Below are 54,916 nucleotides of genomic sequence, written 5' to 3' on the forward strand. Positions count from 1 at the left end.
GGCAGATCGAGCCCGGCCAGGGCGTGTGGGCCCGGCTGAAGTACGAGGGCGGTGTGCACCGCGTGCAGCGCGTGCCGGCCACCGAGTCGCAGGGCCGTATCCACACCTCCGCGGCCGGTGTGCTCGTCACGCCCGAGGCGGAGGAGGTCGACATCGAGATCAACCCGAACGACCTGCGCATCGACGTCTACCGCTCCTCCGGGCCCGGCGGCCAGTCCGTCAACACGACCGACTCCGCGGTGCGGATCACGCACCTTCCGACCGGCGTCGTCGCCTCCTGCCAAAACGAGAAGAGCCAGTTGCAGAACAAGCAGCAGGCGATGCGTATCCTGCGCTCCAGGCTGCTCGCCGCCGCGCAGGAGGAGGCGGAGCGGGAGGCCGCCGACGCCCGCCGCAGCCAGGTCCGCACGGTCGACCGCTCCGAGAAGATCCGTACGTACAACTTCCCGGAGAACCGCCTCTCGGACCACCGCGTCGGATTCAAGGCGTACAACCTGGACCAGGTGCTCGACGGCGACCTCGTCGCGGTGATCCAGGCCTGCGTCGACGCCGACTCGGCCGCCAAGCTCGCGGCTGCGTGACGCCGAGGCCCGACGCGCCGAGTGCCGGGGCCCGCGACCCCGGCACGACCACCCCCACGACCATCCATCAGACCCAAGGCACCGCACACGGACCGGAGGACGAGCGTGAACCTGCTGCTCGCGGAGGTGGCCCAGGCCACCCAGCGGCTGGCCGACGCCGGCGTGCCCTCGCCGCGCAACGACGCGGAGGAGCTCGCCGCCTTCGTGCACGGTGTCCGGCGGGGCGAGCTGCACACCGTCAAGGACGCCGACTTCGACGCCCGCTACTGGGAGGTCATCGCCCGCCGCGAGGCGCGCGAGCCGCTCCAGCACATCACCGGGCGCGCCTTCTTCCGGTATCTGGAACTCCAGGTCGGGCCCGGGGTGTTCGTGCCCCGGCCGGAGACCGAGTCGGTGGTCGGCTGGGCCATAGACGCGGTGCGCGCGATGGACGTCGTCGAGCCGCTGATCGTGGACCTGTGCACCGGCTCGGGCGCCATCGCGCTCGCGCTGGCCCAGGAGGTGCCGCGCTCGCGCGTGCACGCGGTGGAGCTGTCCGAGGACGCCCTGCAGTGGACCCGGAAGAACATGGAGGGGTCCAGGGTCGACCTGCGCCAGGGGAACGCCCTGACGGCCTTCCCGGACCTCGACGGCCAGGTCGACCTCGTGATCTCCAACCCGCCGTACGTCCCGCTCACCGAATGGGAGTACGTCTCTCCGGAGGCCCGGGACTACGACCCCGAACTGGCCCTGTTCTCCGGCGAGGACGGCCTCGACCTGATCCGCGGCCTGGAGCGCACCGCGCACCGGCTGCTGCGCCCCGGCGGTCTCGTCGTCATCGAGCACGCCGACACCCAGGGCGGCCAGGTGCCGTGGATCTTCACCGAGGAGCGGGGCTGGGCCGACGCGGCCGACCACCCCGACCTCAACAACCGGCCGCGCTTCGCCACCGCCCGCAAGGCCCTGCCGTGAGCCCGGCCCGCCTCGGGGCGTGGTGCACGCCCCGTGCGAAGACTTCAAGCCAGTACGAGATCCAGTACGAGATCCCGAACGTGATCCAGCAGTACGTGAACGTGATCCAGCAGTACGTGTACGAGGAGGCCCTCTAGACATGGCACGGCGATACGACACCAACGACGCGACCGACCGAGCGACCGGTCTGCGCGAGGCCGCGTCCGCCGTCCGCCGTGGCGAACTCGTGGTGCTGCCCACCGACACCGTGTACGGCGTGGGCGCCGACGCGTTCTCCGCGGAGGCCGTGGCCGATCTGCTCCAGGCCAAGGGCCGGGGCCGAGGCATGCCCACGCCCGTCCTCATCGGCTCCCCGAACACCCTGCACGGCCTCGTCACGGACTTCTCCGAGCTGGCCTGGGAACTGGTCGACGCGTTCTGGCCGGGCGCCCTCACGCTCGTCGCCAAGCACCAGCCGTCCCTCAAGTGGGACCTCGGGGACACCCGGGGCACGGTCGCCGTCCGGATGCCGCTGCACCCGGTCGCCATCGAACTGCTGACGGACGTCGGCCCGATGGCCGTGTCCTCCGCGAACCTGACCGGCCACCCGGCGCCGGAGAACTGCGACGCCGCGCAGGAGATGCTCGGCGACTCGATCTCCGTCTACCTGGACGGCGGCCCGACCCCCGGCATCGTGCCCTCCTCGATCGTCGACGTCTCGGGCTCGGTGCCCCTGCTGCTGCGCGAGGGCGCGATCTCGGCCGAGGAACTGCGCAAGGTGGTACCCGACCTCGAGGTGGCGAATTGACCGCCCCCCACACCCCCGAGCAGGGGGGACCCCCATGCGCGGCATAGGCAACGGGTACGGCTACGGGACGACGGGGAGCCTGGCGGAACCAGGGCTCCCCGGCGACACCTTTCGCATCCTCCACGTCAGCACGGGCAACGTGTGCCGCTCGCCGATCACCGAGCGGCTGACCCGGCATGCCCTGGCGGACCGGCTCGGCGACGCGCTCGGCGGCGGTCTGATCGTGGAGAGCGCGGGCACCTGGGGCCATGAGGGCGCGCCCATGGAGGCGAACGCCGAGGCGGTCCTCGCGGACTTCGGCGCGGACGCCTCCGGGTTCGTCGGCCGGGAGCTCCTGGACGAGCACGTCATCCGGGCCGACCTGGTCCTGACGGCGACCCGCGACCACCGCGCCCAGGTCATCTCCATGGGCCACTCGGCGGGGCTGCGCACGTTCACGCTGAAGGAGTTCACCCGCCTGGTGCGGGCGATAGACCCGGCGACGCTGCCTCCACTGGAGGACGGCGTGGTCGCGCGCGCCCGCGCGCTGGTCGGTGCCGCCGCGGCGCTGCGCGGCTGGCTGCTGGCGCCGACGGCGGACGCGGACGAGGTGCACGACCCGTACGGGGCGCCGCTGCCGTTCTTCCGGTCGATCGGCTGCGAGATCCAGCAGGCGCTGGACCCGGTGGTGACCGCGCTGACGGGCGTACCCGCCCGAGCCTGAGCCCGGACGGCGCGTTCCGGGGCTCTTCGGGGGCCTCTTCCCGGGGCCCGGACGCCGCGCTGACGGCTCCGTGCCGCCCCGCCGGGGTTCCCGGTCCACCACCCTCGTCACGGGCCCGCACAGGCGTACCTGCGGGGACCGCGACGACCGGGCGCCCCAGGGGCCCCGGGCCTACAGTTGGACGTACGTCCCCGACGCCCGGAGTGCACCATGGCGCTCACCCCCACCCTCGAGGCCGACGTCCTGCGTCGACAGGACCCCGAGATGGCCGACATCCTCCTCGGGGAACTCTTCCGGCAGTCGACGACGCTCCAGCTCATCGCCGCCGAGAACTTCACCTCGCCCGCCGTGCTGACCGCCCTCGGCTCCCCGCTCGCCAACAAGTACGCGGAGGGCTATCCCGGCGCCCGCTACCACGGCGGATGCGAGGTCGTCGACGTGGCCGAACGCCTCGCCGTGGACCGCGCGAAGGCACTGTTCGGGGCCGAACACGCCAATGTGCAGCCGCACTCGGGCTCCTCCGCGGTGCTCGCCGCGTACGCCGCCCTGCTGCGGCCCGGCGACACCGTCCTCGCCCTGGGGCTGCCCTACGGCGGCCACCTCACGCACGGCTCGCCCGCCAACTTCTCCGGCCGCTGGTTCGACTTCGTCGGCTACGGCGTCGAGGCGGAGACCGGGCTCGTCGACCGCGAGGAGGTGCGCGTCCTGGCCCGCGCGCACCGGCCCAAGGCCGTCGTGTGCGGGTCCATCGCCGCGCCCCGCCATATCGACTACGCGTTCTTCCGCGAGGTCGCCGACGAGGTGGGCGCGTATCTCATCGCCGACGCCGCCCATCCCATCGGGCTCGTCGCCGGGGGAGCGGCGCCCAGTCCGGTGCCGTACGCCGACGTCGTCTGCGCCACCACGCACAAGGTGCTGCGCGGCCCGCGCGGCGGCATGATCCTGTGCGGGCGCGAGCTGGCCGGGCGGGTGGACCGGGCCGTCTTCCCGTTCACCCAGGGCGGCGCCCAGATGCACGCCGTCGCCGCCAAGGCCGTCGCGTTCGGCGAGGCGGCGCGGCCGGCCTTCGCGGTCTACGCCCACCAGGTCGTCGCCAACGCCCGGACGCTGGCGGAGCGTCTGGCCGACGAGGGGCTGATGCTCGTCACCGGCGGCACCGACACCCACATGCTGATCGTCGACCCCGCGCCCCTGGGCGTCGACGGCCGCACCGCGCGCGGGCGGCTGATGGCGGCCGGACTGGTCATGGACACCTGCCCGCTGCCGCACAGCGAGGCCCGCGGACTGCGCCTGGGCACCGCCGCGGTGACCACCCAGGGCATGGGCGAGCCGGAGATGGAGCGCATCGCCGCGCTGTTCGCGGCCGTGCTGCGCGAGGAGACGGACGGCACCCAGGTGCGCGCCGAGGTACGCGAGATGACCGGGAGATTCCCGCCCTATCCCGGCCTGTGACCCGGCCGGTGAGCGCAGGCTCGACGATGTGCGCCGCCGCACATGCAACCATCTTCGCTACCCGCCGGTCCTCAACCATATGCACGCGAAGCTAAGGTGTGGGGCTGAGGACGTCCGCGAGACCTGTGGGGAAGCCTGTGCGTGAATACCTGCTGACGCTCTGCATCACGGCCGCGGTGACGTATCTGCTGACAGGGCCGGTACGCAAGTTCGCGATCGTGGCGGGGGCCATGCCGGAGATCCGGGCCCGGGACGTGCACCGGGAACCGACACCCCGGCTCGGCGGTATCGCGATGTTCTTCGGTCTGTGCGCGGGTCTGCTGGTCGCCTCGCATCTGGAGAACCTCAACGAGGTCTTCGCCAAGTCGAACGAGCCGCGGGCGCTGCTCTCCGGTGCCGCGCTGATCTGGCTCATCGGTGTGCTGGACGACAAGTTCGAGATCGACGCCCTGATCAAGCTCGGCGGCCAGATGATCGCCGCGGGCGTGATGGTGATGCAGGGTCTGACGATCCTGTGGCTGCCGGTGCCAGGCGTCGGCTCGGTCGCGCTCACCCAGTGGCAGGGCACGCTGTTGACGGTGGCCCTGGTGGTCATCACGATCAACGCGGTCAACTTCGTCGACGGTCTCGACGGTCTCGCCGCGGGCATGGTGTGCATCGCGTCGGCCGCGTTCTTCATGTACGCGTACCGGATCTGGTACGGCTACGGCCTGGAGGCCGCCGCCCCCGCGACGCTGTTCGCGGCGATCCTCATGGGCATGTGTCTCGGCTTCCTGCCGCACAACATGCATCCGGCGCGGATCTTCATGGGCGATTCGGGGTCGATGCTGATCGGGCTCGTGCTCGCCGCCGGGGCCATCTCGATCACCGGGCAGGTCGACCCGGACGCGATGAACCTCTTCTCCGGGTCCGAGCGCGCCACGGTCCATCAGACCGTCCCGGTCTACATCCCGTTGCTGCTGCCGCTGACGATCATCGCGGTCCCGGCCGCGGACCTCGTCCTCGCGATCGTGCGCCGTACCTGGCGCGGGCAGTCGCCGTTCGCCGCGGACCGCGGGCATCTGCACCATCGGCTCCTGGAGATCGGCCACTCGCACAGCCGGGCCGTGCTGATCATGTACTTCTGGTCGGCGCTCATCGCCTTCGGGACGCTCGCGTACTCCGTCAAGTCGGCGTCCATGTGGATCGTGCTCGGCATCGTGGCACTGAGCGCGGTCGGTCTGGTGCTGCTTCTGCTGCCGCGGTTCCGGCCGCGCGCCCCGCGCTGGGCCGAGGCCGTCGTGCCGCCGCGCTACCGCCGTGCCGCCGCGAAGCCGCTGTCCGCCGCGTACGAGGCAGGGGAGGGGCCGGAGGCCGAGGGCTGCCGGACCCCGGTCGTCGCGGGCGTCTCCGGGGTCAACGGGGCCACGGCGATCGGTTCCCGGGCGCGGCTGGACCGCCGTAAGGCCGAGTCCCCGCGCTGACGGAGGCCACGGGCGCAGACCGTCGGGCGCCGAGCGACAAGGTAAGAATCTGACGAGTGCGTTGCCGAGTCATGGGGGTGCAAAGCGCCCCAATACCAGACAATTCCCTCTCGTATTTGCGCAATAGCGCAGGGTCACACTCATGTGTGACAGCACGCACACCCAGTAGGTAAAGACCGCATCAAATAGTTTGTGATACCGTTCACGAGAACCCCGGGGTAGAGCCAAAGGGTCCCAATGTGCTGGGTCCCTCGGCGCGAGGTCTCCACTCGGCCCGGGACTACGCTCGTCCATGACGACACCCTGCCCCTTTCACTCAGCGGAGTTGCCGCCATGCCGTCTTCCGACGCCCGGAACCTTCTCCAGATCGCTGTACCCACAGCGGCTGTCGGCGTGATCGCCGTCGCCGTCAGTGGTGCGGTCGCTGGGGGCAAGGGTGCGCTCGGCGCGGCCGTCGGTACGGTGCTCGCCGTCCTCTTCATGGGGATCGGCCTCTACGTCCTTCAGTGGACGGCGAAGTCGCTTCCGCATCTGTTCCAGGCCATGGGGCTGATGCTCTATGTCGCCCAGCTCCTGCTGCTCCTGATCTTCGCGGGCGTCTTCAAGGACACTTCCCTGTTCAATCCGAAGACGTTCGCGGCCGGGCTCGTCGTGGCGACGGTCGTGTGGATGGCGGCGCAGGCACGTGCGCACATGAAGGCCAAGATCTTCTACGTCGACCCTGACTCCGAGAAGCACGAGAAGCCTCAGAAGACGGGCTCCTCGTCGTGAGGGGTAGGGCCGGGATAAAGACGTGTGCGAGATCCTGCTATCGTCCGGTGCCAACTGCGGCATCGCGGGCGAGGGCATCTGAGCTGACGCCTGCTCAATCGCGAGGCTTGATGCCCCACTGCCGCCCCCACATCCGTAACACCAGTCCGGTGCCGTTCCGCGGCTGCGCGCCGCACCGACACAACGAGGTTGCCCAACCCATGCGTCACGCCGAAGGAGCCCGCGGTGAGTGCTGACCAGACCCAGCTCGCCTTTGACTGGAGCTGCCGCATCCTGTCCGACAACGGTTGTGGCTTTCCGGCACCGGGCCTGAACTCCTTCCTCTTCAAGCCCCTGTTCACCGTGGGCGGCTTCGAGTTCAACAAGGTGATGCTGCTCGCGCTCGTCACCACCGCCCTGGTCGTGACGTTCTTCGCACTGGCCTTCGGCAAGGCCAAGGTCGTCCCGGGCAAGATGCAGTTGATCGCCGAGGCCGGCTACGACTTCGTGCGCCGCGGCATCGTCTACGAGACGCTCGGCAAGCGCGAGGGCGAGAAGTACGTCCCGCTCATGGTCTCGCTGTTCTTCTTCATCTGGATCATGAACATCTGGTCCGTGATCCCGCTGGCCCAGTTCCCGGTCTCGTCGCTGATCGCCTTCCCGATGGTGCTCGCGCTGATCGTCTACGTCACCTGGGTCGCGCTGACCTTCAAGAAGCACGGCTTCGTCGGCTTCTTCAAGAACGTCACGGGCTATGACAAGTCGCTCGGCGCCGTGCTGCCGCTCGTCATGGTCATCGAGTTCTTCTCGAACCTGCTCGTCCGCCCGTTCACGCACGCGGTGCGACTGTTCGCCAACATGTTCGCGGGTCACCTGATGCTGGTGATGTTCACCGTCGCCTCCTGGTACCTGATGAACAGCTACATGATCCCGGCCGCCGGTGTCTCGTTCGTGATGACCATGGCCATGATCTGCTTCGAACTCTTCGTGCAGGCCGTCCAGGCGTACGTCTTCGTACTCCTCGCCTGCTCCTACATTCAGGGCGCTCTCGCCGAGCACCACTGAGCCCCCACCCCACCCCTCGTCCGGTGGCCAACCCCCACCGGTTCGTTAAGAGAAGGAAGATTCAGCATGGCTGCCACTGAGACCCTCGCCGCTGTCTCCGGCTCCGTCGGCTCCATCGGCTACGGCCTCGCCGCGATCGGCCCCGGCATCGGCGTCGGCATCATCTTCGGCAACGGCACCCAGGCCCTGGCCCGCCAGCCCGAGGCTGCCGGTCTGATCCGCGCCAACCAGATCCTGGGCTTCGCCTTCTGTGAGGCGCTCGCCCTCATCGGCATCGTTATGCCGTTCGTGTTCGGTCGGTAAGCAACTCCTGACCGACACGTATCGACGAAAGGCACTGATGTGATCGCCAACCTGGTGCAGCTCGCGGCCGAGGAGACGGAGCAGAACCCGCTCCTCCCGGCCGGCCCCGAGCTGCTCGTCGGCACCATCGCCTTCGCCATCGTGTTCTTCTTCTTCTGGAAGAAGCTGCTCCCGAACATCAACAAGGTTCTGGACGAGCGGCACAAGGCGATCGAAGGCGGGATCGAAGAGGCCGAGGCCATGAAGGTCGAGGCCCAGAGCGTGCTCGAGCAGTACAAGGCTCAGCTCGCCGAAGCCCGGCACGAGGCCGCGCGGCTGCGCCAGGAGGCGCAGGAGCAGGGTGCCCAGCTCATCGCCGAGATGCGCGAGGAGGGCCAGCGGCAGCGCGAGGAGATCGTCGCCGCCGGTCACGCGCAGATCGAGGCCGACCGCAGCGCCGCCGCCCAGCACCTGCGTCAGGACGTCGGCCGTCTGGCCACCGACCTGGCGGGCAAGCTGGTCGGTGAGTCCCTCGAGGACCACGCCCGGCAGAGCCGCGTGATCGACCGCTTCCTCGACGAGCTCGAGGAGAAGGCCGAGGCCGCGCGATGAACGGAGCGAGCCGCGAGGCCCTGGCAGCCGCACGCGAGCGTCTCGACGCGCTGACGGACTCCACGTCCGTGGACGCGGCGCAGCTCGCCGACGAGCTGGCCGCCGTCACCGCGCTGCTCGACCGCGAGGCGTCGCTGCGTCGGGTCCTCACCGACCCGGCGCAGCCCGGCGAGGCCAAGGCCGAGCTGGCCCAGCGCCTGCTGGACGGCCAGGTCAGCGGGGCGACCGCGGACCTGGTGGCCGGCATGGTGCGTACGCGCTGGTCGCAGCCGCGCGACCTGGTGGACGCGGTGGAGGAGCTGGCGAACATCGCCGACCTCACCGCCGCCGAGAAGGCGAACGGCCTCGACGACGTCGAGGACGAACTGTTCCGGTTCGGCCGTATCGCCACCTCGAACACCGAGCTGCGCTCCGCGCTGACCGACCGTGCCGCGACCGCCTCGGCGAAGGGCGAGCTGGTGCGCCGGCTCCTCGGTGGCCGGGCCCACGTGACCACGGAACGTCTGGTGACGCGTCTTGTGACCGCGCCGCGTGGACGTAGCCTGGAAGCGGGAATCGAGTCCCTGTCCAAGCTCGCCGCCGCGCGCCGTGACCGCCTGGTCGCTGTCGTCACCTCGGCGGTGCCGCTCAGCGACACCCAGAAGCGGCGCCTCGGTGCCGCGCTGGCCAAGGTGTACGGCCGCCCCATGCACCTCAACCTCGACGTGGACCCCGCGGTCCTCGGCGGGATGCGGGTGCAGGTCGGAGACGAGGTCATCAACGGTTCCGTCGGGGACCGACTCGAGGACGCCGCCCGCCGCATGGCGAGCTAAGCGCAACTCCATACGCAGTACTACGGCCCGCGTTGGGCCGTGCAGAGGATTCCTGGGGGCCGCCCCCAGACCCCCAAAGAAACTTCGGGCCCAACAAGGAGAGCAGGGAACCCAGATGGCGGAGCTCACGATCCGGCCGGAGGAGATCCGGGACGCGCTGGAGAACTTTGTCCAGTCGTACAAGCCGGACGCGGCCTCGCGCGAGGAGGTCGGTACGGTCACCCTTGCCGGCGACGGCATCGCGAAGGTCGAGGGTCTTCCCTCGGCCATGGCCAACGAACTGCTGAAGTTCGAGGACGGCACCCTCGGCCTCGCCCTCAACCTCGAGGAGCGCGAGATCGGTGCCATCGTCCTCGGTGAGTTCAGCGGCATCGAGGAGGGCCAGCCGGTGCAGCGCACCGGTGAGGTGCTCTCCGTGGCCGTCGGCGAGGGCTACCTCGGCCGCGTCGTCGACCCGCTCGGCAACCCCATCGACGGCCTCGGCGAGATCGAGACCGAGGGCCGCCGCGCCCTCGAACTGCAGGCCCCCACGGTCATGCAGCGCAAGTCGGTGCACGAGCCGATGGAGACGGGCTACAAGGCCGTCGACGCCATGACCCCGATCGGTCGTGGCCAGCGTCAGCTCATCATCGGCGACCGTCAGACGGGTAAGACCGCGCTGGCCGTCGACACGATCATCAACCAGCGTGACAACTGGCGTACCGGCGACCCGAAGAAGCAGGTCCGCTGCATCTACGTCGCCATCGGCCAGAAGGGCTCCACCATCGCGTCGGTCCGCCGCGCGCTGGAGGAGAACGGCGCGCTGGAGTACACGACCATCGTCGCCGCCCCGGCGTCCGACCCGGCCGGCTTCAAGTACCTGGCGCCGTACACCGGTTCGGCCATCGGTCAGCACTGGATGTACCAGGGCAAGCACGTCCTGATCATCTTCGACGACCTGTCGAAGCAGGCCGACGCCTACCGCGCCGTGTCCCTGCTGCTGCGCCGCCCGCCGGGCCGTGAGGCCTACCCGGGTGACGTCTTCTACCTGCACTCCCGTCTGCTGGAGCGCTGCGCCAAGCTCTCCGACGACATGGGTGCCGGTTCGATGACCGGTCTGCCGATCGTCGAGACCAAGGCCAACGACGTCTCGGCGTTCATCCCGACCAACGTCATCTCCATCACCGACGGCCAGTGCTTCCTGGAGTCCGACCTGTTCAACGCCGGTCAGCGTCCGGCCCTGAACGTCGGTATCTCGGTCTCGCGTGTCGGTGGTTCGGCCCAGCACAAGGCCATGCGCCAGGTCTCCGGCCGACTGCGTGTCGACCTCGCCCAGTTCCGTGAGCTGGAGGCGTTCGCCGCCTTCGGTTCCGACCTGGACGCCGCGTCGAAGGCGCAGCTCGAGCGCGGTCAGCGGATGGTCGAGCTGCTGAAGCAGAACCAGTACCAGCCGATGGCCACCGAGGACCAGGTCGTCTCCGTGTGGGCCGGTACCAACGGCCGTATGGACGATGTGCCGGTCGCCGACATCCGCCGCTTCGAGAAGGAGCTGCTGGAGTACCTGCACCGCAAGGAGCAGGGCCTCATGACCTCCATCAAGGAGGGCGCCAAGATGTCGAACGACACGATCCAGGCGATCGACGACGCCGTCTCCGAGTTCAAGAAGCAGTTCGAGACCTCGGACGGCAAGCTGCTCGGCGAGGACGCCCCGGCCGCAGCGGCCAAGTGACGTAAAGGAAGGGACCTGACTCATGGGAGCCCAGCTCCGGGTCTACAAGCGTCGCATCCGATCCGTCACCGCGACCAAGAAGATCACCAAGGCGATGGAGATGATCGCCGCCTCGCGCGTCGTCAAGGCGATGCGCAAGGTGTCGGCCTCCTCGCCGTACGCGGAGGAACTGACTCGCGCGGTCACGGCGGTCGGCACGGGTTCGAACACCAAGCACTCGCTGACGACGGAGTCGGACAACCCGACCCGCGCCGCGGTTCTGCTCCTCACGAGCGACCGCGGTCTGGCCGGCGCGTTCAACTCCAACTCCATCAAGGCGGCGGAGCAGCTCACCGAGCGCCTGGAGCGCGAGGGCAAGCAGGTCGACACGTACATCGTCGGCCGCCGCGGTGTCGCGCACTACAACTTCCGTGAGCGCAAGATCGCGGAGTCGTGGAGCGGCTTCACCGACGAGCCGACGTACGCGGACGCCAAGCAGGTCGCGGCCCCGCTGATCGAGGCCATCGAGAAGCCGACCGCGGACGGCGGCGTGGACGAACTCCACATCGTCTACACCGAGTTCGTCTCGATGATGACGCAGACGGCGATCGACTCCCGGCTGCTTCCGCTGCGCCTCGAAGAGGTCGGTGAGAAGTCGGAGCAGAAGAAGGACGAGATCCTTCCGCTGTACGACTTCGAGCCGTCGGCAGAGGACGTCCTCGACGCCCTGCTGCCGCGCTACGTGGAGAGCCGGATCTACAACGCGCTGCTCCAGTCGGCCGCTTCGAAGCACGCCGCCACGCGGCGCGCGATGAAGTCGGCCACCGACAACGCGGGCGAGCTGATCAACACGCTCTCCCGTCTTGCCAACGCGGCCCGCCAGGCCGAAATCACCCAGGAAATCAGCGAGATCGTCGGTGGCGCGAGCGCCCTGGCCGACGCGACCGCGGGGAGTGACAAGTAATGACCACCACTGTTGAGACGGCCACGGCGACGGGCCGCGTCGCGCGGGTCATCGGCCCGGTCGTCGACGTGGAGTTCCCCGTCGACGCGATGCCGGACATCTACAACGCGCTGCACGTCCAGGTCGCCGACCCGGCGAACGAGGGCGAGCTGAAGACCCTGACCCTCGAGGTCGCCCAGCACCTGGGCGAGGGCCTGGTCCGTACGATCTCGATGCAGCCCACCGACGGTCTGGTCCGCCAGGCCGCGGTGACCGACACGGGTGCGGCCATCTCCGTCCCCGTCGGCGACTTCACCAAGGGCAAGGTGTTCAACACCCTCGGTGAGGTGCTGAACGTCGACGAGCAGTACGACGGCGAGCGCTGGCCGATCCACCGCAAGGCGCCGAACTTCGACGAGCTCGAGTCGAAGACCGAGATGTTCGAGACCGGCGTCAAGGTCATCGACCTGCTGACCCCGTACGTCAAGGGCGGCAAGATCGGTCTGTTCGGTGGTGCCGGTGTCGGCAAGACGGTGCTCATCCAGGAGATGATCTACCGCGTCGCCAACAACCACGACGGTGTCTCCGTGTTCGCCGGTGTCGGTGAGCGCACCCGTGAGGGCAACGACCTGATCGAGGAGATGTCCGACTCGGGCGTCATCGACAAGACCGCGCTGGTCTTCGGTCAGATGGACGAGCCGCCGGGCACCCGTCTGCGCGTCGCGCTGGCCGGCCTGACCATGGCCGAGTACTTCCGTGACGTCCAGAAGCAGGACGTGCTGTTCTTCATCGACAACATCTTCCGCTTCACGCAGGCCGGTTCCGAGGTGTCGACCCTGCTCGGCCGTATGCCCTCCGCGGTGGGCTACCAGCCGAACCTGGCCGACGAGATGGGTCTCCTCCAGGAGCGCATCACCTCGACCCGTGGTCACTCGATCACCTCGATGCAGGCGATCTACGTCCCCGCGGACGACCTGACCGACCCGGCCCCGGCCACCACGTTCGCCCACCTCGACGCGACGACGGTGCTCTCCCGTCCGATCTCGGAGAAGGGCATCTACCCGGCCGTGGACCCGCTGGACTCCACGTCCCGCATCCTGGACCCGCGCTACATCGCGCAGGATCACTACAACGCCGCCATGCGCGTCAAGACGATCCTGCAGAAGTACAAGGACCTCCAGGACATCATCGCGATCCTCGGTATCGACGAACTCGGCGAGGAGGACAAGCTCGTCGTCCACCGTGCCCGTCGTGTGGAGCGCTTCCTGTCCCAGAACACCCACGTCGCCAAGCAGTTCACCGGCGTCGACGGGTCGGACGTCCCGCTGGACGAGTCGATCGCGGCCTTCAACGCGATCATCGACGGTGAGTACGACCACTTCCCGGAGCAGGCGTTCTTCATGTGCGGTGGTATCGAGGACCTGAAGAAGAACGCGAAGGAGCTGGGCGTCTCCTGACGTCGGGCTCTTGGTAGGTGGGGGACGAGACCGGCGCCGGCCACGGCCCGCGTCCCGTCCCCCTCTCCACGCCACCGCAGCACGCGGGGACCGCACGGCCCCCGCACCCCTCGCCACCCGGCGGGGCGGGCCCGGGGCACTTCGGTGCCTTACGCCCTACTAGACTTACGAACCAACACCCGGCATCACCGCCGGGTGGTGACCCGAGGAGCCACCCTTGGCTGCTGAGCTGCACGTCGAGCTGGTCGCCGCCGACCGCAAGGTCTGGTCCGGCGAGGCCACCCTGGTCGTCGCGCGCACCACGTCCGGCGACATCGGTGTCATGCCCGGTCACCAGCCGCTGCTCGGTGTGCTGGAGTCGGGCCCGGTGACCATCCGTACGAGTGATGGTGCGACCGTCATCGCCGCGGTGCACGGCGGTTTCATCTCGTTCGCGGACGACAAGCTGTCCCTGCTGGCAGAGATCGCCGAGCTGTCGGAAGAGATCGATGTCCAGCGCGCGGAGCGGGCTCTCGAGCGCGCGAAGTCGAAGGCCGATGCCTCGGCCGAGCGTCGCGCGGAGGTCCGACTGCGCGCGGTGAACGCGCACTGAACCCAGCGCGCCGCATGATGTGACTCAGCCGCGGCCGGCCCGGAGCAATCCGGTGCCGGCCGCGGCTGAGGTGAATCCGGGTGTTTTTTCCGTTCCGTTACCTAGGAGACGAGGAGGTCGGTGTCGATGGTCCTCGCCCTGAGTGTGATCGGAGCGGTCCTGGCACTCGTAGTAGTGGGGCTGTTCGTCTTCGGGCTCAGGCGGCGCCTCATCCAGCGCTCCGGCGGCACCTTCGACTGCAGCCTGCGCTGGGACGTCGCGGAGGAGCCCGACACCAGCGGCAAGGGCTGGAGTTACGGGGTCGCCCGCTACAACGGCGACCGCATCGAGTGGTTCCGGGTCTTCTCCTACGCCCCGCGCCCGCGCCGGGTCCTCGAACGCTCGGCGATCGAGGTGGCCGGGCGTCGCGGCCCGGAGGGCGAGGAGGAGCTGGCGCTGCTCTCCGACGCGGTGATCCTCGCCTGCCATCACCGGGGTACGCGCCTGGAGTTGGCGATGAGCGAGGACGCGCTGACCGGGTTCCTGGCGTGGCTGGAGGCCGCACCACCAGGACAGAGGGTGAACGTCGCGTAGAGCGACGTTCGGGGCCCCGCTGGGTGGGGGTACCCCCGGCAGCGGAGCTGTTGGGGGAGGGTGAACGTCGCGTAGGGCGACGTTCGGGGCCCCGCTGGGTGGGGGTACCCCCGGCAGCGGAGCTGTTGGGGGAGGGTGAACGTCGCGTAGAGCGACGTCCACCCGCCGGTGGGGGGGGGTGTCCGGACGACGTTACGACAGGCCGTTGCTCAGTGCGCCGACCAGTTCGCCGTTGTCGGTGTCACCGCTGAACTCCCAGAAGAACGCGCCGCCCAGACCCTGCGACTTGGCCCACGCCATCTTGGAGTTGATGGTGGCCGGGGTGTCGTAGGACCACCAGTCGCTGCCGCAGCGCGCGTACGCCGTGCCCGCGACGGTGCCCGTGGCCGGACAGGACGCCTTGAGGATCCGGTAGTCCTCGATGCCCTGCTCGTACGTCCCGTGCGCCGGGCCCGTGGCCGTGCCGCCCGGGGCGTCCTGGGTGACTCCGGTCCAGCCGCGGCCGTAGAAGCCGATGCCGAGCAGGAGCTTGTTCGCGGGGACCCCGGCGGCCTTGTACTTGGCGATCGCGTCGGCCGAGTTGAACCCGTCCTGCGGGATGCCGTCGTACGAGGTGAGCGGGGAGTGCGGGGCGGTGGGGCCCTGGGCGTCCCAGGCGCCGAAGAAGTCGTACGTCATCACGTTGTACCAGTTGACGTACTGGGCGGCGCCGCCGTAGTCGGCCGCGTCGACCTTGCCGCCCGAGGAGGCGTCCGCGGTGGTGGCCGCGGTGACCAGGGCGTTGTTGCCGAACTTGGCGCGCAGCGCGGCCAGGATGTTCTTCAGGGCCGCGGACCCGCTGGTGTCACAGGTGAGGCCACAGGCGTTCGGGTACTCCCAGTCGATGTCGATGCCGTCGAAGACATCGGCCCAGCGCGGGTCGTGCACCAGGTCGTAGCAGGACTGCGCGAAGGCGGTGGGGTTCTTGGCCGCGTCGCCGAAGCCGCCGGACCAGGTCCAGCCGCCGAAGGACCACAGCACCTTGATGTGCGGGTACTTGGCCTTGAGCTGGCGCAACTGGTTGAAGTTGCCGCGCAGCGGCTGGTCCCAGGTGTCGGCGACGCCGCTGACGGACTGGTCGGCGGTGAACGCCTTGTCGTAGTCGGCGTATTCGTCACCGATCGCGCACTTGCCGTTCGTGACGTTGCCGAAGGCGTAGTTGATGTGCGTGATCTTCGCGGCCGAGCCGGACGTCACCAGGTTCTTGACGTTGTAGTTGCGCTGGTAGATGCCCCAGTCGGTGAAGTAGCCCATCTTGACCTTGTCACCGGTGGGTGGGGGAGTGGAGCCGCCGCCGGTGGTGTGCACTGCGACGGCGCCGCTGGCCGGACCGGTCTGGTCGGCGGTGTCACGGGCCTGGACGGTGTACGAGTAGTCGGTCCCGGCGGTCAGACCGGAGTCGGTGTACGAGGTGGCGGTCACGGTGGCGACCTTGGCACCGTCCCGCAGGACGTCGTAGTTCTTGATCCCCTTGTCGTCCGTGGCCGCGGTCCAGGACAGCTTCACCGAGGTGTCGGTGATGCCGGACGCGGTCGGGGTGCCCGGTGCGGAGGGCGGCTCGTCGCCGGGGACGCTCGGACCGCCGTCGCAACTGCCGCCGTTCAGCGTGCAGTTGGTGGGCGATCCGGTACCGGTGCCGTTGAAGCCGAAGGTGACGGAGGCGCCGGGGGCGAGGCTGCCGTTGTAGGACTTGTTCTTGGCCGTCCAGTGGTTGCCGGAGTTCGTCACATCGGCGTCCCAGGCGGAGGTGACGGACGTGCCGGAGGGGAAGTCCCACTCGATCGTCCAGGAACTGATCGCACTGGTACCGGAGTTGGTGACCGTCCACGCGCCTGCGAAGCCGTTGCCCCAGTCCTGGGTCTTGGCATACGTGGCGGTGGCCGACGAAGCGGCGTGGGCGGAGTCCGCGAGGCCGACGAGGCCGGCGAGCGGGAGCAGGAGAGTCGCGAAGCCTGCTGCGACCCGGTGTCTGAAGCGCATGGTGCGCCTCCTCGGTTGTCGGGGGCATGACTGAGCGCTGTGCCGGGAGAATAGAAAGGTCTGGACCAGAGGTCAATAGGTCTGGACCAGTGCCGCTCTCCGGTGGCTCGCCCGACCGCCGCTAAACCCCCAACTCCTGTGCCAGTACGGCGGCTTGAACCCGACTGCGTAGCTCCAGCTTGCTGAGAATGCGGCTGACATGCGTCTTGACCGTGGCCTCCGCCATGTCCAGCCGGGCGGCGATCTCGGCGTTGGAGAGCCCCTGGCCGAGACAGGACAGCACCTCGCGTTCGCGCCGGGTGAGCCCCTCCAGTACCGAGGGGTCGGCGGCTGGTTCCGGCGCGGGCGCGGCGGCGAACTGAGCGATCAGGCGCCGGGTCACGGCGGGGGCGATCATGCCCTCGCCCCGCGCGACCGTCCGTACGGCGGCGATGAGGTCCTTCGCCTCCGCGTTCTTCAGCAGGAACCCGGCGGCGCCCGCGCGGAGCGCGCCGAACACGTACGCGTCGAGATCGAAGGTCGTGAGCACGAGCACGTCGGCGAGCCGCTCCGCCACCACCTGCCGCGTAGCTGACACCCCGTCAAGTCGGGGCATCTGCACGTCCATCAGGACGACATCCGGCCGAAGTTCACGCGCGAGCGCCACCGCCTGCTCGCCGTCCGCCGCCTCCCCGACCACTTCGATGTCGGGCGCGCTGCCGAGGATGAGGACCAGCCCGGCCCGGACGGCGGACTGGTCCTCGGCGACGAGTACACGGATCATGCGGGTTCTCCTTGCCGGGCGTCCTGCCGGCCGTCGCGGGCGGCTTGGGTGGCGTGGACGGCTTGGGTGGTGCGGACTCTGCGGGCTTCGCCGACATCGTTGAGGGGAAGCACGGCGCGTACGGTCCACAGCGCCCCCTCGGGACCGGCCTCGAAGTCGCCGCCGAGCAGGGCCGCCCGCTCGCGCATCCCGACGAGCCCGGCGCCGGAGCCCGGTGCGCGCGGCCCGCCCCGCTCGCCGTACGGGCTGGTGACCCGCACCTCCAGGGCATCGTCCCGCTGTACGAGCCGTACGGTGACCCGCCCGGCGCAGGCGTGCTTGAGGGCGTTGGTCAGGGACTCCTGCACGATCCGGTACGCGGCCAGTTCCACCGGCGCGGGCACGCTGTCGTACGCCGTGTCGAGCGTGACGTCCAGCCCGTTGGTCCGCGCGCTGTCGACCAGGGTGCCGAGTCCGTCGAGCGTGGGCGTCGCGGCCGGTTCGCTCTCGGCGGGCCCCTCCCGGAGGATGCCGATCAGCCGTCGCATCTCGGCCAACCCCTCCACACTGTTCTCGCGGATGACGGTCAGGGCGTCCTGGGAGGTCTTCGGATCACCGATGGAGAGCGCGGCCGTGGAGTGAATGGCGATCGCGGACAGGTGATTGGCGACCATGTCGTGCAACTCCCGTGCCATCCGCGCGCGTTCGGCGGTGACGGCCTGGGTGCGGTCCATCTCGGCGAGCAGGGCGGTCTGTTCGGCGCGCAGCCGTTCGGCGTCGGCGGCGACACGGTGGTTGCGCACCACCCAGCCGGTGGACGCGGGCACCAGGGTGACCGCCCCGATGGCCACCCCGATGAGCAGAGCCTCCGGAACGCGCCAGATCGCGAACGGGACGACGCTGCCCAGTACCGTGAGCGCTCCCATGGTCCAGGGGAGTCGGCGGGCCGAGGCGGCGCTGCCGTACACGACCGCCGCGTACACCAGGTCGGTGAACATCACCACGGTCGCGAGATTGCCCCGAGTGAACAGGTCCATGACGATCGCGAGGGTCCCGATGACCAGGGCCGGTCTCGGCCGCGTACGACGCAGCAGCTCGCAGCCCGTCGTCACGAGCAACGGGATCAGCGTGGCCCAGTCCTGGTCGAGGACGCTCACCGGGTCGTGGCGGGTCCGGCTGTGCAGGCCGACGCTCACCAGGAAGAGCCCGCCGAGGAGTCCGCCCGCGGCGATCAGGACGTCGTCGCGGTGCGGACGGGGGAGGGATGCGGCCATGGTCCTATCCAACAGGGTGTTCCGGGCCCGGAGCCGATACCGCGGTACGGTCCGCGACCGCCTCGACTACATCGAAGGATGCAGTCATGGTTCCTCACCGCCGACGACGAGACGAACCCCGTTCGCGGGGAGGCTGGAGGGGAGCGAAAGGGGCAAGGTGTGATCGTCGGGTTGATCGTGGCCTGCGAGGTCGGCTTCTGGGTGCTGCTGGCCGCGGGCCTGGCCGTGCGCTATCTGCTGAAGCTGCGCCGTACGAGCGTGGCGCTGCTGCTGGGTGAACCGCTGCTGGAAGTGGTCCTGTTCGTGGTCACCGCCATCGACCTGAAGAACGGCGCCAAGCCGAGCTGGGAGCACGGCCTTGCGGCGCTGTACATCGGCTTCACCGTCGCCTACGGCCACTACACGATCCGCTGGCTCGACGGCCACGCCGCCCACCGCCTGGCCGGCGCCCCGCCCCCACCGAAGCCCTCGAAGTACGGCATGCCCCGCGCGGCCCACGAGGGCCGCCTCTGGCTCCGCACGGCCCTCGCCACGGCCGTGACCCTGACCCTGCTCCAGTGCGCGATCTGGTACGTGGGCGACGGCTCGGGCACGGACCCGCTGAAGTCCTGGCAGGCGACGTCGCTGCGCATAGCATCGATCCACGGGGTGATCGCGCTGACGTACTTGCTCTTCCCGAAGAAGGGTCCCAAGGGGTCCGCGAAGGATGCTGCGGAAGGCCGGACGGCGGTCAGGCGCTGAGCCCGCGGCCCTGCGCCGGGTCCCGTGTCCGGTTACTCCCGCTCGCCCCCCGGCACCCACAGCACGTCGCCCGTCTCCTTGTTCGCGTAGCGGGCCAGGATGAACAGCAGGTCCGACAGGCGGTTGAGGTAGGTCGCGGTGAGCGGGTTCATCACCTCTCCGTGGACCTCCAGCGCGGCCCACGTCGAGCGCTCGGCGCGCCGTACGACCGTGCACGCCTGGTGCAGCAGGGCCGCGCCGGGCGTGCCGCCGGGCAGGATGAACGAGCGCAGCTTCTCCAGCTCCTCCAGGAAGCGGTCGCAGTCCGCCTCCAGCCGGTCCACGTAGAACTGCTCGACCCGAAGCGGCGGGTACTCAGGGTTCTCCACCACCGGCGTCGACAGGTCCGCACCCACGTCGAACAGGTCGTTCTGCACGCGAGTGAGGACCTTGACGACCTCCTCCTCCAGACCGCCCAGCGCGATCGCGGTACCGATCACCGCGTTCGCCTCGTTGGAGTCCGCGTACGCGGCGATCCGCAGGTCGGTCTTCGCCACCCGGCTCATGTCCCCGAGATGCGTCGTGCCCTTGTCGCCGGTGCGCGTGTAGATACGTGTCAGATTGACCATGCGGCCAGCGTAGTCACCGCACGGCCATGCGGCACGCCCCTGTCCTCACGGTCAAGACGGTCCGTACCCGTCAGGGGCCGGCGTCTCCCTCAGCACGTCCTCGATGGGGACGCCGACCGCCGGGTTCGCCATGCGCTCATCGATGATCCGGTTGATCTCGCGCTCCTCCGTGGGGGCCTCAGGCTCGTCCCGCCACAGTGCCGCGAACTCGCACCACACCACCTTGCCGGGGCTGCGTTCACCCACACCCCACTTGTCCGCCAGTTCCGCCACCAGGAACAGGCCGCGTCCGCCCTCGCCCGGTTGTTCTGTCTCAGACTGCGGGATCGCCGGTACGCCGTCCCCGCTGTCGTGCACCTCGACGCGCAGACCGCCACCGTCCTGCGGCAGCAGCCGTAGCAGGAAGCCGCGACCCGGCGGTACGCCGTGCACCAGGGCGTTGGTCGCGAGTTCGCTGACGCACAGCAGGACATCGTCCGCGCGGGCGGTCATCTCCCAGTCCATGAGCGCGAGACGAGTGAAGGCACGTGTGGCAGGTACGGACTGGCGTTCCCGCCGGTAGAAGCGTTCACGTGCGGTCGGGAGTGAAGTTTCGCTGTTCACGTGACGAGGTTCACACCGTGTGCCCATCATGGAACAGCGCGCTTCTGCGTACGGCCGTTCCGTACGCTCGCGCGCCAGTGAACGTACGCACGCTGGTGGGGAGTTCGGCCGCATGGCAACCACGACACGGTCTCGGACACGCAAGAACGCCTCGGCGATGAGGATGGTGGGCGCACTGCTCGCCGTCTTCCGCGAAGCCGCCGGGCTCACCCAGCGCGCGCTGGCCGAGCGGTTCTTCATCAGTGAACAGCAGATCGCCTCGATCGAGCAGGGGCGACGGCCACTGAAGCCGGATCTAGCCGAGCAGCTTGACGAATTCCTCGATACGAAGGGGGCGTTGAGCGAGGCGTTGAAGTACCTGCCGGAGGTGGACCTCGTGCCGATGTGGGCGGAGGAGTTCCTCGATCAGGAGCGGGAAGCGATCACGATCTCGTCGTACGAGAGTCTGCTCGTGCCTGGTCTGCTTCAGACCGAGGAGTACGCGCGAGCGCTCTTCCGGAGCCGGGTACCGGTCTACGACGAGGACGAGATCGAGCAGCTTGTCGCGAAGCGATTGGCCCGTCAGGAGATCCTGCACCGCAAGGTGCCGCCGATCACGAGCTTCGTGATCTGGGAGGCGATGCTGCGAGACCACCTGGGTGGGAAGGAGGTGTACGTCGAGCAGGTGCGGCACCTACGTGAGTACTCCGAGCTGCCCGGACTCATGCTCCAAGTTCTGCCACTGGGGCGGACCTCGCACGCCGGACTCGCCGGCCCGTTCGTCCTGTTGGAGACTCCGGAACATCAACGCCTTGTGTACGTCGAGACGCAGCGTGGGAGTCAACTGGTCGCGGATCCTGGTGAGGTGGCGATCCTCAACCAGAAGTATGCGATGCTGCGAACGCAGGCCCTCACCGTCGAGGACACCAGGGACCTGCTAGACCGTCTTCTGGGAGAAGCATGAGCGGCACCGCACTTGAGTGGTTCAAGTCCAGCTACAGCGGCGATGAGGGTGGCCAGTGTCTCGAAGTCGCCTACACCTGGTTCAAGTCCAGCTACAGCAGTGAGGAAGGCGGCAACTGCCTCGAAGTCGCCGTCCACCCCACCGCCATCCACCTCCGCGACTCCAAGAACCCCACCGGCCCCCACGTCACCGTCGCGCCCGCCGCCTGGTCGGCGTTCCTGGAGTCGGCCGGGCAGCCGGAGTAGTCGACAGCCCCTTCTCAGGAGTTGGGGCCATCACCTGGTTCCGTGAAGTCCCTGACCAAGTCTGGGTAGTTGCTGGAAGGGGACGGCAGGGAAGACCGAGGGGCGGGTGCGCCCTCGGCCTCCCCGGTGACGCCCAGATCACGGCGCATCGCCTCTCTCATGGCGTCTATCAGGGGCCACAGCGCGTGTTGCGCCGCGGCGGCTGATCGCAGGTTCTCGCCCGGCCGGGGATTCCCTTGTTCCAGGCGCTTGATCTGTCCGTGGACCCGGGTCAGCGTCTCGTTCACCGCGAGAGCCGGAACGACCACGGCGTCGGGCGCGATCATCAGCGCCTCGGACCACCGGTCGCGGTACGCGCCCTTGATCTCCTCCAGCACCCGGATGTCCTCGTCCCCGGGTGCCTGGTCCCGCAAGACGTACAGGTGGCGACTGAGCGCCGTGGCGAACTGCCGTGCGTCCCGGTGCAGTTCCGAGTAGCACCGCCGCCGTAGCTCACGGTTCTCGCGGGCCTCCTGGATGGCCTGGGCCATCTCCAACTCGCGCCTCTTGGCCCGGTCGGCGCCCCGCTGGGTGAGCACCGCACCCCCTAGCGTGCCCGCTACCCCAACCACTGCGATCAGCGCCGCCCCGACGTCCATCGGATCACCCTAGACGCGCACCAGACGGCGTCGCCATGTCGTCACGACACGGCCAGATGGCCGTGGCGGTGCCGCGGGGTCTCGGCCTCGTCCAGCAGTGCCAGGGCGAAGTCCGCGTACGAGATCCGGGCCCCCATGTCGCCGTGTTCGCGGATGTCGTACGTCCCCGTGCGCTCGCCCTCGTCCACGTTGCCGACCGGGCTGACGTACACCCAGTCCAGCGCGCCGCCCTCGCCACGGAGCACCTCCAGACCGGCGGCGTGCGCCAGGCCGAACGGGCGGAATTCCGTGGGGAATTCAGGGGCGTCCAGCAGCCGGGTTCCCTCGGGGCCAGGCAGCAGTACCGATAGCCCGACCGTGACGAGCCTGTCCACCCCGGCCTGCCGCAATCCCTTCACCAGCGCGTGTGCGGCGTCGGTGAAGAAGGCCTCCGGGTCGGTGCCCTCGCCGTACACCGCCGCCGTGTTGATCGCGGCGTCATGCCCGACCGCGAGGGCCGCGACGTCCGCCGCGTCGGTGACGTCCCCGGCGACGATCCGTACGCCGTCCTGCGCCAACTCGCCGTAGCGGGACGGGTCGCGGACCACCGCGGTGACCTCGTGTCCACGCCGACGTGCTTCCGCTACGGCCTGCCGACCGGCCCGACCGCCGGCCCCGAAGATCACGAACTTGCCCATCGTCGGAATACCTCCCGTTGGCTCGATGCTCCGGAAGGTATCCACACGGGTGGTTACCTCCTGGATACCGAGCCCGGCCACCCGAGCGTGGATCAACTCATAGGCTGGAGAGAGAACATGACGTCTCGTCAGCCACTGCCTCCCGACATGTTCGAGGAACTGTGCCCGTCCTCGATGGTGCCCTTCCGCTTCGGCGACAAGTGGGCGGCGCTGGTCATTCGCTGTCTGGAAGGCGGTCCGCGCCGGTTCTCCGAACTCCGTGTGCCACTTCACCGCGTCACACCGAAGGTGCTCACGCAGTCGCTCCGTCGCCTGGAGCGAGACGGGCTCGTCTCGCGCACGGTGCACACCGACCCGAAACCGGGAGTCGAGTACGCGTTGACGCCACTGGGCCGCAGCCTGCTGGAGCCGATGGCCGCCGTATACGCGTGGGTGGCGGAGCACTGGGACGAGCTGCTCGACGCGCGGGAGCAGTACGGGACTTCGTGACAGCGCGCAGCGATCACGCCCCGGCCGTACGGAACACCCGCGTGCCCACCAGTACGGACAGCGCGGTGAAGCCCACCGCCACGAGCGCGCCGTACAGCATGTGCGCAGTGCCGTAGGAACCCACGTACGCGTCCCGTACCGCGTCCACGAGATAGCGGAACGGGGTGAAGTGGGAGAGTACGTCGAGCCACTTCGGGCCGAGGGTCATCGGCAGCATCAGGCCCGACAGCAGCATGGACGGCATGGTCAGGGCGTTGATCACCGGGCCGAACTCCTGCGGCGTACGGACGTTCATCGCGAGCGCGTACGACAGCGAGGCCAGCGAGATCGTCAGCAGCGCCACGAACGCGAAGCCGATCAACACGCCGGGCAACGGGGCCCGCAGGCCCATCGCCACCGCCGCCAGCACCAGCAGCACTGCCTGGAAGACGAACACCGTCGCGTCCCGCAGTACCCGGCCGAGCAGCAGCGCGAGTCGGCTCACGGGGGTGACCCGCATGCGCTCCACCACGCCCTGACCCTTCTCGACGATGATCATGAAGCCCGCGAACGACGCGCCGAACAAGCCGAGTTGGAGCAGTAGGCCGGGCACGAGGACCTGCCAGGAGCTGCCGCGCACACCCAGGGGCAGATGGGTCAGCAGCGGACCGAAGAAGAGCAGGTACAGCAGGGGCATCAACACCCCGAAGAGCAACGCGAAGCGGGAGCGCAGGGACTGGCGCAGATAGCGGCCGTAGATCAGGGCCGTGTCCTGGAGAAGCATCTCGATCGTCCTCAACTGCTATACGGCTACGGGGGTGATGTCGGCCGGGGCCGGACCCCGGCCCGTGATGGCGAGGAACGTGTCCTGGAGCGTGGCGTCGATCGAGCCGGCGTGCTCCAGCTTGAGCGCGCTCGGGGTCCCCTCCGCCACGACCACGCCCTCGTCCACGATGACCAGCCGGTCGGCTAGTGCGTCCGCCTCGTCCAGGTAGTGCGTGGTCAGGAAGACCGTCGTGCCCCGCTCGTCGCGCAGGCGGCGCACCAGCGCCCACAGGTCGGCGCGGCTGCCGGGGTCGAGACCGGTCGTCGGCTCGTCCAGGAACAGCACCTTCGGGCGGTGCGTGAGCGCCATCGCGATGTCGAGGCGCCGCCGCTGCCCGCCGGACAGCGCGCCCGTCTTCCGGTCGAGCAGGTCGGTGAGGTCCAACTCGTGGGCGAGTTCCTCGGCGCGGGCGCGCGCCTCGGCCTTCGGCAGCCGGTACATCCGGCCCTGCGTGACCAACTCCTCCCGGACGCTGATCTGTCCGTCCACCCCGCCCGACTGCGCGACGTAACCGCAGGCCCGCCGCACCCCCACCGGGTCGGCCGCGAGGTCGCAGCCCGCGACCGTGGCCGTGCCGCCGGTGGGCTTCAGCAGGGTGGTGAGCATGCGCAGGGTGGTCGTCTTGCCCGCGCCGTTGGGTCCGAGGAAGCCGAGGATCTCGCCCTCGCGGACGGTGAGGTCGATGCCCCGCACGGCCTCGACGGGGCCGGTCTTCGTACGGAAGGTGCGGGCCAGGCCCGCCGTGCTGATGACTGGTGGCATGGCCCCAGAGAATCAGAGTCACTGAAATTTTGCAATGACTCCAAAGTTTCAGGAACTCCAGGCATGGCTAGGATGCGGGTATGGCTGAGGGGCTCAGGGAGCGGAAGAAGCGGCAGACCCGGCAGTACATCTCGGATGTCGCCACGCATCTGTTCATCGAGCGCGGCTTCGACGCCGTGACCGTCGCGGAGATCGCCGAGGCGGCGAACGTCTCCGTGAACACCGTCTACAACTACTTTCCGGCCAAAGAAGACCTCTTCTTCGATCGCTCCGCCGGCGTGGCCGACCGGCTCGCCCGCTGGATCCGCGCCCGGGGCGCGGGGGAGTCCGCCGCGCGCGCCGTGCTGCGGGAGCTGCGCGGCGAGGTCGAGGCCGTCTCGCCTCGTATAGGCCTCATGGCTGGATACGACCGGTTCATGCGGGTCATCCAGGACGCGCCGCCGCTGCGCTCCCGGCTGTGGAGCCTGCAACAGGAGATCCACGACAACGTGGTGGTGGCCCTGCGGGAGGAGACCGGGGCCGAGGAGGGGGACCCGCTGCCGGATCTGATGGCCGGTCAGATCTGCTGGGTCCATCAGGCGGTCTTCGTCCACATCGGCCGCGAGATGCTCGTCGGGCGTGAACCGGCCGAAGTCTCGCGGGAAGTGCTCGTCCTCCTCGACGACATCGAGGAGTTGCTGAGCGAGAAGGTGCTCGACTACGCCGTCCGCGCGGTCTCATGAGCCGGGACGATGTGATGTCCGTCATGTGAGACCGTGACGCGCGTTACTTACCGGTCACAAGCCCCCGTATGAGCGCTAAGGTCCGCCGGAGAGGCATACATCGACAGCGCGTCAGGGGAGTCGCACAGTGGCACGGAAGCTTGCCGTCATCGGGGCCGGACTCATGGGTTCCGGCATCGCCCAGGTATCCGCTCAGGCCGGCTGGGACGTCGTCCTGCGTGACGTCACGGACGAGGCGCTGACGCGCGGCACGGACGCCATCAAGGCCTCGTACGAGAAGTTCGTGAGCAAGGGCAAGATGGAGGCCCACGACGCCGACGAGGCGATCGCGCGCATCGCGGCCACCACCGACCTCGACGCCGTCGCCGACGCGGACATCGTGGTCGAGGCCGTCTTCGAGAAGCTCGAGGTCAAGCACGAGATCTTCCGGTCGCTCGACAAGATCGTCCGCGAGGACGCCGTGCTCGCGTCCAACACCTCCGCCATCCCGATCACCAAGATCGCGGCGGCCACCGCGCACCCCGAGCGCGTCGTCGGCGTGCACTTCTTCTCGCCCGTCCCGATGATGAAGCTCGTCGAGCTGGTCCGCGGCTACAAGACGAGCGACGAAGCCCTCGCCACCGCGCGGGAGTTCGCCGAGTCAGTCGGCAAGACCTGCATCGTCGTCAACCGCGACGTGGCCGGGTTCGTGACGACCCGCCTCATCTCCGCGCTCGTCGTGGAGGCCACCAAGCTGTACGAGTCGGGCGTGGCCACCGCCGAGGACATCGACCTCGCCTGCAAGCTGGGCTTCGGCCACGCGATGGGCCCGCTGGCCACCGCCGACCTCACCGGCGTCGACATCCTGCTGCACGCCACCGGCAACATCTACACCGAGTCCCAGGACGAGAAGTTCGCCCCGCCGGAGCTGATGCGCCGGATGGTGGACGCCGGTGACATCGGCCGCAAGAGCGGGCAGGGCTTCTACTCGTACTGAGCGCGCGCGTCGTACCGAGCACCACCGGCCGCGTACCGAACGTACGGATCTGACCGTTCCGCCACCGCACACCCCCCTGAGGTGTCACCTCAGGGGGTGAATTCGGTATCGATTCGCTCACGGACGGCAACCTGATTGCCCTGAACGCAGTCAGATGTTGCACAACCAGAACGCGGAGTACGACGACCACGCACTCAACGCACTCACGGGGAGCGCATATGTACATCAGGGGCGACCACGCCGGGCTGGTCGTCGGGGGCCGCCTCGACGTCCACAGCGCGGCGGACGCCCGTACGGTCCTGCACTCGGCCGTCGACGACGGATCCGGCGACCTGGTGCTCGATCTGTCCGAACTCGAGTCCTGGGACGCCACCGGGCTCGGCGTGATCATGGGGGTCCACCGGCGGGCCGGGCGCTGTGGCCGACGGCTGGTGCTGCGGCACGTGCCACCGCAGATGCAACGCCTGCTGGTCGCCACCCGGTTGCACCGGATCCTGGCCATCGAAGGCGGTATCGGGGTGGAGTCGCTGCCCCGCGTGTGACGGGTCACCTGGGGATCAGGAGGCATTGCGGGGCGCGCGTCGCAGGAGCGAACGCCTACGAAACGCGCGTCGGGTGCAATCCTCACGAGGCTGTGACCTCTCGGGCGGACCGGCACCCCGGCTTGTCGGAGATACTGTGCGAAGGTTTAGGGTTCGGCTGCCCGCCGCCCGACACCCTCTCACTGCTTTGGGGGCAAGGACCTTTACATGGACCCGAACACCCGGGAACCCGACGCGTACGGCCATGACGATGACCGTGACACGCCACGCCAGCGCCCGCCGCGGGACCCCGCCGCACCGGACTTCGTCCAGCCCGCGCCGGCGCTCGCCCGCACCGTCCAGCTCGTGGCGGGTGACTTCCTGGTCACGATCAACCCCGTCGACGGCAGCGAGATAGAGGCCGTACGGCCCGGCGAGCGGCCTGCCCGGCCCGGCAAGCACACCGCCGCCGAGCGGGCCGAACTCGCGCGTGCCGCGCGCCCGCCCATGCCGCCCGGGGCCACGCGGCCCCGACTGCCGCTGCTTGAGCGCCAGGACGACCGTGCACGGCTCGTACGGCTGCTCGCGCGCGGCCAGTCGATCCGCCTCACCGGGCCTTCGGGCTCCGGCCGCAGTGCGCTCCTGGACGTCGTCGCCGAGGACTGCGCGGACCTCGCGCCCGACGGCGTGGTCCGCCTCAGCGGCTACCGGCGCACCACGAGCGACCTCCTGGACGACCTCTTCGCCGCCGTCCACAAGGCGCCGCTGTACCGGCCCGACCGGGACCAACTGCTCGCGTACGTACGGGAGATCGGCGCCGTCGTCGTCCTCGACGACCTGGAGTTCGGCGGCGGCGCGCTGGACGAGCTGCTCGACGCGACCCCCGAGTGCGCCTTCCTGCTGGCGGCCACGCCCGACGTACCGCCGCCCTCCGCCGACGCGCAGATCGAGGAGGTCGCCCTCGGCGGGCTCGACCGCGCGGGCGGCCTCGAACTCGTCGAGCGCGCGATCGGCCGTGTCCTCAGCGAGGAGGAGGCGCAGTGGGCCGGTGACCTGTGGTTCGAGTCCGAAGGGCTGCCGCTGCGCTTCCTCCAGGCCGGGGCGCTGCTGCGCCAGCGTGACGGGCGGCGCGGGGCCGGTGACCTGCTGGAGGCGTTCGGCGCGTACGAGGACGCCGCCGCGGACGCCTCCGCCGACGCCCCTGCCGATGCCCCCGCCGACGACCGGGTCGCGCCCGAGGAGCCGCTGCCCTCGCTCGCCGAGGCCGCCGCGCCCGCCCCGCTGCTCGCCTCCCGGCTGAGCCCCTCGGCGCGCGAGGCCCTCAAGTTCGCGGTCGCGCTCGGCGGCGAGGTGCCCCACCAGACCCACCTTCCGGCGCTCGCCGACGAGAACCACGCGGACGCGGCCCTCGCCGAACTCGTCGACTGCGCGCTGGTCTCCCCGGTCGGCTCCCGCTACCGGCTCGCCGCCGGGGTGCAGACGCAGTTGGAGGCCGCGGGGTACGGGACCGGGGCCGAGGAGTACGGGCTCAAGGCCGCCCAGCACTACGCCTGGTGGGCCGGGCACCCCTCGGTCACCCCGGAGCGGGTCTCGGCGGAGGCGGACGCCCTGCTGGCCGCGCTGGCCCTCCTCGTCCCCGGCACGCGACCCCCCGCCGAGGGCGAGGAGAGCGCTGCCGTACGCCTGGCCCGGCAGGCCGCGCCCGCGTTCGCCGCGGGGTTGCAGTGGGGCGCCTGGGAGCGGGCGCTGCGCTTCGGTGTGGAGGCGTCCCGGCTCGCCGGAGAGGTGAGCGATCAGGCCTACTTCCACCACGAGTTGGGCATCCTCGCGCTGTGCTCCGGCCAACTGGAGCGGGCGCGCGCCGAGTTGGAGGCGTCCATCGGGCTGCGCGGCGCCCTCGCCGACAAGCGCGGCACGGTCGCCGGGCGGCGCGCCCTCGCGCTGGTCACGGACCGCACCGGGGCCGTACCGTCCGGCGGGCCCACCGAGGAACTGCCCCTCGCGCGGCCCGAGGAGCCGGGCCCGCCGGTACCGGCGGGCTTCGCGACCACCGAACTCATCGGCATCACCACGCCGCCCGCGCAGCAGGCCACGCCGAAGCCGGCGCCGAAGGCCGGGCGCGTGCGGGGGCGCGTGCGCGGGATGGTGAAGGGCACCCGGCGGAATCTGGTGGCGGCGGGCGCCGGGGCGGTGCTGGTGGCCGTGCTCGGCACGGTCGTCACGCTCGGCGTGACGTCGGGCAACGGTGACGACCTCCCGAACGAGAAGGTCGGCGGGGGCCCGTCCGTGAGCCAGGACGCGGGGGACGACGGCCTCGACGCGGACCAGTCGGACCAGTCGGGCGGCGGCTCAGGCGGTTCGGCGGTGAACGACGCCCCCGTCTCGACGGGTTCCGGCCCGGACGGCACGAGCAGCCCCTCGGGCTCGCCGTCGCCGAGCAGCACGGACAGCGACCCGTCGGACGGCCCTACGGGCTCGGGGGAGCCGTCGGCCCCGTCGTCGGAACCGGAGTCGACGCCCGCGTCCACACCGCCCGACTCCGAGCGCCCCACGGACAAGCCCACAGACAAGCCGACGGACAAGCCGACGTCCCCGGCGCCGTCGAAGACCCCGCCGACCCCGCCGAGCACGCTGACCCCGACGGAGACCGGCACCCCGCAGTCACCCCCGGAGTCCCTCACACCCCCCGCCTCCAACTCGGCCAGCGGCCCGGCCCCGACGACCCGCTCCGCGAGCACACCGCCGAGCAACGACACGGGCTCACCGAGCGCGTCGGGCCCGGTGATCTGACCACACTCGCGCCACGAGGGGGGGCCGGTTCCGCAGCGCGCGGTCCCGGCCTTCTGGGGGCGCGGCCGAGTGCGTCGGGTTCCGAGACTTGACCGGGCTTCCGTCATGACGGAGGGCCGGGTTCGCAGGGCGCGGATCCGGCCCTCGTCGTAGGCGTGGCGTCGCTCAGAACAGGCGCAGCTTGTCGTCCTCGATGCCTCGTAGGGCGTCGTAGTCCAGGATCGTGCAGCCGATGCCGCGGTCCGTGGCGAGGACGCGGGCCTGGGGCTTGATCTCCTGGGCCGCGAAGATGCCGCGGACCGGGGCGAGATGGGGGTCGCGGTTGAGGAGGTCGAGGTAGCGCGTGAGCTGTTCCACGCCGTCGATCTCGCCGCGCCGCTTGATCTCCACCGCGACGGTCTGCCCCTCGGCGTCCCGGCACAGGATGTCCACGGGGCCGATCGCCGTCATGTACTCGCGGCGGATGAGCGTGTAGCCCTCGCCGAGGGTCTCGATGCGGTCGGCGAGCAGTTCCTGGAGGTGCGCTTCCACGCCGTCCTTGATCAGGCCGGGGTCCACGCCGAGTTCGTGCGAGGAGTCGTGGAGGACCTCCTCCATGGTGATGATCAGCTTCTCGCCCGCCTTGTTGATGACGGTCCAGACACCCTCGTCGTCGCCCGAGCCCTGCTTGAGCGTGCAGGGCGGCGACATCCAGTTGAGGGGCTTGTAGGCCCGGTCGTCCGCGTGGATGGAGACGCTGCCGTCCGCCTTGACCAGGATCAGACGGGGCGCGGAGGGAAGGTGGGCGGTGAGCCGGCCCGCGTAGTCGACGGAACACCGGGCAATGACGAGACGCATGGTCGGCAACGCTACTCGACGCCCCCGCCCCGACGCGATTCGCCCCGGGGAGCCGACGTCCGCCCGGCCCGCGACCCACCCCCAGGGGTCCCTCCGGACCGCCCGCGTCCCCGTCTCCTCCGCCCGCACCGAGCGCCCCTCGACCCTCGTCGGTCCCCGTCGCGCCCCCCGTATCTCCCGTCTTGTGCCGTTTCGTTACTGGCCGGTTGTGTACGTAGTGGAAGTGCCCTGTGTGCGCATTCTCCTGGTGCGGCCCCCGGCCGGTGCTTACGGTAGTAACCGGGAGGTCGTGCGGCGTGTACACAGCGTGTTCGACAGCGCGTGCGAACTCCCTGCCCTGTCCATCAGCCCCTGGTCCTCAGGGGTGCGAGAGGAGAACCCATGTCGCTCGACGTCTCACCGGCCCTCCTGGAGCAGGCCGAGCGAGGCGAGGTCGACGAAGCCGATTTCGTCGACTGCGTCCGGACTTCCCTGCCTTACGCATGGGAGATGATCAGCTCCCTGGTGGCCCAGCTGAAGGTCGACGGCGGACCGTTCGCCGACAACCAGACGCCCCCGCCGGACGAGCAGGCACGTGGACAACTGCTGCGTGCGCTTGCGAGTGACGCGATACGAGGCGCCTTGCAGCGGCACTTCGGAGTGCGCCTGGCCTTCCAGAACTGCCACCGGGTGGCCGTGTTCCCGCTGGACTCCTCGGTGGACGACACGCTGGCTCGCTTCACCTCGGTCCGCAATCAGTTGCTCAACCAATCGCCGGAACTGCGCGACTGCTGACGCGGGAACGACCGCAACAGGCCCTGGGCCTGCCGCTCCGGCTACGGGTGTGCCGTACCCGTTCCCCGGAGCGGCAAGCCGCTCTCCGTCCGGCTCAGCGGAGCTGGGGGAGTACCTCGGCGCCCAGCCGTCGTACGTTCTCCTCCGTCGCCGCGAGGTCGCCGGAGCCCTCGACGAGCAGCGCGAAGCGGGAGATGCCGGTGCGCTCCGCGGTCGCCGCGAGCCGGTCGGCGCACAGCCGGGGCGTGCCCACCGGGTGCAGCCCGCAGAGCAGTTCGGTGTAGGCGAGCGGATCCCGCATGGAACGGGTCCGTCCGTCGACCGTCACATGCGCGTCGAGACCCTGTTTCAGCCAACCCGGCATCGCCTTCGTCAGTGCCTCGGCGGCGTCCGTGCGCCGGTCCGCGATCTGGCAGACACCGGCCGAGACATGACCGGCCTCCGCGATCACCCGCGCGTCGATCCCGGCCGCCTGTGCGGTCCGCCGCCACAGGGCGATCATCTCGGCCTTCTCCTCGTCCCCCGTGTGCATGCCGAGCAGTATCGGCAACCCGCGCTCGGCCGCCAGCCGTACGCTCGTCGGCGAGGTGCAGGCGACGACGACCTCGGGCCCCGCGGTCTCGGTGAGGGACTCCGAGGGCCGCGGGACCACCGGGACCTCACGGAAGGTGAATCGTTCCCCCTCGGCTGCCACGGACGGTTCGCGCAACCAGCGCACCAGCAGATCGAGTGATTCCGGGAACCCCGTCTCGTACGCCCCGAGCCCCGAGCCGAAGACCTCCAGATCCACCCACGGCCCGCCGCGGCCCACCCCGAGCGAGAAGCGCCCGCCCGAGGTGAGATGCAGCAGGGCGGCCTGCTCGCCGAGCGCCACCGGATGGGCGGTGGGCAGGACGCTCACCGCCGTACCGACCCTGATCCGGCGGGTGCGGCCCAGCAGCAGCGCCGCCAGGGTGATCGCCGACGGGCACGTGCCGTACGGCACGAAGTGGTGCTCGGCCAGCCACACCGTGTCCAGCCCCGCTTCCTCGGCGACCTCGGCCGACCGCACCGCGCGGTGCAGCGCCTCCCCCTGGCCCTGCCCCGGGAACTGGGCCGCCAGTACAAAACTTCCCACGCGCATCGCACTTCCTGCTTTCCTGGCTCCGACGCGGAGCTCCCCTGCCCGGCATAACTGCCTGACATGTGCCCAAGTCACGGCGGGACGGCGGGATTTGCGGATTGTCTGGAGAATGTGCGGATGGGTGGGTGATCCGCCGGGATGGGTGATGTGCGCCCCTCGGCGCGGGTGCGTCGTACGCTGGATGCGGCTCCCATCCCCGTACAGCCTGTGAGGTGTTCAGTGTCCCCGCGTCGCAACCGACCCAAGGGCGCCGGCTCGTTCGGCCGGAGCGAGGACGACGCGATCTCGCGCTACGGCGGCCGTCAGGCCACCGAGCACTGGCAGGGCGAGGAGTGGAGCGTGCGCCATGTCGCGGGCGCCGCCGTCCAGGGCAAGACCTACCGCTGCCCCGGCTGCGACCAGGTGATCCCCTCCGGCGTCCCGCATGTGGTGGCCTGGCCCGAGCACGCGGGCGTGGACGACCGGCGGCACTGGCACAAGGCCTGCTGGAACGCCAGAGACCGCCGCACCACACGGGTGCAGCGGTCTCGTAACGCGCCGAGGTACTGAACTGAGCCGAGGTACCGGACCTCCTACACGTCGCGCTGCTCCAGCAGCAGCCAGGCGCCCACGATGGCGGCGGCCGTCACGCCCAGGATGATCCACAGCGGGTCCCAGCCCGAAGGGCCGGAATCCGTCAGGGAGTTGGCGTAGAAGACGCTGAGCTGGCTCGGGATCGAGTACTCGAACAGGGCGTTGCGCACGCGCTCCAGGGACTCCGCCATCATGAACAGCGCGATGACGAGCGGGGCGAGCACCGCGCCGATCATGGTGGCGATGGCGCCCGCGGAGTGCCGCACGATCGAACCGATCGCGAGCGAGAGCAGCCCGAGCAGCGCGATGTAGAGGCTGACGCCGACCGTGGCCTTCAGCCACTGCTCGCCGGTCGGGTCCCCGGCGCCGCTGTCCTTCACCATCGCCACCTGCACGAAGGCGACGAACGCGGTGGTCACCAGGGTGATCACGAAGGCGATGAGGAAGAACACGGCCGCCTTCGCCGCCAGCACCCTGCCGCGGCTGGGGCACACCGTCATCGTGGTGCGGATCATGCCGGTGCCGTACTCCGACGCCGTGGTGAGCACGCCCAGCGTGATGATGCACATGCTGCCGAGGAGCAGGCCGAAGAAGCCGAGCGGCAGCGGGCTGTCGTCGTGCAGGCTCGCCGACGAGTTCGCCACCAGCGCGCCCGTGGCGAGCCCGATGCCGACCACCAGCAGGACGAAGACCCCGAGCGTCCACACCGTGGAGCGCAGCGACTTGATCTTCGTCCACTCCGAGGAGACGGCGTGCAGGAAGGTGGTCCGCACGATCGGGATCGGGGACGTGTAGGCGGGCAGGTCGGAACCGGGGGCCGGGGCCGCCTGCCAGGCGGGCGCGGCCTGCGGCAGCGGAGGCTGGGGCGTACTCATCGGGCGTCCTCGGACTTGGTCGGAGCGGGCTGGGCCGCGGGTGCTGCGGCGGGCTGGGCGTAGGGGTTCGGCTGCCCGGTCGGGGCGGCGGGCGCCGCGGGGGCGCCGTAGGGGCTCGCGGGCGGCTGTCCCGGCATCTGCCCCGGCATCTGTCCCGGCATCGCGAAGGGCTGTCCGCCCTGCTGGGGCGGCGGCGGGGCGTACCAGTCCGGCTGACCCTGTCCCGGCACCGGCATCGGGGGCTGGACCCCGGGCGGCAGCGGCTGCTGGAGCCCGGCCCGCTGGTCGGTCGTCGAGCGGTAGTCCACGGCGCCCTGCGTCATCCGCATGTACGCCTCCTCCAGCGACGCCTGATGGGGCGACAGCTCCCACAGGCGGACGTCGGTCTCGTGCGCGATGTCGCTGATACGCGGCAGCGGCAGGCCCATGACGCGCAGCGCGCCGTCCTGCTCGGGCAGCACCTGGCCGCCCGCCTCGGTCAGCGCGGTCGTCAGCTTCTCGCGCTGCTCCGGCTCGCTGCCCGGCGTACGGACGCGCGCGAAGTCGGCGGAGTTGGCGGAGATGAAGTCCGTGACGCTCATGTCGGCCAGCAACTGGCCGCGCCCGATCACGATCAGGTGATCGGCGGTGAGCGCCATCTCGCTCATCAGATGGGAGGAGACGAAGACCGTACGGCCTTCCGCCGCAAGGGACTTCATGAGGTTGCGCACCCACAGGATGCCCTCGGGGTCGAGGCCGTTGACCGGCTCGTCGAAGAGGAGCACCTGGGGGTCGCCGAGGAGCGCGGCGGCGATGCCGAGCCGCTGGCCCATGCCGAGCGAGAACCCCTTGGAGCGCTTGCCCGCCACGTCCTGGAGGCCGACGACACCGAGCACCTCGTCGACCCGGCGGGCCGGGATGCCGGAGAGCTGGGCCAGGCTCAGCAGATGGTTGCGGGCCGTCCGGCCGCCGTGCACGGCCTTGGCGTCGAGCAGGGCGCCGACCTGGCGCGAGGCGTTCGGCAGCTTGCGGTAGGGATAGCCGCCGATCGTCACCTGCCCCGAGGTGGGGTTGTCCAGGCCGAGGATCATGCGCATGGTCGTCGACTTGCCCGAGCCGTTCGGCCCGAGGAAGCCGGTGACGGCACCCGGCCGCACCTGGAAGGAAAGGTTGTACACGGCCGTCTTGGCGCCGTAGCGCTTCGTCAGGCCGACTGCCTCGATCATGCTCCGCACCCATCGGAAGGTTCAGGACGTCGGGGCGCGTGCTGCCCCCGTAAGAGTTAGGAGCATAACGGGGCGCTGACGGTTCCGCCCAAGAGAGAGTAAAACCTCCCAGGTCAGCTCGCTGAGATCCGTCGTGGGTGCTGCCCTGAGCAGCGCGAAGCCCTCCGGCACGAGGTGACGGAGGGCTTCGCGGAGGTCAGCGCGCCGGCGCTTCGACCTACCGGGACTGCTGGGCCGGGACCCCACGGGAGACCGGCTCGTCGTCCGTGGCCGGCGCACCGGCCGCGGCCACCGCCGCGCCCGTGAGCGTCGCCAGCATCTCGCGGACGTTGGTGAGCTGGGCGTTGATCGAGTCGCGGCGGTTGGTGAGGGCCGCCAGCTCGCGCTCGGATTCCGAACGGATGCGGTCCGCCTTGGCGTTGGCGTCGGCCACGATGTCCTCGGCCTGGCGCTGGGCCGTCTCGACCGTCTGACGGGCGCGGCGCTCGGCGTCCGTACGCAGCTTCTCGGCCTCCAGGCGGAGCTGCTCCGCGCGGTGCTCGATCTCGGCCAGCCGCTTCTCGGCCTTGGCCTGACGGGACGCCAGGTCGCGCTCGGACTGCTCGCGGCGCTTGGCGAGGTTCGTCTCGAAGTCGGCGGCGGCCTGCGCGGCCTTGGCACGGGTCTCCTCGAAGAGGGCGTCCGCCTCCTCGCGCTTGGACTGCGCGTCCTTCTGCGCCTCCGAACGCAACTGCGCGGCGTCGCTCTTGGCCTTGTCGACGATCCGGACGCCCTCGTCCTCGGCCTTGGCCTTGCGCTCCTCGGCGAACGACTCGGCGTCGTTGCGCACCTGCTGGGCGGCGGACTCGGCCAGCTCACGGTGCTGTTCGGCAGCGCGACGGGCCTCCTCGCGCAGGTCCTTGGCCTCTTCCTCGGCGAGGCGAAGGATCTTCTCGACGCGCGCGCCGAGACCCGCGTAGGACGGCTCGGCGTCGGTGACGGCCGCCTGGGCGTTCTGCGTCTCGAGGTGGAGTTCCTCGATCCGCTTCTCCAGGGCGGTGATGCGGGTGAGAGCGCTGTCACGGTCGGAGACGAGCTTGGAGATCCGTTCGTCCACCTGAGCGCGGTCGTACCCACGCCGCACAAGCTCGAAGCCGTAGGGGGAAGTGTCGCTCATGGGGTTCCTGTCGAATGAGACCGGTGAGGTGATAGAGGAAATCCTAGGCCTCTTAGCGGCGTGTCATCGAGCGGATGCACGTTTGATCTGGAGAATGACACCTCTTTTGGGTGGTGGACCCCCCGGGGTCTTGCCAGAACCCGAGGGAAACGCACCGTCAAGCACACAACTGTCGTTCAGCGCTAGCTGTCTGATCCCTTGCCACCCGAACGTGTCCCGCCCGCGCCGGCACCCGCCTTGACACCGGAGTCCCGGCCCCCGTCCTTGCCGGACGGGGTCTCGAAGGACTCCAACGCCTCCAGGACGTCCTGGACACGGGAGATCTCCGCGTTGATGTCCTCGCGGCGGCGCACCAGGACCGCCAGCTCCCGCTTGCCCTCCTCGACCGCCTCGCGGGCCTCGCGGATGGCCTCCGCCTTGATCTTCTCCGCCTCGGCGACGAGCTTGGCCTTCTTCTGCTCGGCCTCCTTCAGCAGCCCCTCGGCCTTCTTGACCGCGGCGATCCGCACCTTGCTCGCCTCGGACTTGGCCTCCGAGACCGTCTCCTTGGCCTGCTCCTCGGCCTTCGCCAACTGCTCCTCGGCGGCCTTCACCAGCGCGTCGCACCGCTCGCCCGCCGTCTTCATCGTCTCGGCCGACTCGCGACGCGCCCGCTCGTGCAGCTCCTCGATCTCGGTCGTGAGCCGCTCGCGCATCTCCTCCGCGCGCTCCCGGATCGCGGTCGCGTCCCGGCGCGTCCCGGCGAGGAGTTCGTCCGCGTCCGAACGGGCCCGCTCCACCAGGCCGTTGCCCTCGACCGTCGCCTCGGCGAGCAGCCGCTCGGCCTCCGTACGGGCGGCGCCCACCATCGTGTCGGCCTGCGCCTCGGCGTCCGCCGTCGTCTTGAGCGCGGCCTGCTGCGCCTCCGCGAGCAGCTTGTCCGCCTCGGCGGCGGTCTCCGTGATGAGCGTGTCGACCTGCTCGGCCGCCTCCGAACGCCGCTTGTTGGCGTCCTTGCGGGCCTCGTCCAGCGTGTGCTCGGCCTCCTCGCGCGCCGCCGCGGTGAGCCGCTCGGCCTCGGCCTCCGCCGCCGCCTTGAGCCGCTCCGACTCGCTGCGGATCCGCTCCGCGTGCTGCTGTGCGGACCCGACCGTCTCGGCGGCCTCCGCGCGCAGCCGCTCCGCCTCACCGGCGGCGTCCGCGAGCAGCTTCTCGGCCTGGGCCACGGACTCGGCCCGGACCCGCTCGGTCTCGGCGGCCGTCTCGGTGGTCAGCCGCTCGGCCTCCGATGCGGCCTCCGTGATGAGGGTGTCGGCCTGGGTGGCCGCGTCCGACCGGATCCGGTTCGCGTCCTCCCGGGCGTCGGCCCGCGTACGCGCCGCGTTCTGCTCGGCCGAGGCGATGGTGTCCGACGCCTCCGTACGCACCCGCTGGGCGTGCTCGGCGGCATCCGAACGGACCCGCTCGGCCTCGGCGGTGGCCTCCGAAACCAGGCGCTCCGCAAGGGACTTGGCGGCCTCCGACGCCTCGGCGGCCTCCTGCCGGACACGGTTCGCGTCCTCACCGGCCCGCTCGCGCTCGGCGTGGGCGTCGGCCCGCAGCCGGTCCGCCTCCTCCTGCGCCTCGGTGCGCGTACGCTCCGCGGCGTGCTCGGCGGCGGAGCGCAGACCGCTGATCTCCTCCTGCGCCTGCTCCTGGAGCCCGGCCACGGACTCCCGTACCTGCTCGGCGTGTTGCTCGGCCGCCGCCACCATCTCGGTCGCGCGCCGGTCGGCCTCCTCGACCAGCCGGACGGCCTCCGCCTGGGCCTCCTCGACCCGGGCGCGTGCCACGGCGAGCAGGTCCTCGCTCTGCTCGCGGGCCCGCTCGCGCTCGCGGTCGGCCTCCTCGCGCGCCGTACCGAGGACTTCCTCCGCCTCGCGGCGGCGCCGGTCGGCCTCCTCCTGTGCGGCGGCCAGCGTCTCCGTGGCCTCGGCGCCCAGCCGCTCGGCCGCGGCCTGCGCCTCGGCCCGCACGCGGTCCGCGGTCTCCTGCGCCTCCGTCTTCAGCCGCTCGGCCTCGGCCGCGGCCTCCGTGCGCAGCCGAACGGCGACGGCCTCGCCCTCCGCGCGGGAGGCGGACGCGTCGGCCGCGGCCTCCGTGCGCAGCCGCTCGGCCTCGGCCTCGGCCTGCGCCTGGAGCGTACGCACCCGCTCGGCGGCCTCGGCCCGCAGCCGCTCGGTCTCCTCGACGGCCTCCTGGCGGAGCCGCTCGGTCTCCTCGCGGGCCTCGCGGAGCGCCTGTTCGGCGTCGGCGAGCCGCTGCTCGGCCTCCGACTGAAGACGCGTCAACTCCTGTGCGGCCTCGGCGCGGCGGGTCTCCACGCCCCGCTCGGTCTCCTCGCGCAGCTCGTGCGCGGCCCGCTCGGCCTCCTCCTTGACCGCCGCGGACTGCTCGGCGGCCTCGGTGCGCAGCCGCTCGGCCTCCTCGCGGGCCTGCTCCAGCGCCTCCTCGGCCTGGCGGCGCATCACCGAGGCGCGCTCGGCGGCCTCCGTACGCACCTTCTCGCTGTCGGCGGTCGCCGTCGACCGCAGCTCGTCCGCGTCGGCCTTCGCCTTGGTGAGCAGCTCCTCGGCGGTCTTGGCCGCCGCCTCGATCTGCTGGACCGCCTCACGGCGCGCCTCGGAGCGGATCCGCTCGCCCTCGGCGACCGCGTCGGAGCGCAACTGCTCGGCCTCGCCGCGCAGTCGGCGCGCCTCCTCCTGCAGCTCGACCGTCTTGGCGCGGTACTCCTCGATGTCGTCCTTCGCCGCGCCCCTGAGCTGCTCGGCGATCTCGTGCGCCTCGGCGCGCAGCCGGTCCGCCTCGGCCTCGGCCTCCGCGCGGATCCGCTCGGCCTCCTCGGCGGCGGCCTTGGTGGTCGCCTTGGCGTCCGCGGACGCCTTGTTCAGTACGTCCTCGGCCGTACGGGCCGTCTTGGCGAGCTGGGAGGCGGACTCCTCGGCCGTGATGGTGCGCGCCTTCTCGGCGGCCTCCGCGACCAGCTTCTCGGCCTCGGCCCTGGCGTCCGCGACGACCTGCTCGGCCTCGGCCCTGGTGGCCTCGGCGTCCTTCGTGGCCTCCGTGACCAGGCGGGCGACCTGCTCCTTGGCCGTGCGCGTGCGCTGCTCGTTGGTCGCCTCGGCGGTGGTGAGGGCCTTGGCGGCGGCCTCCTTCGCCTCGGCGACGACCTTGTCGGCCTCGGCGCGCGCCTCGCGCAGCGCCGACTCGGCCTCGGACATCCGCTGCTCGGCGGACCGGCTCAGCTCGGCCGCCTGCCGCCGCGCCGCCTCCGACTCGCTCGCGGTGGCGGAGCGCACCTGCTCGGCGTGGTCGGTGGCCTCCTGGGCCTGCGCGGAGGCGGCGTTCAGCAGCCGCTCGGCGTCCGCGCGGGCCCGGCGCAGGATCTGGTCGGCCTCCGCGCGGGCGGCCTCGGCGTCGTTGTGCAGCCGCTGCCGGGCCTCGGCGGTGATCCGCTCGGCCTCGGCGCGCGCGGCGGCCAGGGCCTGCTCGGCCTCGGCCCGCGACTCGTCGACCAGCCGCCGGGCCTGGGACTCGGAGCGGGCGCGCAACTGCTCGGCCCACGCCACGTTCTCGTTGACGTGCGACTCGACCGTGCGGCGGCGCTCGGCCAGCTCCTGGTCGAGCTGCTGGCGGCGGGTGACCGCCTCCGTGTGCAGCTCGGCCTGGAGACGGGCGGTCTGCTCCGCGTGCTCCTGAAGGATGCGCTGCGTCTGCGCGCGCGCCTCGCTCAGCTCGCGCTCGGCGTCCGCCCGCATCTGGTCGGCCTGCATCTGCGCGGTGCGCAGCATCTGTTCGGCCTGATAGCCGATGTCGGACCCGTCGTAGGCGGGACGGGACATGAGCGTGCGCCGCGCCTCGTGCAGCTTGGCGCGCAGCACCTCGACCTGGTAGCCGAGGTCCTCGGCGTGCTGGATCGCCTTCTCCCGCTCGGTCTTCAGCCGCTCCATCTCGGCCTCGAACCGAGAGAGGTGGTCGACGTCAGCCGCCGGCTCTCGCTCCTGGCGTTCGTAGCCCCGCACTGCGCGGTCCCATCCGTCCCCTGGTCGCAAGTCTCTCCAAACGAGTCCCGTCCATCCGCCGAACGGGACCCCCGGGGAATGGTGTCAGATCAACGGCGGAGCATGGGCTGCCGCCCCTGACGCTCGTCCCCCGAAACCCGGACCCCGGACTCGCGTCCCGCCACCACGACGGGACGTGTCGCCCTGGTGGGAGCGGCGACCGCCCCAACCCTACAAGCCCTGATGTGCGGTAGTCAGTGCTCAGGTGACTCAACGGCCGCCGAAGTGACCAGTTCTGTGAGGACACCGTGGCAGTCCTTGGGGTGCAGGAAGGTGATCCGCGACCCCATGGAGCCGCGCCGTGGCTCCTCGTAGAGCACCCGCACACCCTTGTCGCGGATGTCCGCGGCGTCGGTGTCGACGTCCGCCGTGCCGAAGGCGATGTGATGCACGCCCTCGCCGTTCTTCGCCAGCCACTTGGCGACGGTGGAGTCCTCGCGGACCGGTTCGAGCAGTTGGAGGTAGGAGGCGCCGCCGTCGTCGGTGTTGTTGATCTTCAACATGGCTTCGCGCACCCCCTGTTCCTCGTTCACCTCGGTGTGGAACACCGTGAAGCCGTACGTCGAGGTGTAGAACTCGACGGTCTTCTCCAGGTCGAAACAGGCGATCCCGATGTGGTCGATTCGCGTCAGCATGGTGTCAGTGCAGCGCTCCGGCGCCGGTTACGCAACGTGCGCGCGATCACACTGACGGCCCGATGACGTGGTGCGGTACCGCTCAGTACATTCGATGTAAACCCTCGTTCACTCCTCGGCTGTGCAGGCCGGAAGGGGATCGCAGCTCATGTCAGGAACGAACAGCACGACCTCGGTGATCGTCGCCGGCGCCCGTACGCCGATGGGGCGGTTGCTCGGCTCGCTCAAGTCCTTCTCCGGAGCCGATCTCGGCGGCTTCGCGATCAAGGCCGCTCTGGACCGCGCGGGCATCGGCGGCGACCAGGTGCAGTACGTGATCATGGGGCAGGTGCTCCAGGCCGGGGCAGGGCAGATCCCGGCGCGCCAGGCCGCGGTCAAGGCCGGCATCCCGATGAGTGTCCCGGCCCTGACCATCAACAAGGTCTGTCTGTCGGGCCTCGACGCGATCGCGCTCGCGGACCAGCTCATCCGCGCCGGTGAGTTCGACGTGGTCGTCGCGGGCGGCCAGGAGTCCATGACCAACGCCCCGCATCTGCTGCCGAAGTCCCGCGAGGGCTACAAGTACGGCGCGGTGCAGATGCTCGACGCGATGGCGCACGACGGCCTGACCGACTCCTTCGAGGGCATCGCCATGGGCGAGTCCACCGAGAAGCACAACGCGCGCCTCGGCATCGGCCGCAAGGAGCAGGACGAGATCGCCGCCCTGTCCCACCAGCGGGCCGCCGCCGCGCAGAAGAACGGCGTCTTCGAGGCGGAGATCACCCCGGTCGAGGTGCCGCAGCGCAAGGGCGAGCCGGTCGTCTTCAGCAAGGACGAGGGCATCCGCGCCGACACGACGGTGGAGTCGCTGGCGAAGCTGCGCCCGGCGTTCACCAAGGACGGCACGATCACGGCCGGGACCTCCTCGCAGATCTCGGACGGCGCCGCGGCCGTCGTCGTGATGAGCAAGACCAAGGCGCAGGAGCTGGGCCTGGAGTGGATCGCCGAGATCGGCGCCCACGGGAACGTCGCGGGACCGGACAACTCTTTGCAGTCGCAGCCGTCGAACGCGATCCTGCACGCGCTGAAGAAGGAGGGCCTGGAGGTCTCGGATCTCGACCTGATCGAGATCAACGAGGCGTTCGCGGCCGTCACCGTGCAGTCAATGAAGGACCTGGGAGTTTCCACCGAACAGGTGAATGTGCACGGCGGTGCCATCGCCCTCGGCCACCCGATCGGCATGTCCGGCGCCCGGCTTGTCCTCCACCTCGCCCTGGAGCTGAGGCGGCGCGGCGGCGGGGTCGGCGCGGCGGCGCTGTGCGGCGGCGGCGGCCAGGGCGACGCGCTGATCGTGCGCGTTCCCAAGGCCTGAACAGTCAGTACGTAACGAGTCGAACGGAGCTGTGATGCAGGACGTCTCCTCACTGGTGGCCCAGGCCAGGGAAGGCAGGCCGCGGGCCGTGGCCCGGCTGATCTCCCTGGTGGAGGGGGCGTCCCCACAGCTCAGGGAGGTCATGGCGGCCCTCGCGCCGCTGACGGGCAACGCCTACGTCGTCGGCCTCACCGGGTCCCCGGGCGTCGGCAAGTCCACGTCCACGTCCGCGCTCGTGACCGCGTACCGCAAGCAGGGCAAGCGGGTCGGCGTCCTGGCGGTCGACCCCTCCTCGCCCTTCTCGGGCGGCGCGCTCCTCGGCGACCGCGTCCGGATGTCGGAGCACGCCTCGGACCCCGGCGTCTACATCCGCTCGATGGCCACCCGCGGACATCTGGGCGGCCTGGCCTGGGCCGCCCCGCAGGCCATCCGCGTCCTGGACGCGGCGGGCTGCGACGTGATCCTGGTGGAGACGGTCGGCGTCGGCCAGTCCGAGGTCGAGATCGCCTCCCAGGCCGACACCTCGGTGGTGCTGCTGGCCCCCGGGATGGGCGACGGCATCCAGGCCGCGAAGGCGGGCATCCTGGAGATCGGCGACGTCTACGTCGTCAACAAGGCCGACCGCGACGGCGCGGACGCGACCGCCCGCGAGCTGAACCACATGCTGGGCCTCGGCGAGGCGCGGTCCCCCGGCGACTGGCGCCCGCCGATCGTGAAGACGGTCGCCGCCCGCGGCGAGGGCGTCGAGGAGGTCGTCGAGGCGCTGGAGAAGCACCGGGCGTGGATGGAGGAGCACGGGGTCCTCACGGAACGCCGCCTGGCCCGCGCCGCCCACGAGGTCGAGACCATCGCGGTGACCGCCCTGCGCGAACGCATCGGCGACCTGCACGGCGACCGCCACCTAGGCGCCCTGGCCGAACGCATCGTGGCGGGGGACCTGGACCCCTACCGCGCGGCGGACGAACTGGTCGCGGGCCTGACGAACAACTGAGCCGCCGGGCAGCGGCCGACCGTAAGCGTGTGGCCAACCCCCTGCCCGCGTTGGTAACTTGACCCGCATGTTCCTCCTCTTGGCCTAGGGCCCGCCCCGGCCCGCGATCGACGCACGGTGAACGACCGTGGTCGTCGCGGCCGTTCGGCGTCCCCTGTTGCCTTCTCCCGAGGAACTCCCGCGTGTCCACGCCTTCTTCAGGGCGGCCTTCGTATGCCGCCGTCCTCCGTGTCCCGTACGCCCGCCGCACCTTCGGCGCCGCCCTCGTCGCCCGGCTGTCGTACGGGACCGTCTCACTGTCCGTGATGCTCACGGTGACCCGGGCGACCGGGTCGTACGCCGTGGCCGGAACGCTCATGGCCCTGTTCGGGGCCGCGAGCGTGTTCCTGTCGCCCCTCAGGGCGGCCCTGGTCGACCGGCGCGGAGCGCGCCGGGCCCTCGTCCCCCTGGCCGGTCTGTACGCGGCGCTGCTCACCCTGCTCGCCGCGCTCGCCTGGCGCCCCGGCGCGCCCGTGGCGGTGCTGGGCGCGGTCACCGTCGCTGCGGGCGCCTGTACGCCCCCGCTGGGGCCCACGATGCGCGCCGTGTGGAGCGAACTCCTGGGGGACGGAGAGTTGCTGCGGCGGGCCTACAGCCTGGACGGGGTCGCCGAGGAAGTCCTGTTCGTCTGTGGGCCGTTGGTCGTGGGTGCGCTCGTCCAGGTCATGCCGCCCGCGGCCGGGGTGGCGCTGAGCGCGCTGCTCGTCGGGGCGGGTACCGCCGCCTTCGTCGCCTCCCCGGCCGTCGCCCGCTTGCGGCCCGCGGAGGTCGGGGCGGAAGGTCCCGGTGACGCGCGGCGCGTGCGCGGCGGGCGGGCCATCGCGCAGCCGGTGGCCGTGGCGGCCGGGGTCGGGCTGGCGCTCGGTGCCGTGGAACTCCTGGTCATGGCCTTCGCCGACCAGCGGCACCACGGCGGCGGCGTCGTGGCCTGGGTCCTCGCGGCCCTGTCGGCGGGCAGCGCGGTGGGCGGTCTGCTCAACGGCGCCCTCACGGGCATCCCCGCGCGGGTACGGCTGTCCCTGTCGGCGGCGGCCCTGGGGCTGGTACTGGCCCTGGCGGGACTCGCGCCCGGCCTCGGCGTGTTCACGGTGGTCGTGGCCTGCGCCGGGTTCTTCGTCGCCCCGGCCCTGACGACGGCGTACCTGGTCGCGGACGAGTCCGCCCCGCCGGGCTTCCGTACGCAGGCGGGCGCGTGGGTCAACACGGCGGTCAACGCGGGCGGTTCGGGCGGTTCGGCGGCGGTGGGGGCGCTGGTGGCGCATCTGCCGCTGGGGCTGTGCTTCGCGCTGTCGGGGGCGGTGGCCCTGGCATCCGTCGCCCTGGGCCTGTGCCTCGGGTCCACGGGCCGGACCCACGCGCGGATCCCGCTGCCCGAAACAGGGTGCCCGTAGCCGGGGTTCCGGGCCGCCGTGAGGGCGGCCCGGAACCGGTCGTCACGGTTTGCCGCGTTGCCCGCGCAAGTGGTCGGCGATCGGGCGCAGCGAGCTGTGCAGATGCTTCATGTCCTCGGCGGACAGCAGGTCCATGAAGTGGCGTCGTACGGAGGCCACATGGTGGGGCGCGACCTTCGCCATCGTCTCCATGCCATGGTCCGTGAGCACCGCGAACAGGCCTCGGCGGTCGGACTCGCAGTTCTCGCGGCGGACCAGGTCCGCGTTCTCCATACGGGTGATCTGATGCGAGAGGCGGCTCTTGGACTGGAGGGTGGCGGCGGCGAGGTCGCTCATGCGCATGCGCCGGCCCTCCGACTCCGAGAGGTTCACCAGGATCTCGTAGTCGTTCATGGTCAGACCGAACGGCTGGAGATCCCTTTCGAGCTGGTAGGTCAACAGCCTGTTGACCTCCAGGTGGGTGCGCCAGGCGCACTGCTCCGCTTCGGTCAGCCAGGGGGTGGCCGTCTCGGTGTCCATGAGTGAAGTCTACCTAAGAGGTTGAAAGATGAACTAGTGAGGGTGGTGACGTTCTGGGCACGCGTTCGACGACGTCACACTCCGCAGACTATCGCTCACAGCCCGAAGCGGCGCGAGAGATCTCCGAGCTGCCCCGGAAGCCGCGTCGCCCCCTGCTGCTGCCCGTGCGACGCCCCGCCGCCCGGCACGCCGGGCTCGTGCGGCACCGCGCCCCTGTCCTGCTCGGACATGAGTGTCTCCGTGGACTGGAGCAGGACCGTGCCCGCCCCGACGAACTCGAACTGATGCTCCTCCCCGGAGGCCCCGCCGATCCCCGTCAGCCCGCGCAGACCGCCCCATACGCCCCGCAGATACCCGTGGTCGTAGTGATGGCACGGCGACGGACAGTCGGCCCAGCCGACCAGGGCCTGCGGATCCACCCGGATCGGGGGTTCCATGAACACCACCGGTCCGTTCGACGCGGCCACGAACTTGCCGGTTCCGATCAGCGTCAGGAATCCCGGAATGATCGACTGCTTCAGCGAGAGACTCGGCTGGAACGCGAGCAGGTTGCCCGAACGGATGGTCAGATTGCCCTCGTCCAGGTCGAAGGAGTTCACGTCGAAGGCCCGGTCGGCGAGCAGCATCTTGCCCGAGCCCTGCGCCACCACCCAGTCGCTCGCGTGCAGCGGCGAGTGGAACGACGCCTGCACCAGATGGTCCAGCGGGCCGTGCCCGATGCCGTTGAACTCGATCCCGCCGTAGTAGGCGATCATCTTGCCCTTCTGCAGGAACCACTGGCTCCCCTTCAACTCCACGCAGAAGGTGTAGTCGTTGACGTTGTCGTCGGCGGGCAGCGTCATAGGGTCGAAGATCACGGGGCAGGTGCCCGGGTGGCCGCTCACAGCTTCTCCTCCGACGCCTGGACGTACACCACACCGTTGCCGCTCAGCTCCAACTGGAACGCCTCGCCGGAGCCGCGGCCCACCATCTCCCGCCAACCGATCGCCGTGGAGAGCTTGTTGCGCACCTCGCCGTGGTGCGCGACATACGCCTGGGGGTCGACATGGACCGGGCGCTGCGGGGTGATCGGCACCTCGAAGACGCCGCCGTGCGCCATCACCGCGACCGCGCCGTGCCCGGCGAGGGTGGTCGTGAACAGGCCCTGGCCCGTGACCTGGCCGCGCACCATGCCCATCACGCCGCCCTGCGAGCCCATGAACATCGTGCCCTGCCGCAGCGTGCCCTCGAAGGCGAGCAGGCGGTCCGCCTCGACGTACAGCGTGTCGCCCGTCAGCTCGATCACATGGACGTGGTGGCCGCCGTGCCCGAACAGCACCGTGCCGTTGCCCTCGACCGACATCAGCGGCGTCGCCTCGTTGGCGATCCGGCGGCCGATCATCGACATGACCCCGCCCTGGCCGCCCTGGATGTCCGGGGTGAAGGAGACCTCGCCCCGGTAGGCGAGCATCGCGCCCCGCTGGCTGTACAGGCGCTGCCCCGGCACGACCGTCGCCTCGATCATCTTCGCGTTGACTTCGCGGAAGCCCATCTCAGAGGTCCCCCGCGATCGTGTCGCGCTCGCTGGGCTGGACGTAGACCAGTCCGTCCCCCTCGAAACGGATCTGGAAGGCCTCGCCGCCGCCCTCGCCCATGAATGTACGGAACGTCACTCCGGACTGGAGCGTCTGCCGCAGGTTCCCCTGGTGCGCGACGTACGCCCCCGGGTCGACGGTCAGCGGGTACTGCGCGCTCACCCGCAGCACCACCGCCCGGCCGTCCGACATGATCGCCGCCTGGCCGTGGCCTTCGACGGTCGTCGTGAACAGGCCGTTGCCCTGCGAGGCACCGCGCAGCCCGGTGAAGGTCGTACCCGTCCGCAGACCCGCGTCCGTCGCGAGGAGGTTGCTCGACTCGACGTACAGCTTCTCCCCCTGGAGCTGCACGAGGTTGATCTCGGCGGCCCGGTCCGCGAACCAGCACGTCCCGTGGCCCTTCACCTCCATCACGGCCATCCGTTCGCCGGTGAGCCGCCGGGTCACCATCCCCCGTATCCCGTCACCGCCGCCGGTGAGCTTCTTGAACGTCATCTGCCCGTCGTACGCGACCATGGAGCCGTTCTTCGCCTTCACGGCGTCCCCGGTCATGTCGACGGCCAGGACCTTGCTGTCCTGAAGTCGGAACATCGCCACGGGGTGACGGTAGCGGCCGGGCGGGCCGGGCGGACAGAGTCCATGGGGGGATTCGGACCCTGATCCTGCCCTGAGAGGCATACGCGCCGATCCGGCCGCCCATATCCGCCCATACCCGCACCCTGCGTCCGGCTCGCTTGGTTCCGGATGTCACAATGGGCGGGCCGCTTGTGCGCGCGTTCACAAACCGACGACTCTCCCACCGAAGGTGACCCGTGGACATAAAGACCGCCACCGCCCTCCGACGGCTCCGCCTGGTCTCGGCCCCCGAGGCCGTCTCCTTCCTGCTGCTGCTCGTCTGCTCGGTGCTCAAGCGCACCACGGACTTCAACGCGGTGCCCGTGATGGGCGCGATCCACGGGATCCTCTTCATCCTGTACCTGGTCTTCTGGGCGGATGCCTGGAACCGCACCAAGTGGTCCGCGAAGACCGGCATCCTCTACCTCGTCCTCTCCGTGCTGCCGACCGGCGGCTTCTTCGCCGATCGCAAGCTGCGTCGTGAGGCCGAGGACGCCGTCATCGCCGCTCGGGCCCGCAAGGAAGGGGTCGTGTCCGCGTGATCGTCGCCTTCTCCGTGACGCCCCTGGGTGTCGGCGAGGACGTGGGGGAGTACGTCGCCGACGCCGTCCGCGTCGTCCGGGAATCGGGCCTGCCGAACCGCACCGACGCGATGTTCACCTCGATCGAAGGTGACTGGGACGAGGTGATGGACGTGGTGAAGCGCGCCGTCGCGGCGGTCGAGGCGCGCGCGCCGCGCGTCTCGCTCGTCCTGAAGGCGGACCTCCGCCCGACCGTGACGGACGGCCTCACCTCGAAGGTGGAGACGGTGGAGCGGTACCTCTCCGCGGAGTGAGCCGGAGAACTGACAGCAAGGCCCCGGTCCCAGGAAGCGGACCGGGGCCCTGCGCTGCTCACCGCTCCCGTTCGACGTAGTCCTTGAACTGCTCCAGATCACCGCGGACGACCCGTTCGATCGCGTTCGCCTGGGCGAAGCCCTTCGGCCCGCCGAACGACTCCCGTACGGCGTCGGGTTCGTACTCGACACGCGCCTGGACCCGGGTGTTGTTCCGGTCGATCGACTGGAACGAGAGGGTGCCCTCCAGATGCGGGGTGCCCTTGGTCTGCCACGTCATCACGCGGTCCCGGTCGCGGTCGGAGACCTCGGCCTCGAGTTCCCGCGTCGGGCCGCCCGTCTCGACGTCCAGATGAGCCCGGCCGCCGGTCTCCGTACGGGCCTCCCGTACGCCCTGCATGAAGCGCGGATAGTTCTCCACCTGATGAAGACTGTCCCAGGCGGTGTCGATCGGTACGTTGATGTCGACGTGTTCTTCGAGGGTGCTCATGGCCCACCTCCCACGCTCGGTTCATGACATCAGGCCTTCGCTTCCAGTGTGCGCCCGCTCCCGGCCGGGCGACCGCCATACGGAACGGGGCTGACCGCCCCGTGACCGGCCGGTAAGGTCGATGCCGTGCCGAAGCCCCTCAGCCTCTCCTTCGACCCCATCGCCCGCGCCGACGAGCACTGGAAGCAGCGATGGGGAAGCGTGCCGTCCATGGCCGCCATCACCTCCATCATGCGGGCGCAGCAGATCCTGCTCGCCGAGGTCGACGCGGTCGTGAAGCCGTACGGACTGACCTTCGCGCGCTACGAGGCGCTGGTGCTGCTCACCTTCTCCAAGGCGGGCGAGCTGCCGATGTCCACGATCGGCGAGCGGCTCATGGTGCACCCCACGTCCGTGACGAACACCGTCGACCGCCTGGTGAAGTCCGGTCTCGTCGCCAAGCGGCCCAACCCCGACGACGGCCGCGGCATCCTCGCCTCCATCACCGCCAAGGGCCGCGAGGTGTGCGACGCGGCCACCCGCGAGCTGATGGCGATGGACTTCGGGCTCGGCGCGTACGACGCGGAGGAGTGCGGGGAGATCTTCGCGATGCTGCGCCCGCTCCGGGTCGCCGCGGGGGACTTCAAGGACGCGTGAACCCCACTGGGAAGGACGGGTGAACCCCCGCCGGGGGTGCCGGAAGATCGCCCGAAACGGGCCGTTACGCTCGTACCCATGAAACGAAGCGTGCTGACCCGCTACCGCGTCATGGCCTACATCACCGGTGTGCTGCTGGTCCTGCTGTGCCTCGGCATGGTCGCCAAGTACGGCCTCGACATGAGCGGCGCCGCCGACCTCACCCGTGTCGTGGCCATCGCGCACGGCTGGCTCTACGTCCTCTACCTGGTCTTCGCCTTCGACCTGGGCGCCAAGGCGAAGTGGCCGGTCGGCAAGCAGCTCTGGGTGCTGCTTGCGGGCACGGTCCCGACGGCCGCGTTCTTCGTGGAGCGGGCGATCAGCAAGGAGCTGGAGGCGACCTTCGCGACGGCGGAGCCCGCGCCCGCCAAGGCCTGACGCTCCCGGTCGCAGGGCCGGAACCTCAGGTGGCAGGGGCGAGGCCCGGCGCGTGAGACCCGGAACACACCGCCGTACGGCATGCGTACGGCGGTCTCCCGTCGACATTTACTTGGACGTCCTAGTAAATTCGAGGGTATGGACGCTGAAGCCATCGAGGAGGGCCGCCGTCGCTGGCAGGCCCGTTACGACGCCTCGCGCAAGCGCGAGGCCGACTTCACGACGCTCTCCGGTGACCCGGTGGAGCCCGTGTACGGACCACGGCCCGGGGACACGTACGAGGGCTTCGAGCGGATCGGCTGGCCGGGGGAGTACCCCTACACCCGCGGTCTGTATCCGACCGGCTACCGAGGGCGCACGTGGACCATCCGGCAGTTCGCCGGATTCGGCAACGCCGAGCAGACCAACGAGCGCTACAAGATGATCCTGGAGGCCGGCGGCGGCGGCCTGAGCGTCGCCTTCGACATGCCGACCCTCATGGGCCGTGACTCCGACGACCCGCGTTCGCTCGGCGAGGTCGGGCACTGCGGGGTGGCGATCGACTCGGCGGCCGACATGGAGGTCCTGTTCAAGGACATCCCGCTGGGCGACGTGACGACGTCGATGACGATCAGTGGCCCCGCCGTCCCCGTCTTCTGCATGTACCTGGTCGCCGCCGAGCGCCAGGGCGTGGACCCGGCCGTCCTCAACGGCACGCTCCAGACGGACATCTTCAAGGAGTACATCGCCCAGAAGGAGTGGCTCTTCCAGCCCGAGCCGCATCTGCGCCTCATCGGCGACCTGATGGAGCACTGCGCGAGCGGCATCCCCGCGTACAAGCCGCTGTCCGTCTCCGGCTACCACATCCGCGAGGCGGGCGCGACGGCCGCGCAGGAGCTGGCGTACACGCTGGCGGACGGGTTCGGATACGTGGAGCTGGGGCTCAGCCGCGGTCTCGACGTGGACGTCTTCGCCCCCGGCCTGTCCTTCTTCTTCGACGCGCACGTCGACTTCTTCGAGGAGATAGCCAAGTTCCGTGCCGCGCGCCGCATCTGGGCGCGCTGGATGCGGGACGTGTACGGCGCGCGGAGCGAGAAGGCGCAGTGGCTGCGCTTCCACACGCAGACCGCCGGGGTCTCGCTGACCGCGCAGCAGCCGTACAACAACGTGGTGCGTACGGCGGTGGAGGCGCTGGCGGCGGTGCTCGGCGGCACGAACTCCCTGCACACGAACGCCCTCGACGAGACGCTGGCCCTGCCGAGCGAGCAGGCGGCGGAGATCGCGCTGCGCACGCAGCAGGTCCTCATGGAGGAGACCGGCGTTGCCAACGTGGCCGATCCGCTGGGCGGTTCGTGGTACGTGGAGCAGTTGACGGACCGGATCGAGGCCGACGCCGAGAAGATCTTCGAGCAGATCAAGGAGCGCGGTCTGCGGGCGCACCCCGACGGGCGGCATCCGATCGGGCCGATCACCTCCGGCATCCTGCGCGGGATCGAGGACGGCTGGTTCACGGGCGAGATAGCGGAGTCCGCGTTCCGCTACCAGCAGGCGCTGGAGAAGGGCGACAAGAGGGTGGTGGGCGTCAACGTCGCCACCGGGTCGGTCACCGGCGATCTGGAGATCCTGCGGGTCAGTCATGAGGTGGAGCGGGAGCAGGTGCGGGTGCTCGGGGACCGGCGGGCGGCGCGCGACGACGCGGCCGTGCGCGCGGCCCTGGACGCGATGCTGAGCGCGGCGCGGGACGGCTCGAACATGATCGAGCCCATGCTGGACGCGGTCCGCGCGGAGGCGACGCTCGGCGAGATCTGCGGGGCGCTGCGGGACGAGTGGGGGGTGTACTCGGAGCCCGCCGGGTTCTAGAACCTCTTCCCGCCGGGTTCTGGACCCTCGTCACGAACGGCTGGGGCGGCGCGGTCACGAGGCCCGTGCCGCCCCTGCCAGTCCCAGCACCAGCAGCCGCGTCAGGTCGCGTACCCATGCCTCGTCCGCCGGGCGTGCGCTGACCAGCGTGCGGTGCACCACCGCGCCCGCCACCATGTCAAAGATCAGGTCCGCGGAGCGGGCCGCCTGCGCGGGGTCGTTGTCTCCCGGGAGTTCGCCACGCTTCTGGGCGCGGACCCTGCCCTCCATCACCAGGCGCTTCTGCCGGTCCACGATCGAGGTGCGGATACGGGCGCGCAGGGCGTCGTCCCGGGTCGACTCGGCGACCACCGCCATCAGTCCGCTCTTGGCCTCCGGGCGGTCCAGGATCGCCGCGAACTGCAGCACCACGCCCTCGATGTCGGCGGCCAGGCTGCCCCGGTCGGGCAGCTCCAGTTCGTCGAACAGCTCCGCGACCGCGTCCACCACGAGTTCGTTCTTGCCCGCCCAGCGGCGGTAGAGCGTCGTCTTCGCGACCCCCGCACGCGTCGCCACGTCCGACAGCGTCAGCTTCGACCAGCCCAGCTCGACCAGCGCCTCCCGGGTCGCCGCGAGGATCGCGGCGTCCGCGGCGGCGCTGCGAGGGCGCCCCGTTCGGGCGGCGGGTCTGCGGCTCTGCATGGCGGTGACCTTATCCGTCGGTGTGGTGGGCCGTATCTGTGCGTTGTGTGAAGTGGTGAGGGAGATCACCGGCCGCGGGGGTACGGCGACCCTTCAGGGGAGTTACGCTACGACCCGTAGCGAAAGCGTGGCGTCAAGACGACACTGACGCACGCCTGAGCGACAGCCACGCGCGTCGGGTGGGGACCCGGCGCAGACCGAGCACCGGCCGGGCACGGCCGTCACAGCGCTTTTCACAGCGGCCCGCGGAAGGGGGAGGATGTACTCATGCAGCCACGGAACATGTCCATGAGCGGAGTCGTCGACCTCGCCGCGGTGAAGGCCGCCCAAGAGGCCAAGGCGAAGGCGGAGCAGGCGCGCGCCGAAGCGGCCCGGCAGGGCGGGGGAGGAGCGGTCTCCCCGGCCGATCTCGTCATCGACGTCGATGAGGCGGGGTTCGAGCGTGAGGTCCTCCAGCGCTCCACCGAGGTGCCCGTCGTCATCGACTTCTGGGCCGAGTGGTGTCAGCCCTGCAAGCAGCTGAGCCCGGTCCTGGAGCGGCTGGCCACCGAGTACAACGGCCGCTTCCTGCTCGCCAAGATCGACGTCGACGCCAACCAGATGCTGATGCAGCAGTTCGGGGTCCAGGGGATCCCGGCCGTCTTCGCCGTCGTCGCCGGGCAGGCACTGCCGCTCTTCCAGGGGGTCGCCCCCGAGCAGCAGGTCCGCGAGACCCTCGACCAGCTCGTCCAGGTCGCCGAGCAGCGCTTCGGTCTGACCGGCCTGACCGTCGACGCCGACGCGGAGCCGGGCGGCGCCCAGGCGGCCCCCGAGCCCCCGGCGGGTCCCCATGACGCGCTGCTCGAAGCGGCCGTACGGGCTCTGGACGCAGGTGACCTGGGCGGCGCGATCCAGGCGTACAAGAACGTACTGAGCGAGGACCCGGGCAACACGGAGGCCGAACTGGGCCTGGCCCAGGCGGAGTTGCTCAAGCGCGTGCAGGGCATGGACCCGCAGCAGGTACGCAAGGACGCCGCGGACAAGCCCGATGACGTACCGGCGCAGATCCTCGCCGCGGACCTGGACCTGGTGGGCGGTCATGTGGAGGACGCGTTCGGCCGGCTCATCGAGACCGTGCAGCGCACGGCGGGCGAGGACAGGAACGCCGCACGGCTGAGGCTGCTGGAGCTGTTCGAGGTGGTCGGGGCCGAGGACCCGCGGGTGGCGGCGGCGCGTCGCGCACTCGCAAGGGCCTTGTTCTGACCGGCTCGTCGACCATCCCCCGGGTGAGGGATGCCCGGGTATGAGCATTGCCGACGGAGGCACACCGCGGCCGCGCTTTGCCAAATCTTGGCAATCGCGGCCGCTGTTACTTGTAGTAACTCGGGCCTGTTGACCTGCGTGCTTCTGTCCGCACTTCTTCCGTTACGTCATCTCCCGTTCCGCTACGAAGAGTTGTCGGTCGATGCCGACAAGTCGTTGTTTGGTTATCCGGCCGTTACTAGCGAGTAACGAGACCCCTTGCGGGGGCGGCGAGAATGCACCACGATCGGCGACGCTCGGTCCATCACCGTCGCCGACCGCCAGTTGGGTCGACGGAACGTCGTGGGTCCCCACCGAGCAGGAGCCGGTGGCAGTGACACCGGGTCCTGGGCAGGGGGGTCTCCGCCATGGCGGAGCCTGTCCGACAGGTTGTGCGTGATGCGTGTCAGGCGCGACCAGTGGTTGTCGCTCGGGGGTGATCGCCGGTGATTCGGGCGCGGTTCGTGCCGTCGAGCGCGGCGCTCTTCTTCCCGAGGACGTAGCACTTCTCCCATCCCTGCCCGGCTGGGCCGCCGACCGGTAGCGAGCCGGGTCAGGAGATGTACGTCCGAGAAGGAGGAAATATGGAGTCCCAGGTGCGTGGCGGGACCAGATGGAAGCGGTTCGCTGTGGTCATGGTGCCCAGCGTCGCCGCCACGGCAGCGATAGGTGTCGCCCTCGCGCAGGGCGCTCTCGCCGCGTCGTTCAGTGTGTCGGGCCAGTCGTTCAAGGTGA

The 54,916-nt window shown here is 70.4% G+C and carries 58 protein-coding genes and 1 pseudogene (2 of these 59 cut by a window edge); 37 read left to right on the forward strand and 22 right to left on the reverse strand.

Annotated features, from left to right (window positions below; genetic code table 11):
* From prfA to NGF19_RS04900, 17 genes are all read left to right on the forward strand, one after another.
* A protein-coding gene (prfA, locus tag NGF19_RS04820; RefSeq protein WP_252422388.1) for a peptide chain release factor 1 crosses the window boundary here: on the forward strand, positions 1 to 581 show its 3' portion. Its footprint begins 487 nt before the window's first position; only the last 581 of its 1,068 coding nucleotides appear in the window; its start codon lies beyond the left edge, outside the window; its stop codon occupies positions 579 to 581.
* Positions 582 to 686: 105 nt separating this feature from the next.
* Complete coding sequence (prmC, locus tag NGF19_RS04825) at positions 687 to 1,532, forward strand: peptide chain release factor N(5)-glutamine methyltransferase (RefSeq protein WP_252422389.1); 846 nt, start codon at positions 687 to 689, stop codon at positions 1,530 to 1,532.
* Entirely contained in the window at positions 1,529 to 1,669 is a 141-nt protein-coding gene (locus tag NGF19_RS04830; protein ID WP_252422390.1) for a hypothetical protein, read from the forward strand. Before prmC ends, NGF19_RS04830 begins: the two co-directional genes overlap by 4 nt.
* Positions 1,670 to 1,671: 2 nt before the next feature.
* Positions 1,672 to 2,319, forward strand: a complete 648-nt coding sequence (locus NGF19_RS04835; RefSeq protein ID WP_252422391.1) for an L-threonylcarbamoyladenylate synthase — start codon at positions 1,672 to 1,674, stop codon at positions 2,317 to 2,319.
* A gap of 34 nt (positions 2,320 to 2,353) precedes the next feature.
* Positions 2,354 to 3,022, forward strand: coding sequence for an arsenate reductase/protein-tyrosine-phosphatase family protein (locus tag NGF19_RS04840; RefSeq protein ID WP_252422392.1), 669 nt, complete (start codon positions 2,354 to 2,356; stop codon positions 3,020 to 3,022).
* A 210-nt stretch (positions 3,023 to 3,232) separates the two neighbouring features.
* Entirely contained in the window at positions 3,233 to 4,474 is a 1,242-nt protein-coding gene (gene glyA, locus NGF19_RS04845; RefSeq protein ID WP_252422393.1) for a serine hydroxymethyltransferase, read from the forward strand.
* 137 nt (positions 4,475 to 4,611) lie between these two features.
* Positions 4,612 to 5,937 carry an MraY family glycosyltransferase gene (locus tag NGF19_RS04850; protein ID WP_252422394.1) on the forward strand — a complete coding sequence of 442 codons (1,326 nt, stop codon included), beginning with the start codon at positions 4,612 to 4,614 and terminating at the stop codon, positions 5,935 to 5,937.
* A 333-nt stretch (positions 5,938 to 6,270) separates the two neighbouring features.
* The gene (locus NGF19_RS04855) at positions 6,271 to 6,708 is read left to right on the forward strand and encodes a Cg1360 family ATP-synthase-associated protein (protein WP_252422395.1); all 438 of its coding nucleotides are present in this window, start codon (positions 6,271 to 6,273) and stop codon (positions 6,706 to 6,708) included.
* Between the two features lie 225 nt (positions 6,709 to 6,933).
* A complete protein-coding gene (atpB, locus tag NGF19_RS04860; RefSeq protein ID WP_505016631.1) occupies positions 6,934 to 7,752 on the forward strand; it encodes a F0F1 ATP synthase subunit A in 819 nt (272 codons plus the stop codon).
* Between the two features lie 66 nt (positions 7,753 to 7,818).
* Positions 7,819 to 8,055 carry an ATP synthase F0 subunit C gene (gene atpE, locus NGF19_RS04865; RefSeq protein WP_252422396.1) on the forward strand — a complete coding sequence of 79 codons (237 nt, stop codon included), beginning with the start codon at positions 7,819 to 7,821 and terminating at the stop codon, positions 8,053 to 8,055.
* 39 nt (positions 8,056 to 8,094) lie between these two features.
* Complete coding sequence (locus NGF19_RS04870; protein WP_252422397.1) at positions 8,095 to 8,646, forward strand: F0F1 ATP synthase subunit B; 552 nt, start codon at positions 8,095 to 8,097, stop codon at positions 8,644 to 8,646.
* On the forward strand, positions 8,643 to 9,458 hold the full coding sequence (locus NGF19_RS04875; protein ID WP_252422398.1) for a F0F1 ATP synthase subunit delta: 816 nt from the start codon (positions 8,643 to 8,645) through the stop codon (positions 9,456 to 9,458). The genes NGF19_RS04870 and NGF19_RS04875 overlap by 4 nt, the downstream gene beginning before the upstream one ends.
* A 115-nt stretch (positions 9,459 to 9,573) precedes the next feature.
* Entirely contained in the window at positions 9,574 to 11,166 is a 1,593-nt protein-coding gene (atpA, locus tag NGF19_RS04880; RefSeq protein WP_252422399.1) for a F0F1 ATP synthase subunit alpha, read from the forward strand.
* A 22-nt stretch (positions 11,167 to 11,188) separates the two neighbouring features.
* Complete coding sequence (locus NGF19_RS04885) at positions 11,189 to 12,109, forward strand: F0F1 ATP synthase subunit gamma (protein ID WP_252422400.1); 921 nt, start codon at positions 11,189 to 11,191, stop codon at positions 12,107 to 12,109.
* Positions 12,109 to 13,545, forward strand: a complete 1,437-nt coding sequence (atpD, locus tag NGF19_RS04890) for a F0F1 ATP synthase subunit beta (protein ID WP_252422401.1) — start codon at positions 12,109 to 12,111, stop codon at positions 13,543 to 13,545. The genes NGF19_RS04885 and atpD overlap by 1 nt, the downstream gene beginning before the upstream one ends.
* 217 nt (positions 13,546 to 13,762) lie before the next feature.
* The gene (locus NGF19_RS04895) at positions 13,763 to 14,137 is read left to right on the forward strand and encodes a F0F1 ATP synthase subunit epsilon (RefSeq protein ID WP_252422403.1); all 375 of its coding nucleotides are present in this window, start codon (positions 13,763 to 13,765) and stop codon (positions 14,135 to 14,137) included.
* Positions 14,138 to 14,263: 126 nt separating this feature from the next.
* Complete coding sequence (locus NGF19_RS04900; RefSeq protein WP_252422405.1) at positions 14,264 to 14,710, forward strand: DUF2550 domain-containing protein; 447 nt, start codon at positions 14,264 to 14,266, stop codon at positions 14,708 to 14,710.
* A 192-nt stretch (positions 14,711 to 14,902) separates the two neighbouring features.
* Here NGF19_RS04900 and NGF19_RS04905 read toward each other — a convergent pair whose 3' ends face one another.
* From NGF19_RS04905 to NGF19_RS04915, 3 genes are all read right to left on the reverse strand, one after another.
* Positions 14,903 to 16,729, reverse strand: coding sequence for a glycoside hydrolase family 18 chitinase (locus tag NGF19_RS04905; protein ID WP_252422407.1), 1,827 nt, complete (start codon positions 16,727 to 16,729; stop codon positions 14,903 to 14,905).
* Between the two features lie 121 nt (positions 16,730 to 16,850).
* Positions 16,851 to 17,492, reverse strand: a complete 642-nt coding sequence (locus NGF19_RS04910) for a response regulator (protein ID WP_252422409.1) — start codon at positions 17,490 to 17,492, stop codon at positions 16,851 to 16,853.
* Positions 17,489 to 18,745 (reverse strand): sensor histidine kinase, encoded by a 1,257-nt coding sequence (locus NGF19_RS04915; RefSeq protein WP_252422412.1) that lies wholly within the window; start codon positions 18,743 to 18,745, stop codon positions 17,489 to 17,491. The genes NGF19_RS04910 and NGF19_RS04915 overlap by 4 nt, the downstream gene beginning before the upstream one ends.
* A gap of 159 nt (positions 18,746 to 18,904) precedes the next feature.
* On the opposite strand from NGF19_RS04915, the gene NGF19_RS04920 reads away from it, so the two are divergent.
* Positions 18,905 to 19,486, forward strand: a complete 582-nt coding sequence (locus NGF19_RS04920) for a hypothetical protein (protein WP_252422414.1) — start codon at positions 18,905 to 18,907, stop codon at positions 19,484 to 19,486.
* 32 nt (positions 19,487 to 19,518) lie between these two features.
* Here NGF19_RS04920 and NGF19_RS04925 read toward each other — a convergent pair whose 3' ends face one another.
* Entirely contained in the window at positions 19,519 to 20,094 is a 576-nt protein-coding gene (locus NGF19_RS04925; RefSeq protein ID WP_252422415.1) for a cob(I)yrinic acid a,c-diamide adenosyltransferase, read from the reverse strand.
* Between the two features lie 204 nt (positions 20,095 to 20,298).
* A pseudogene (locus NGF19_RS04930) lies at positions 20,299 to 20,697 on the reverse strand (ATP-binding protein); the annotation flags it as partial.
* 112 nt (positions 20,698 to 20,809) lie between these two features.
* Between NGF19_RS04930 and NGF19_RS04935 the strand changes: the two are divergent.
* Both NGF19_RS04935 and NGF19_RS04940 read left to right on the forward strand, forming a co-directional pair.
* Positions 20,810 to 21,640: a helix-turn-helix domain-containing protein gene (locus NGF19_RS04935; RefSeq protein ID WP_252422416.1), complete on the forward strand. Its 831-nt coding sequence runs from the start codon at positions 20,810 to 20,812 to the stop codon at positions 21,638 to 21,640.
* Complete coding sequence (locus NGF19_RS04940; protein WP_252422417.1) at positions 21,637 to 21,885, forward strand: DUF397 domain-containing protein; 249 nt, start codon at positions 21,637 to 21,639, stop codon at positions 21,883 to 21,885. Before NGF19_RS04935 ends, NGF19_RS04940 begins: the two co-directional genes overlap by 4 nt.
* 14 nt (positions 21,886 to 21,899) lie before the next feature.
* On the opposite strand, the gene NGF19_RS04945 is transcribed toward NGF19_RS04940, so the two are convergent.
* Complete coding sequence (locus NGF19_RS04945; RefSeq protein ID WP_252422418.1) at positions 21,900 to 22,463, reverse strand: hypothetical protein; 564 nt, start codon at positions 22,461 to 22,463, stop codon at positions 21,900 to 21,902.
* Positions 22,464 to 22,564: 101 nt separating this feature from the next.
* Complete coding sequence (locus tag NGF19_RS04950; protein WP_252422419.1) at positions 22,565 to 23,200, reverse strand: NAD(P)-dependent oxidoreductase; 636 nt, start codon at positions 23,198 to 23,200, stop codon at positions 22,565 to 22,567.
* Between the two features lie 117 nt (positions 23,201 to 23,317).
* On the opposite strand from NGF19_RS04950, the gene NGF19_RS04955 reads away from it, so the two are divergent.
* Entirely contained in the window at positions 23,318 to 23,689 is a 372-nt protein-coding gene (locus NGF19_RS04955) for a winged helix-turn-helix transcriptional regulator (RefSeq protein ID WP_252422420.1), read from the forward strand.
* Positions 23,690 to 23,702: 13 nt separating this feature from the next.
* On the opposite strand, the gene NGF19_RS04960 is transcribed toward NGF19_RS04955, so the two are convergent.
* Entirely contained in the window at positions 23,703 to 24,452 is a 750-nt protein-coding gene (locus NGF19_RS04960) for an ABC transporter permease (protein ID WP_252422421.1), read from the reverse strand.
* Between the two features lie 18 nt (positions 24,453 to 24,470).
* Positions 24,471 to 25,256: an ABC transporter ATP-binding protein gene (locus tag NGF19_RS04965; RefSeq protein ID WP_252422422.1), complete on the reverse strand. Its 786-nt coding sequence runs from the start codon at positions 25,254 to 25,256 to the stop codon at positions 24,471 to 24,473.
* A gap of 80 nt (positions 25,257 to 25,336) precedes the next feature.
* On the opposite strand from NGF19_RS04965, the gene NGF19_RS04970 reads away from it, so the two are divergent.
* The 4 genes from NGF19_RS04970 (at position 25,337) to NGF19_RS04985 (ending at position 30,265) form a co-directional block, all read left to right on the forward strand.
* Positions 25,337 to 25,978, forward strand: a complete 642-nt coding sequence (locus NGF19_RS04970) for a TetR/AcrR family transcriptional regulator (protein WP_252422424.1) — start codon at positions 25,337 to 25,339, stop codon at positions 25,976 to 25,978.
* A gap of 127 nt (positions 25,979 to 26,105) precedes the next feature.
* Positions 26,106 to 26,954 (forward strand): 3-hydroxyacyl-CoA dehydrogenase family protein, encoded by an 849-nt coding sequence (locus NGF19_RS04975; protein WP_252422426.1) that lies wholly within the window; start codon positions 26,106 to 26,108, stop codon positions 26,952 to 26,954.
* A gap of 218 nt (positions 26,955 to 27,172) precedes the next feature.
* On the forward strand, positions 27,173 to 27,496 hold the full coding sequence (locus NGF19_RS04980) for an STAS domain-containing protein (protein ID WP_252422429.1): 324 nt from the start codon (positions 27,173 to 27,175) through the stop codon (positions 27,494 to 27,496).
* Between the two features lie 207 nt (positions 27,497 to 27,703).
* Positions 27,704 to 30,265 carry an ATP-binding protein gene (locus NGF19_RS04985; RefSeq protein WP_252422432.1) on the forward strand — a complete coding sequence of 854 codons (2,562 nt, stop codon included), beginning with the start codon at positions 27,704 to 27,706 and terminating at the stop codon, positions 30,263 to 30,265.
* 165 nt (positions 30,266 to 30,430) lie between these two features.
* On the opposite strand, the gene nucS is transcribed toward NGF19_RS04985, so the two are convergent.
* The gene (gene nucS / locus NGF19_RS04990; protein ID WP_252422434.1) at positions 30,431 to 31,102 is read right to left on the reverse strand and encodes an endonuclease NucS; all 672 of its coding nucleotides are present in this window, start codon (positions 31,100 to 31,102) and stop codon (positions 30,431 to 30,433) included.
* 381 nt (positions 31,103 to 31,483) lie between these two features.
* Here nucS and NGF19_RS04995 point away from each other — a divergent pair, with 381 nt between their 5' ends.
* The gene (locus NGF19_RS04995; protein ID WP_252422436.1) at positions 31,484 to 31,876 is read left to right on the forward strand and encodes an SCO5389 family protein; all 393 of its coding nucleotides are present in this window, start codon (positions 31,484 to 31,486) and stop codon (positions 31,874 to 31,876) included.
* A gap of 94 nt (positions 31,877 to 31,970) precedes the next feature.
* Here the strand turns inward: NGF19_RS04995 and NGF19_RS05000 are convergent, their stop codons facing one another.
* The gene (locus NGF19_RS05000; RefSeq protein WP_252422437.1) at positions 31,971 to 32,999 is read right to left on the reverse strand and encodes an LLM class flavin-dependent oxidoreductase; all 1,029 of its coding nucleotides are present in this window, start codon (positions 32,997 to 32,999) and stop codon (positions 31,971 to 31,973) included.
* Positions 33,000 to 33,218: 219 nt separating this feature from the next.
* Between NGF19_RS05000 and NGF19_RS05005 the strand changes: the two genes are divergently transcribed.
* Positions 33,219 to 33,548 carry an Rv1322 family protein gene (locus tag NGF19_RS05005; protein WP_252422438.1) on the forward strand — a complete coding sequence of 110 codons (330 nt, stop codon included), beginning with the start codon at positions 33,219 to 33,221 and terminating at the stop codon, positions 33,546 to 33,548.
* A 23-nt stretch (positions 33,549 to 33,571) separates the two neighbouring features.
* Here the strand turns inward: NGF19_RS05005 and NGF19_RS05010 are convergent, their stop codons facing one another.
* The 5 genes from NGF19_RS05010 to mce all read right to left on the reverse strand — a co-directional run bounded on the left by NGF19_RS05010 (position 33,572) and on the right by mce (position 41,522).
* A complete protein-coding gene (locus NGF19_RS05010) occupies positions 33,572 to 34,447 on the reverse strand; it encodes an ABC transporter permease (protein ID WP_252422439.1) in 876 nt (291 codons plus the stop codon).
* Positions 34,444 to 35,652 (reverse strand): ABC transporter ATP-binding protein, encoded by a 1,209-nt coding sequence (locus NGF19_RS05015; RefSeq protein WP_252422440.1) that lies wholly within the window; start codon positions 35,650 to 35,652, stop codon positions 34,444 to 34,446. The genes NGF19_RS05010 and NGF19_RS05015 overlap by 4 nt, the downstream gene beginning before the upstream one ends.
* Positions 35,653 to 35,869: 217 nt before the next feature.
* Positions 35,870 to 36,808, reverse strand: a complete 939-nt coding sequence (locus NGF19_RS05020; RefSeq protein WP_252422441.1) for a coiled-coil domain-containing protein — start codon at positions 36,806 to 36,808, stop codon at positions 35,870 to 35,872.
* A gap of 182 nt (positions 36,809 to 36,990) precedes the next feature.
* The gene (gene scy, locus NGF19_RS05025; RefSeq protein ID WP_252422442.1) at positions 36,991 to 40,848 is read right to left on the reverse strand and encodes a polarized growth protein Scy; all 3,858 of its coding nucleotides are present in this window, start codon (positions 40,846 to 40,848) and stop codon (positions 36,991 to 36,993) included.
* A 233-nt stretch (positions 40,849 to 41,081) separates the two neighbouring features.
* Entirely contained in the window at positions 41,082 to 41,522 is a 441-nt protein-coding gene (gene mce / locus NGF19_RS05030; protein WP_252422443.1) for a methylmalonyl-CoA epimerase, read from the reverse strand.
* 148 nt (positions 41,523 to 41,670) lie between these two features.
* Here mce and NGF19_RS05035 point away from each other — a divergent pair, with 148 nt between their 5' ends.
* From NGF19_RS05035 to NGF19_RS05045, 3 genes are all read left to right on the forward strand, one after another.
* Positions 41,671 to 42,873, forward strand: a complete 1,203-nt coding sequence (locus tag NGF19_RS05035; RefSeq protein ID WP_252422445.1) for an acetyl-CoA C-acetyltransferase — start codon at positions 41,671 to 41,673, stop codon at positions 42,871 to 42,873.
* A gap of 34 nt (positions 42,874 to 42,907) precedes the next feature.
* The gene (gene meaB, locus NGF19_RS05040; RefSeq protein WP_252422446.1) at positions 42,908 to 43,864 is read left to right on the forward strand and encodes a methylmalonyl Co-A mutase-associated GTPase MeaB; all 957 of its coding nucleotides are present in this window, start codon (positions 42,908 to 42,910) and stop codon (positions 43,862 to 43,864) included.
* A gap of 182 nt (positions 43,865 to 44,046) precedes the next feature.
* On the forward strand, positions 44,047 to 45,294 hold the full coding sequence (locus NGF19_RS05045; RefSeq protein WP_252422447.1) for an MFS transporter: 1,248 nt from the start codon (positions 44,047 to 44,049) through the stop codon (positions 45,292 to 45,294).
* A 42-nt stretch (positions 45,295 to 45,336) separates the two neighbouring features.
* Here NGF19_RS05045 and NGF19_RS05050 read toward each other — a convergent pair whose 3' ends face one another.
* From NGF19_RS05050 to NGF19_RS05065, 4 genes are all read right to left on the reverse strand, one after another.
* Positions 45,337 to 45,813: a MarR family winged helix-turn-helix transcriptional regulator gene (locus tag NGF19_RS05050; RefSeq protein ID WP_252422448.1), complete on the reverse strand. Its 477-nt coding sequence runs from the start codon at positions 45,811 to 45,813 to the stop codon at positions 45,337 to 45,339.
* 95 nt (positions 45,814 to 45,908) lie between these two features.
* Positions 45,909 to 46,655: an AIM24 family protein gene (locus NGF19_RS05055; protein WP_289734415.1), complete on the reverse strand. Its 747-nt coding sequence runs from the start codon at positions 46,653 to 46,655 to the stop codon at positions 45,909 to 45,911.
* 38 nt (positions 46,656 to 46,693) lie between these two features.
* Positions 46,694 to 47,344, reverse strand: a complete 651-nt coding sequence (locus NGF19_RS05060) for an AIM24 family protein (protein ID WP_252422450.1) — start codon at positions 47,342 to 47,344, stop codon at positions 46,694 to 46,696.
* 1 nt (position 47,345) lies between these two features.
* On the reverse strand, positions 47,346 to 47,978 hold the full coding sequence (locus tag NGF19_RS05065; protein WP_252422643.1) for an AIM24 family protein: 633 nt from the start codon (positions 47,976 to 47,978) through the stop codon (positions 47,346 to 47,348).
* Between the two features lie 221 nt (positions 47,979 to 48,199).
* On the opposite strand from NGF19_RS05065, the gene NGF19_RS05070 reads away from it, so the two are divergent.
* Together NGF19_RS05070 and NGF19_RS05075 are read left to right on the forward strand one after the other, a co-directional pair.
* On the forward strand, positions 48,200 to 48,544 hold the full coding sequence (locus NGF19_RS05070) for a DUF3817 domain-containing protein (RefSeq protein ID WP_252422451.1): 345 nt from the start codon (positions 48,200 to 48,202) through the stop codon (positions 48,542 to 48,544).
* Positions 48,541 to 48,837: an MTH1187 family thiamine-binding protein gene (locus tag NGF19_RS05075; protein ID WP_252422452.1), complete on the forward strand. Its 297-nt coding sequence runs from the start codon at positions 48,541 to 48,543 to the stop codon at positions 48,835 to 48,837. The genes NGF19_RS05070 and NGF19_RS05075 overlap by 4 nt, the downstream gene beginning before the upstream one ends.
* 58 nt (positions 48,838 to 48,895) lie before the next feature.
* Here the strand turns inward: NGF19_RS05075 and NGF19_RS05080 are convergent, their stop codons facing one another.
* Positions 48,896 to 49,327, reverse strand: a complete 432-nt coding sequence (locus tag NGF19_RS05080) for an SRPBCC family protein (RefSeq protein ID WP_252422453.1) — start codon at positions 49,325 to 49,327, stop codon at positions 48,896 to 48,898.
* 126 nt (positions 49,328 to 49,453) lie between these two features.
* On the opposite strand from NGF19_RS05080, the gene NGF19_RS05085 reads away from it, so the two are divergent.
* From NGF19_RS05085 to icmA, 3 genes are all read left to right on the forward strand, one after another.
* Positions 49,454 to 49,963 (forward strand): MarR family winged helix-turn-helix transcriptional regulator, encoded by a 510-nt coding sequence (locus NGF19_RS05085; protein WP_252422454.1) that lies wholly within the window; start codon positions 49,454 to 49,456, stop codon positions 49,961 to 49,963.
* Positions 49,964 to 50,041: 78 nt separating this feature from the next.
* A complete protein-coding gene (locus NGF19_RS05090; RefSeq protein WP_252422455.1) occupies positions 50,042 to 50,380 on the forward strand; it encodes a DUF3817 domain-containing protein in 339 nt (112 codons plus the stop codon).
* 138 nt (positions 50,381 to 50,518) lie between these two features.
* On the forward strand, positions 50,519 to 52,219 hold the full coding sequence (icmA, locus tag NGF19_RS05095; protein ID WP_252422456.1) for a coenzyme B12-dependent isobutyryl-CoA mutase large subunit: 1,701 nt from the start codon (positions 50,519 to 50,521) through the stop codon (positions 52,217 to 52,219).
* A gap of 54 nt (positions 52,220 to 52,273) precedes the next feature.
* Here the strand turns inward: icmA and NGF19_RS05100 are convergent, their stop codons facing one another.
* A complete protein-coding gene (locus NGF19_RS05100; protein ID WP_252422458.1) occupies positions 52,274 to 52,900 on the reverse strand; it encodes a TetR/AcrR family transcriptional regulator in 627 nt (208 codons plus the stop codon).
* A 267-nt stretch (positions 52,901 to 53,167) separates the two neighbouring features.
* On the opposite strand from NGF19_RS05100, the gene NGF19_RS05105 reads away from it, so the two are divergent.
* Complete coding sequence (locus NGF19_RS05105) at positions 53,168 to 54,142, forward strand: tetratricopeptide repeat protein (protein WP_252422460.1); 975 nt, start codon at positions 53,168 to 53,170, stop codon at positions 54,140 to 54,142.
* Positions 54,143 to 54,765: 623 nt separating this feature from the next.
* Positions 54,766 to 54,916: the 5' end (the start) of a DUF6230 family protein gene (locus NGF19_RS05110; protein ID WP_252422462.1), read on the forward strand. Its footprint extends 500 nt past the window's final position; the window shows 151 of its 651 coding nt (coding positions 1-151); it begins with the start codon at positions 54,766 to 54,768; its stop codon lies off the right edge, out of view.

This window comes from Streptomyces macrolidinus (assembly GCF_023887685.1).
GTDB lineage: Bacteria > Actinomycetota > Actinomycetes > Streptomycetales > Streptomycetaceae > Streptomyces > Streptomyces macrolidinus.

Coding starts and splice junctions, on each gene's coding strand:
- NGF19_RS04835 (WP_252422391.1), top strand. CDS start 1,672: ATGGCACGGCGATACGACACCAACGACGCGACCGACCGAGCGACCGGT.
- NGF19_RS04840 (WP_252422392.1), top strand. CDS start 2,354: ATGCGCGGCATAGGCAACGGGTACGGCTACGGGACGACGGGGAGCCTG.
- glyA (WP_252422393.1), top strand. CDS start 3,233: ATGGCGCTCACCCCCACCCTCGAGGCCGACGTCCTGCGTCGACAGGAC.
- NGF19_RS04855 (WP_252422395.1), top strand. CDS start 6,271: ATGCCGTCTTCCGACGCCCGGAACCTTCTCCAGATCGCTGTACCCACA.
- atpE (WP_252422396.1), top strand. CDS start 7,819: ATGGCTGCCACTGAGACCCTCGCCGCTGTCTCCGGCTCCGTCGGCTCC.
- NGF19_RS04875 (WP_252422398.1), top strand. CDS start 8,643: ATGAACGGAGCGAGCCGCGAGGCCCTGGCAGCCGCACGCGAGCGTCTC.
- atpA (WP_252422399.1), top strand. CDS start 9,574: ATGGCGGAGCTCACGATCCGGCCGGAGGAGATCCGGGACGCGCTGGAG.
- NGF19_RS04885 (WP_252422400.1), top strand. CDS start 11,189: ATGGGAGCCCAGCTCCGGGTCTACAAGCGTCGCATCCGATCCGTCACC.
- atpD (WP_252422401.1), top strand. CDS start 12,109: ATGACCACCACTGTTGAGACGGCCACGGCGACGGGCCGCGTCGCGCGG.
- NGF19_RS04900 (WP_252422405.1), top strand. CDS start 14,264: ATGGTCCTCGCCCTGAGTGTGATCGGAGCGGTCCTGGCACTCGTAGTA.
- NGF19_RS04905 (WP_252422407.1), bottom strand. CDS start 16,729: ATGCGCTTCAGACACCGGGTCGCAGCAGGCTTCGCGACTCTCCTGCTC.
- NGF19_RS04910 (WP_252422409.1), bottom strand. CDS start 17,492: ATGATCCGTGTACTCGTCGCCGAGGACCAGTCCGCCGTCCGGGCCGGG.
- NGF19_RS04915 (WP_252422412.1), bottom strand. CDS start 18,745: ATGGCCGCATCCCTCCCCCGTCCGCACCGCGACGACGTCCTGATCGCC.
- NGF19_RS04925 (WP_252422415.1), bottom strand. CDS start 20,094: ATGGTCAATCTGACACGTATCTACACGCGCACCGGCGACAAGGGCACG.
- NGF19_RS04935 (WP_252422416.1), top strand. CDS start 20,810: ATGGCAACCACGACACGGTCTCGGACACGCAAGAACGCCTCGGCGATG.
- NGF19_RS04940 (WP_252422417.1), top strand. CDS start 21,637: ATGAGCGGCACCGCACTTGAGTGGTTCAAGTCCAGCTACAGCGGCGAT.
- NGF19_RS04950 (WP_252422419.1), bottom strand. CDS start 23,200: ATGGGCAAGTTCGTGATCTTCGGGGCCGGCGGTCGGGCCGGTCGGCAG.
- NGF19_RS04955 (WP_252422420.1), top strand. CDS start 23,318: ATGACGTCTCGTCAGCCACTGCCTCCCGACATGTTCGAGGAACTGTGC.
- NGF19_RS04960 (WP_252422421.1), bottom strand. CDS start 24,452: ATGCTTCTCCAGGACACGGCCCTGATCTACGGCCGCTATCTGCGCCAG.
- NGF19_RS04965 (WP_252422422.1), bottom strand. CDS start 25,256: ATGCCACCAGTCATCAGCACGGCGGGCCTGGCCCGCACCTTCCGTACG.
- NGF19_RS04970 (WP_252422424.1), top strand. CDS start 25,337: ATGGCTGAGGGGCTCAGGGAGCGGAAGAAGCGGCAGACCCGGCAGTAC.
- NGF19_RS04980 (WP_252422429.1), top strand. CDS start 27,173: ATGTACATCAGGGGCGACCACGCCGGGCTGGTCGTCGGGGGCCGCCTC.
- NGF19_RS04985 (WP_252422432.1), top strand. CDS start 27,704: ATGGACCCGAACACCCGGGAACCCGACGCGTACGGCCATGACGATGAC.
- nucS (WP_252422434.1), bottom strand. CDS start 31,102: ATGCGTCTCGTCATTGCCCGGTGTTCCGTCGACTACGCGGGCCGGCTC.
- NGF19_RS04995 (WP_252422436.1), top strand. CDS start 31,484: ATGTCGCTCGACGTCTCACCGGCCCTCCTGGAGCAGGCCGAGCGAGGC.
- NGF19_RS05000 (WP_252422437.1), bottom strand. CDS start 32,999: ATGCGCGTGGGAAGTTTTGTACTGGCGGCCCAGTTCCCGGGGCAGGGC.
- NGF19_RS05010 (WP_252422439.1), bottom strand. CDS start 34,447: ATGAGTACGCCCCAGCCTCCGCTGCCGCAGGCCGCGCCCGCCTGGCAG.
- NGF19_RS05015 (WP_252422440.1), bottom strand. CDS start 35,652: ATGATCGAGGCAGTCGGCCTGACGAAGCGCTACGGCGCCAAGACGGCC.
- NGF19_RS05020 (WP_252422441.1), bottom strand. CDS start 36,808: ATGAGCGACACTTCCCCCTACGGCTTCGAGCTTGTGCGGCGTGGGTAC.
- mce (WP_252422443.1), bottom strand. CDS start 41,522: ATGCTGACGCGAATCGACCACATCGGGATCGCCTGTTTCGACCTGGAG.
- NGF19_RS05035 (WP_252422445.1), top strand. CDS start 41,671: ATGTCAGGAACGAACAGCACGACCTCGGTGATCGTCGCCGGCGCCCGT.
- meaB (WP_252422446.1), top strand. CDS start 42,908: ATGCAGGACGTCTCCTCACTGGTGGCCCAGGCCAGGGAAGGCAGGCCG.
- NGF19_RS05050 (WP_252422448.1), bottom strand. CDS start 45,813: ATGGACACCGAGACGGCCACCCCCTGGCTGACCGAAGCGGAGCAGTGC.
- NGF19_RS05055 (WP_289734415.1), bottom strand. CDS start 46,655: ATGACGCTGCCCGCCGACGACAACGTCAACGACTACACCTTCTGCGTG.
- NGF19_RS05060 (WP_252422450.1), bottom strand. CDS start 47,344: ATGGGCTTCCGCGAAGTCAACGCGAAGATGATCGAGGCGACGGTCGTG.
- NGF19_RS05065 (WP_252422643.1), bottom strand. CDS start 47,978: ATGTTCCGACTTCAGGACAGCAAGGTCCTGGCCGTCGACATGACCGGG.
- NGF19_RS05080 (WP_252422453.1), bottom strand. CDS start 49,327: ATGAGCACCCTCGAAGAACACGTCGACATCAACGTACCGATCGACACC.
- NGF19_RS05090 (WP_252422455.1), top strand. CDS start 50,042: ATGAAACGAAGCGTGCTGACCCGCTACCGCGTCATGGCCTACATCACC.
- icmA (WP_252422456.1), top strand. CDS start 50,519: ATGGACGCTGAAGCCATCGAGGAGGGCCGCCGTCGCTGGCAGGCCCGT.
- NGF19_RS05100 (WP_252422458.1), bottom strand. CDS start 52,900: ATGCAGAGCCGCAGACCCGCCGCCCGAACGGGGCGCCCTCGCAGCGCC.
- NGF19_RS05105 (WP_252422460.1), top strand. CDS start 53,168: ATGCAGCCACGGAACATGTCCATGAGCGGAGTCGTCGACCTCGCCGCG.